This window comes from Pseudomonas helvetica (genome assembly GCF_039908645.1).
In the GTDB taxonomy this organism is placed as follows: Bacteria; Pseudomonadota; Gammaproteobacteria; order Pseudomonadales; family Pseudomonadaceae; genus Aquipseudomonas; species Aquipseudomonas helvetica.
On record NZ_CP150917.1, the window covers coordinates 520,733 to 578,403 of the forward strand.

At 60.0% G+C, this 57,671-nt stretch carries 45 protein-coding genes and 1 riboswitch (1 of these 46 cut by a window edge); of the genes, 31 read left to right on the plus strand and 14 right to left on the minus strand.

What is annotated here, in order from left to right:
• From AABM55_RS02285 to aceE, 3 genes are all read right to left on the minus strand, one after another.
• Positions 1-985: the 5' portion of an alkaline phosphatase D family protein gene (locus AABM55_RS02285; RefSeq protein ID WP_347928711.1), read on the minus strand. The gene continues 410 nt to the left of window position 1, outside the view; 985 of the gene's 1,395 nt are visible here — the first part of the coding sequence; the start codon lies at positions 983-985; its stop codon lies beyond the left edge, outside the window.
• Positions 986-1,322: 337 nt separating this feature from the next.
• Complete coding sequence (aceF, locus tag AABM55_RS02290; RefSeq protein ID WP_347928712.1) at positions 1,323-2,957, minus strand: dihydrolipoyllysine-residue acetyltransferase; 1,635 nt, start codon at positions 2,955-2,957, stop codon at positions 1,323-1,325.
• Positions 2,958-2,968: 11 nt separating this feature from the next.
• On the minus strand, positions 2,969-5,614 hold the full coding sequence (gene aceE, locus AABM55_RS02295; protein WP_054595300.1) for a pyruvate dehydrogenase (acetyl-transferring), homodimeric type: 2,646 nt from the start codon (positions 5,612-5,614) through the stop codon (positions 2,969-2,971).
• Between the two features lie 382 nt (positions 5,615-5,996).
• Between aceE and glnE the strand changes: the two genes are divergently transcribed.
• The 7 genes from glnE to AABM55_RS02330 all read left to right on the plus strand — a co-directional run bounded on the left by glnE (position 5,997) and on the right by AABM55_RS02330 (position 15,455).
• The gene (gene glnE, locus AABM55_RS02300; protein ID WP_347928713.1) at positions 5,997-8,936 is read left to right on the plus strand and encodes a bifunctional [glutamate--ammonia ligase]-adenylyl-L-tyrosine phosphorylase/[glutamate--ammonia-ligase] adenylyltransferase; all 2,940 of its coding nucleotides are present in this window, start codon (positions 5,997-5,999) and stop codon (positions 8,934-8,936) included.
• A 187-nt stretch (positions 8,937-9,123) separates the two neighbouring features.
• On the plus strand, positions 9,124-10,158 hold the full coding sequence (gene waaF / locus AABM55_RS02305) for a lipopolysaccharide heptosyltransferase II (protein WP_347928714.1): 1,035 nt from the start codon (positions 9,124-9,126) through the stop codon (positions 10,156-10,158).
• Position 10,159: 1 nt separating this feature from the next.
• A complete protein-coding gene (gene waaC, locus AABM55_RS02310) occupies positions 10,160-11,233 on the plus strand; it encodes a lipopolysaccharide heptosyltransferase I (protein WP_347928715.1) in 1,074 nt (357 codons plus the stop codon).
• The gene (locus AABM55_RS02315) at positions 11,233-12,354 is read left to right on the plus strand and encodes a glycosyltransferase family 4 protein (protein ID WP_054595304.1); all 1,122 of its coding nucleotides are present in this window, start codon (positions 11,233-11,235) and stop codon (positions 12,352-12,354) included. Before waaC ends, AABM55_RS02315 begins: the two co-directional genes overlap by 1 nt.
• Positions 12,354-13,160 (plus strand): lipopolysaccharide core heptose(I) kinase RfaP, encoded by an 807-nt coding sequence (gene rfaP, locus AABM55_RS02320; protein WP_347928716.1) that lies wholly within the window; start codon positions 12,354-12,356, stop codon positions 13,158-13,160. The genes AABM55_RS02315 and rfaP overlap by 1 nt, the downstream gene beginning before the upstream one ends.
• Before the next feature lie 103 nt (positions 13,161-13,263).
• Positions 13,264-14,016, plus strand: a complete 753-nt coding sequence (locus tag AABM55_RS02325) for a lipopolysaccharide kinase InaA family protein (protein ID WP_054595306.1) — start codon at positions 13,264-13,266, stop codon at positions 14,014-14,016.
• Positions 14,016-15,455: a lipopolysaccharide kinase InaA family protein gene (locus tag AABM55_RS02330; RefSeq protein ID WP_347928717.1), complete on the plus strand. Its 1,440-nt coding sequence runs from the start codon at positions 14,016-14,018 to the stop codon at positions 15,453-15,455. Before AABM55_RS02325 ends, AABM55_RS02330 begins: the two co-directional genes overlap by 1 nt.
• A 551-nt stretch (positions 15,456-16,006) precedes the next feature.
• On the opposite strand, the gene AABM55_RS02335 is transcribed toward AABM55_RS02330, so the two are convergent.
• Complete coding sequence (locus AABM55_RS02335) at positions 16,007-16,378, minus strand: DUF6124 family protein (RefSeq protein ID WP_054595309.1); 372 nt, start codon at positions 16,376-16,378, stop codon at positions 16,007-16,009.
• Between the two features lie 515 nt (positions 16,379-16,893).
• On the opposite strand from AABM55_RS02335, the gene AABM55_RS02340 reads away from it, so the two are divergent.
• The 6 genes from AABM55_RS02340 (at position 16,894) to AABM55_RS02365 (ending at position 24,311) form a co-directional block, all read left to right on the plus strand.
• Positions 16,894-18,651 carry a carbamoyltransferase gene (locus AABM55_RS02340; protein ID WP_054595310.1) on the plus strand — a complete coding sequence of 586 codons (1,758 nt, stop codon included), beginning with the start codon at positions 16,894-16,896 and terminating at the stop codon, positions 18,649-18,651.
• A complete protein-coding gene (locus AABM55_RS02345) occupies positions 18,635-19,765 on the plus strand; it encodes a glycosyltransferase (protein ID WP_347928718.1) in 1,131 nt (376 codons plus the stop codon). Before AABM55_RS02340 ends, AABM55_RS02345 begins: the two co-directional genes overlap by 17 nt.
• Positions 19,765-20,661 (plus strand): antimicrobial resistance protein Mig-14, encoded by an 897-nt coding sequence (locus AABM55_RS02350; RefSeq protein WP_216744726.1) that lies wholly within the window; start codon positions 19,765-19,767, stop codon positions 20,659-20,661. Before AABM55_RS02345 ends, AABM55_RS02350 begins: the two co-directional genes overlap by 1 nt.
• Positions 20,658-22,085, plus strand: coding sequence for a PIG-L family deacetylase (locus tag AABM55_RS02355; protein WP_347928719.1), 1,428 nt, complete (start codon positions 20,658-20,660; stop codon positions 22,083-22,085). The genes AABM55_RS02350 and AABM55_RS02355 overlap by 4 nt, the downstream gene beginning before the upstream one ends.
• 84 nt (positions 22,086-22,169) lie before the next feature.
• On the plus strand, positions 22,170-23,126 hold the full coding sequence (locus AABM55_RS02360; RefSeq protein ID WP_347928720.1) for a glycosyltransferase: 957 nt from the start codon (positions 22,170-22,172) through the stop codon (positions 23,124-23,126).
• 81 nt (positions 23,127-23,207) lie between these two features.
• Positions 23,208-24,311 carry a glycosyltransferase gene (locus AABM55_RS02365; RefSeq protein WP_347928721.1) on the plus strand — a complete coding sequence of 368 codons (1,104 nt, stop codon included), beginning with the start codon at positions 23,208-23,210 and terminating at the stop codon, positions 24,309-24,311.
• On the opposite strand, the gene AABM55_RS02370 is transcribed toward AABM55_RS02365, so the two are convergent.
• Positions 24,297-24,902, minus strand: a complete 606-nt coding sequence (locus AABM55_RS02370) for a toluene tolerance protein (protein ID WP_054595315.1) — start codon at positions 24,900-24,902, stop codon at positions 24,297-24,299. The genes AABM55_RS02365 and AABM55_RS02370 overlap by 15 nt on opposite strands.
• 109 nt (positions 24,903-25,011) lie before the next feature.
• On the opposite strand from AABM55_RS02370, the gene AABM55_RS02375 reads away from it, so the two are divergent.
• The 5 genes from AABM55_RS02375 (at position 25,012) to hldE (ending at position 31,029) form a co-directional block, all read left to right on the plus strand.
• The gene (locus tag AABM55_RS02375; protein WP_347928722.1) at positions 25,012-26,184 is read left to right on the plus strand and encodes an O-antigen ligase family protein; all 1,173 of its coding nucleotides are present in this window, start codon (positions 25,012-25,014) and stop codon (positions 26,182-26,184) included.
• A gap of 15 nt (positions 26,185-26,199) precedes the next feature.
• Entirely contained in the window at positions 26,200-28,008 is a 1,809-nt protein-coding gene (gene msbA / locus AABM55_RS02380) for a lipid A export permease/ATP-binding protein MsbA (RefSeq protein WP_347928723.1), read from the plus strand.
• Between the two features lie 187 nt (positions 28,009-28,195).
• Entirely contained in the window at positions 28,196-28,900 is a 705-nt protein-coding gene (locus tag AABM55_RS02385) for a sulfotransferase family 2 domain-containing protein (protein ID WP_054595318.1), read from the plus strand.
• Positions 28,893-29,504, plus strand: a complete 612-nt coding sequence (gene cysC / locus AABM55_RS02390) for an adenylyl-sulfate kinase (RefSeq protein ID WP_054595319.1) — start codon at positions 28,893-28,895, stop codon at positions 29,502-29,504. Before AABM55_RS02385 ends, cysC begins: the two co-directional genes overlap by 8 nt.
• 103 nt (positions 29,505-29,607) lie before the next feature.
• Entirely contained in the window at positions 29,608-31,029 is a 1,422-nt protein-coding gene (gene hldE / locus AABM55_RS02395) for a bifunctional D-glycero-beta-D-manno-heptose-7-phosphate kinase/D-glycero-beta-D-manno-heptose 1-phosphate adenylyltransferase HldE (protein WP_054595320.1), read from the plus strand.
• A 152-nt stretch (positions 31,030-31,181) separates the two neighbouring features.
• Here hldE and AABM55_RS02400 read toward each other — a convergent pair whose 3' ends face one another.
• From AABM55_RS02400 to AABM55_RS02415, 4 genes are all read right to left on the minus strand, one after another.
• Complete coding sequence (locus AABM55_RS02400; RefSeq protein WP_054595321.1) at positions 31,182-32,147, minus strand: hypothetical protein; 966 nt, start codon at positions 32,145-32,147, stop codon at positions 31,182-31,184.
• 43 nt (positions 32,148-32,190) lie between these two features.
• The gene (locus AABM55_RS02405) at positions 32,191-33,003 is read right to left on the minus strand and encodes an aldo/keto reductase (protein ID WP_347928724.1); all 813 of its coding nucleotides are present in this window, start codon (positions 33,001-33,003) and stop codon (positions 32,191-32,193) included.
• Positions 33,000-34,175: an FAD-dependent oxidoreductase gene (locus AABM55_RS02410; RefSeq protein WP_347928725.1), complete on the minus strand. Its 1,176-nt coding sequence runs from the start codon at positions 34,173-34,175 to the stop codon at positions 33,000-33,002. Before AABM55_RS02410 ends, AABM55_RS02405 begins: the two co-directional genes overlap by 4 nt.
• A gap of 251 nt (positions 34,176-34,426) precedes the next feature.
• A complete protein-coding gene (locus tag AABM55_RS02415) occupies positions 34,427-34,759 on the minus strand; it encodes a multidrug efflux SMR transporter (protein WP_019691475.1) in 333 nt (110 codons plus the stop codon).
• 103 nt (positions 34,760-34,862) lie between these two features.
• Here AABM55_RS02415 and AABM55_RS02420 point away from each other — a divergent pair, with 103 nt between their 5' ends.
• Both AABM55_RS02420 and waaA read left to right on the plus strand, forming a co-directional pair.
• Positions 34,863-35,753 (plus strand): LysR family transcriptional regulator, encoded by an 891-nt coding sequence (locus tag AABM55_RS02420; protein ID WP_054595324.1) that lies wholly within the window; start codon positions 34,863-34,865, stop codon positions 35,751-35,753.
• Between the two features lie 23 nt (positions 35,754-35,776).
• The gene (waaA, locus tag AABM55_RS02425; RefSeq protein WP_347928726.1) at positions 35,777-37,051 is read left to right on the plus strand and encodes a lipid IV(A) 3-deoxy-D-manno-octulosonic acid transferase; all 1,275 of its coding nucleotides are present in this window, start codon (positions 35,777-35,779) and stop codon (positions 37,049-37,051) included.
• 57 nt (positions 37,052-37,108) lie between these two features.
• Here waaA and AABM55_RS02430 read toward each other — a convergent pair whose 3' ends face one another.
• Entirely contained in the window at positions 37,109-38,548 is a 1,440-nt protein-coding gene (locus AABM55_RS02430; RefSeq protein WP_103316327.1) for a TolC family outer membrane protein, read from the minus strand.
• Between the two features lie 196 nt (positions 38,549-38,744).
• A riboswitch (TPP riboswitch) is annotated at positions 38,745-38,850 on the plus strand.
• A gap of 171 nt (positions 38,851-39,021) precedes the next feature.
• On the opposite strand from AABM55_RS02430, the gene thiC reads away from it, so the two are divergent.
• Both thiC and cytX read left to right on the plus strand, forming a co-directional pair.
• Complete coding sequence (gene thiC, locus AABM55_RS02435) at positions 39,022-40,911, plus strand: phosphomethylpyrimidine synthase ThiC (protein ID WP_054595327.1); 1,890 nt, start codon at positions 39,022-39,024, stop codon at positions 40,909-40,911.
• Between the two features lie 215 nt (positions 40,912-41,126).
• Positions 41,127-42,419 carry a putative hydroxymethylpyrimidine transporter CytX gene (cytX, locus tag AABM55_RS02440; protein ID WP_347928727.1) on the plus strand — a complete coding sequence of 431 codons (1,293 nt, stop codon included), beginning with the start codon at positions 41,127-41,129 and terminating at the stop codon, positions 42,417-42,419.
• On the opposite strand, the gene AABM55_RS02445 is transcribed toward cytX, so the two are convergent.
• A complete protein-coding gene (locus AABM55_RS02445) occupies positions 42,388-43,134 on the minus strand; it encodes an RsiV family protein (protein ID WP_347928728.1) in 747 nt (248 codons plus the stop codon). The two genes, cytX and AABM55_RS02445, sit on opposite strands and share 32 nt — an antisense overlap.
• A 224-nt stretch (positions 43,135-43,358) precedes the next feature.
• Between AABM55_RS02445 and AABM55_RS02450 the strand changes: the two genes are divergently transcribed.
• The 8 genes from AABM55_RS02450 (at position 43,359) to AABM55_RS02485 (ending at position 52,345) form a co-directional block, all read left to right on the plus strand.
• Complete coding sequence (locus tag AABM55_RS02450; protein ID WP_054595330.1) at positions 43,359-43,976, plus strand: NUDIX domain-containing protein; 618 nt, start codon at positions 43,359-43,361, stop codon at positions 43,974-43,976.
• Positions 43,967-44,419 carry a DUF1249 domain-containing protein gene (locus tag AABM55_RS02455; protein WP_019691483.1) on the plus strand — a complete coding sequence of 151 codons (453 nt, stop codon included), beginning with the start codon at positions 43,967-43,969 and terminating at the stop codon, positions 44,417-44,419. Before AABM55_RS02450 ends, AABM55_RS02455 begins: the two co-directional genes overlap by 10 nt.
• Positions 44,420-44,518: 99 nt before the next feature.
• On the plus strand, positions 44,519-45,334 hold the full coding sequence (gene cpdA, locus AABM55_RS02460; protein ID WP_347928729.1) for a 3',5'-cyclic-AMP phosphodiesterase: 816 nt from the start codon (positions 44,519-44,521) through the stop codon (positions 45,332-45,334).
• A gap of 244 nt (positions 45,335-45,578) precedes the next feature.
• Entirely contained in the window at positions 45,579-46,187 is a 609-nt protein-coding gene (locus tag AABM55_RS02465) for a YqiA/YcfP family alpha/beta fold hydrolase (protein ID WP_054595332.1), read from the plus strand.
• Positions 46,188-46,229: 42 nt separating this feature from the next.
• On the plus strand, positions 46,230-48,134 hold the full coding sequence (parE, locus tag AABM55_RS02470) for a DNA topoisomerase IV subunit B (protein WP_347928730.1): 1,905 nt from the start codon (positions 46,230-46,232) through the stop codon (positions 48,132-48,134).
• Entirely contained in the window at positions 48,134-49,117 is a 984-nt protein-coding gene (locus tag AABM55_RS02475) for an esterase-like activity of phytase family protein (protein ID WP_347928731.1), read from the plus strand. The genes parE and AABM55_RS02475 overlap by 1 nt, the downstream gene beginning before the upstream one ends.
• Before the next feature lie 78 nt (positions 49,118-49,195).
• Entirely contained in the window at positions 49,196-51,460 is a 2,265-nt protein-coding gene (gene parC, locus AABM55_RS02480) for a DNA topoisomerase IV subunit A (RefSeq protein WP_103316320.1), read from the plus strand.
• A gap of 177 nt (positions 51,461-51,637) precedes the next feature.
• A complete protein-coding gene (locus AABM55_RS02485) occupies positions 51,638-52,345 on the plus strand; it encodes a membrane integrity-associated transporter subunit PqiC (RefSeq protein WP_054595336.1) in 708 nt (235 codons plus the stop codon).
• Between the two features lie 342 nt (positions 52,346-52,687).
• Here AABM55_RS02485 and AABM55_RS02490 read toward each other — a convergent pair whose 3' ends face one another.
• Positions 52,688-54,229 (minus strand): AhpA/YtjB family protein, encoded by a 1,542-nt coding sequence (locus AABM55_RS02490; protein ID WP_347928732.1) that lies wholly within the window; start codon positions 54,227-54,229, stop codon positions 52,688-52,690.
• A 134-nt stretch (positions 54,230-54,363) separates the two neighbouring features.
• On the opposite strand from AABM55_RS02490, the gene serB reads away from it, so the two are divergent.
• Entirely contained in the window at positions 54,364-55,578 is a 1,215-nt protein-coding gene (gene serB, locus AABM55_RS02495; RefSeq protein WP_054595338.1) for a phosphoserine phosphatase SerB, read from the plus strand.
• A 125-nt stretch (positions 55,579-55,703) separates the two neighbouring features.
• Here serB and asd read toward each other — a convergent pair whose 3' ends face one another.
• Entirely contained in the window at positions 55,704-56,564 is an 861-nt protein-coding gene (asd, locus tag AABM55_RS02500; RefSeq protein ID WP_347928733.1) for an archaetidylserine decarboxylase, read from the minus strand.
• Between the two features lie 9 nt (positions 56,565-56,573).
• Positions 56,574-57,398 (minus strand): rhodanese-like domain-containing protein, encoded by an 825-nt coding sequence (locus tag AABM55_RS02505; RefSeq protein ID WP_347928734.1) that lies wholly within the window; start codon positions 57,396-57,398, stop codon positions 56,574-56,576.
• Positions 57,399-57,671: the final 273 nt, after the last annotated feature.

The following is a 57,671-nucleotide window of genomic DNA, read 5'->3' on the forward strand; positions in this document are numbered from 1 at the left end:
GGTCGGGGTAGAGCATCACGCTGGTGACCACGAACTTGACCCGTGCCGGGCTGTTGATCAGCCATTTGAACAAGGCTTGTTCCTGCTCCGCATCGAGGATACGTCGGTCATCGGCCGCGAGCGTGCGTCGGGTTCGACTGTCGGTCACGAACCATTCGATATCCCCTTCGGAAAACTGATACCAGTAATGTTTTAGTTTGCGGCTGGGTTGCCCGTTGGGCAGTAACTCATGAACAGGGCTATGACTGGCCTGATATAACTCATACGCGGCCATTGCGTTGGTGTAGAGGAGTTTGTCGTCTGCGCTTTCGTTGGCGGGCCAGTTGTCTTCTATTTCGTGGTCATCGAGGATCATGTAAGTCGCAAGGGATGCCATTACCTTCTTTATATGTGGCTGGGAAAAGGCGGCTCGATACTTGCCGAGTATTTCCGTGTACTCCCGGTCAGGGGCGATTATGTTCAGGTCATCCAGATAAACCTGGTCACCCGTCATCAACAAGGCGCTGATCGGTGGCGATGCTGTTTCAGCCAGGGCGCCGATGGCGGCAAAAATCCGGTCGCCCTTGGCGGGTGCCGACGGCTCGCCCGCTGTCATGCGCAGGTAGCGGCATGAGCCAACGATATAGCCGCGTGCTGCAGTGGTTTTGCTTGAGGCGGTGCGAAAGCGGTAGATCTCTTTCGGCCATTGCAGGAGTAGCTCTTGCACCGTTTCCACGGTGTGTACCGGGCTCATGGTACTGAACCAGCCAGCCTGGTACTCATAGGCGGTATCGGCGTCGAGGTTGTTGAGCGCAATAACGTCGGACAGGTCGCGAAGTGCTGTTAACGCAACAAACTGACCGGTGGGCCAGTGAGTATCATCGGCGCGGCGATAACGTATCCCCGCAAAGGCCGGGGCATTGTTTTCTATATCGCCGCGTAAAAAAATGCGCACATGGTTAGTTGTGGTATGGCCAATAATCGGGCCGACAGTCGGTTTAAACATTTTCGAATCCGTTCGAAATGTAGCGGTGAAAGTTACAGTGTTTTGTGAAAGCAGTCAGTGTGCTTTGTTGGCACTATCCTATTGTTCGTCAGGTGATAAATATTGATAGGTAAGTGGACTTTGGCTGTGGTCTGAATAAGCCACGAAAGTAGTCTCGACTGCTATCGGCGGTAGGAATACATACAACGCGTGATCGAACGTTGACGCATGCTTAAGTGGCGGGTGTTTTTCCGGGCAAAAAAAAGCCCCGCCAAATTGGCGGGGTTGAGGTACGAGCGTGGCGCTCGGAAAACGTGGAGCGCGAGTGGCCCTCCGGTGAAGGAGGGCCGCTCGGTCTTTACAGCAGAATGGTGCGGATGTCGCCCAGCAGGTCGCTCAGACGCTTGGTGAAGCGTGCAGCAGCAGCGCCGTTGATCACACGGTGATCGTAGGACAGCGACAGTGGCAGCATCAGTTTCGGCTGGAAGGCTTTACCGTCCCAGACTGGCTGGATGGTTGCCTTGGAAACACCGAGGATCGCCACTTCCGGCGCGTTGACGATCGGCGTGAAGCCGGTGCCGCCAATGTGCCCGAGGCTGGAAATCGTGAAGCAGGCACCTTGCATCTCGTCTGCCGAGAGCTTCTTGGTCCGGGCTTTTTCAGCCAGGGAAGCGGCTTCGGCAGCCAGTTGCAGCAGGCTCTTCTGGTCGACGTTCTTGATGACCGGTACCAGCAGGCCTTCAGGAGTGTCGACGGCGAAGCCGATGTTCACGTATTTCTTGCGGATGATCGCTTTGCCGCTTGGCGCCAGCGAGCTGTTGAAGTCCGGCAGCTCCTTGAGCAGGTGCGCGCAGGACTTGAGCAGCAGTGGCAGTACGGTCAGCTTGACGCCAGCCTTCTCGGCCACGGCTTTCTGTGCGACACGGAAAGCTTCCAGCTCAGTGATGTCAGCCGAATCGAACTGGGTCACGTGAGGCACGTTCAGCCAGCTGCGGTGCAGGTTGGCGGCGCCAGCCTGCATCAGGCGGGTCATCGGCACTTCTTCGATTTCACCGAAGCGGCTGAAGTCCACGACCGGAATCGGCGGAATACCGGCACCGCCGGTTGCGCCTGCGGCTGGAGCTTCTTTGGCCTTCTGCATCATGGCTTTGACGTAAACCTGCACGTCTTCCTTGAGCACACGACCGTGTGGGCCGCTTGGGCTCACCGCGTTCAGCTCGACGCCGAACTCACGGGCCAGCTGACGAACCGCCGGGCCTGCGTGAACCTTGGCACCGCTTGGCGCTGGAGCTTGCACCGGCGCCGGAGCGGCCTCGGTTTTTGCAGCAGGCGCAGCAGGTGCAGCAGCGGCAGGCGCAGCGGCTTGAGCCGGGGCAGCGGCAGCTGGTGCTGGCGCAGCAGGTGCAGCAGCGCCTGCCACTTTCAGCTTGAGGATAAAGTCGCCAGTGCCGACTTCGTCTTCGAGCTTGACCGCGATGCTTTCCACTACGCCGGCAGCCGGCGAAGGGATTTCCATGCTGGCCTTGTCAGACTCCAGGGTGATCAGCGATTGATCAGCCTCAACGGTGTCGCCAACCTTGACCAGTACTTCGATGATCTTGGCCTTGCCCGACGAGCCGATGTCCGGGACGTGAATGTCCTGAACGGTGGCAGCAGCAGGCGCAGCGGCTGGCGCTGGAGCAGCTTGCGGTGCCGGTGCAGCAGCAGGTGCTGCAGCGGCCGCAGGTGCAGCGGCCGGAGCCGCAGGTGCCGCAGCGGCACCCTCGACTTCCAGTTCCATCAGCTCGTCGCCTTCTTTCAGGCGATCGCCCAGCTTCACTTTCAGGCTCTTGATGACGCCGGCCTTGGGGGCCGGAATCTCCATGCTCGCCTTGTCCGACTCAAGTGTCAGCAGGCTCTGGTCAGCTTCGATGCGATCACCGACCTTGACCAGCAATTCAATTACTTCACCTTCACCGCTGCCGATGTCAGGTACGCGAATGAGTTCGCTCACAGAGTCTCTCCTCAGCAGTCCAGTGGGTTGCGTTTTTCCGGGTTGATACCGAACTTGACGATGGCTTCAGCCACCACCTTAGGTTCGATGTCACCACGGTCAGCCAGCGCTTCAAGGGCTGCCAACACCACGAAATGACGGTCGACTTCGAAGAAATGACGCAGTTTCTTGCGGCTGTCGCTGCGGCCGAAACCGTCGGTGCCCAGCACTTTGAATTCCTTGGACGGAACCCACTGACGGATCTGCTCGGCGAACAGCTTCATGTAGTCGGTCGACGCGATGACCGGACCTTTACGGCCGATCAGGCAGTCTTCAACGTAGCTGCGCTTAGGCTTCTGGCCAGGGTGCAGGCGATTGGTGCGCTCTACGGCCAGGCCATCACGACGCAGTTCGTTGAAGCTGGTAACGCTCCACACGTCAGCGCCGACGTTGAACTCTTCACGCAGAATCTTCGCCGCTTCACGAACTTCACGCAGGATGGTGCCGGAGCCCATCAGCTGAACGTGGTGCGCCGCTTCGCGGTTGTCTTCTTCGAGCAGGTACATGCCCTTGATGATGCCTTCTTCCACGCCGGCCGGCATGGCTGGCTGCTGGTAGGACTCGTTCATCACGGTGATGTAGTAGAAAACGTCCTGCTGCTCTTCGGTCATCTTCTTCATGCCGTCCTGGATGATCACCGCCAGCTCGTAGCCGTAGGTTGGATCAAAGGTGCGGCAGTTCGGGATGGTAGCGGCCAGAATGTGGCTGTGACCGTCTTCGTGTTGCAGGCCTTCGCCGTTCAGCGTGGTCCGGCCGGCGGTGCCGCCGATCAGGAAACCGCGGGTACGGCTGTCGCCAGCGGCCCAGGCCAGGTCGCCGATACGCTGGAAGCCGAACATCGAGTAGAAGATGTAGAACGGCAGCATTGGCTGGTTATGGCTGGAGTACGAAGTACCGGCAGCGATGAAGGAGCTCATGGCGCCCGCTTCGTTGATGCCTTCTTCGAGGATCTGGCCCTTCTTGTCTTCCTTGTAGAACATCACCTGGTCTTTATCGACTGGCTCGTAGAGCTGGCCGACGGACGAGTAGATGCCCAACTGACGGAACATGCCTTCCATACCGAAGGTACGGGCTTCGTCCGGGATAATCGGGACGATGCGCGGGCCGATGTCCTTGTCCTTGACCAGCTGCGCGAGGATCCGCACGAAGGCCATGGTGGTGGAAATTTCACGGTCGCCCGAGCCGTCGAGGATCGCCTTGAGGGTATCGAGCGATGGTGTCGGCACGCTGAAGCTCTGCGCGCGGCGCTGTGGCACGAAACCGCCCAGTGCAGTGCGGCGCTCGCTCAGGTAGCGGGCTTCGGCGCTGTTTGGCTCCGGTTTGAAGAATGGCAGGTTTTCCAGTTCTTCGTCTTTGACCGGAATGTCGAAGCGGTCACGGAACAACTTCAGGCTGTCGACATCGACTTTCTTGGTGTTGTGCGCGGTGTTTTTCGCTTCGCCGGCACCGGTGCCATAACCTTTGATGGTCTTGGCCAGGATGACGGTCGGTTGTTCTTTGTGGTTGACCGCTTCGTGGTACGCCGCGTAGACCTTGTACGGGTCGTGGCCGCCACGGTTGAGCTTCCAGATCTCGTCGTCGGACAGATCGGCAACCATCGCCTTGAGTTCTGGCGAGTTGAAGAAGTGTTCACGCACGAACGCGCCGTCTTTGGCTTTGTAGTTCTGGTACTCGCCGTCGATGACTTCGTCCATCCGGCGTTGCAGGATACCGTCGACGTCTTTGGCCAGCAGTGGGTCCCAGAAACGGCCCCAGATGACCTTGGTCACGTTCCACTGGGCACCGCGGAACACGCCTTCGAGTTCCTGGATGATCTTGCCGTTGCCGCGAACCGGGCCGTCGAGGCGCTGCAGGTTGCAGTTGATGACGAAGATCAGGTTGTCGAGCTTCTCGCGGCCAGCCAGCGAGATCGCACCCAGGGATTCCGGCTCGTCGCACTCGCCGTCGCCCAGGAAGCACCAGACTTTTTGCTTGCCTTCAGGGATGAAGCCGCGGGCTTCCAGGTACTTCATGAAGCGTGCCTGGTAGATCGCCTGGATCGGGCCCAGACCCATCGATACCGTCGGGAACTGCCAGAAATCAGGCATCAGCCAAGGGTGCGGGTAGGACGACAGACCGTTGCCATCGACTTCCTGGCGGAAGTTGTTCATCTGGTCTTCGGTGATGCGGCCTTCCATGAATGCACGGGCGTAAACGCCTGGCGAGGTGTGGCCCTGGAAGTAGATCAGGTCGCCGCCGTGTTCGTCGGTCGGGGCCTGGAAGAAATAGTTGAAGCCAATGTCGTACAGGGTTGCGCTGGAGGCGAAGCTGGAGATGTGACCGCCCAGGTCAGAATCTTTCAGGTTCGTACGCATCACCATGGCCATCGCGTTCCAGCGTACCAGCGAGCGAATGCGGCGTTCCATGAACAGGTCGCCAGGCATGCGTGCTTCGTGGGTAACGGGAATGGTGTTGCGGTATGGCGTGGTGATGGCGTAAGGCAATTGCGAACCGCTACGGGTTGCGAGTTCGCCCATACGGGTCATCAGATAGTGAGCACGGTCTTCGCCTTCTTTGTCGAGAACCGATTCCAGGGCGTCCAGCCATTCCTGGGTTTCGACGGGATCGAGGTCTTGCATGGCTTGCTCCAGGGCGGAAAGGCTTCCAGAATCGGTTGCCTGAGTTAGCGACTGGCCTTGTGGGCAGACGTTATAAATTCTTGGAATGCCGGAGGTTGATTCGGCGGCGTGTAGTTTTACTACAAATCGTCGGCCATTTCAGCCTTTCGAATGTATATACGAGTAGTAAAACTACAGAAGACGGGCGTGTGGCCTCCTGCTGCGTTGTGAGAATAATCGTTACTGTTGGTCTTTAGCTAACCGAGATAGGTGGAAGTTTGATGCTGGCTGCCAAAAAAACCGAAATTTCAGCTATTTCTAACTTTTGTTCGACAGTCCTTTGCGTAGTGCATTTCATGAATTCACTACAGACAGCCCTTTCTACGCCGATCAAGGATAGACCATGAGCCTTCCTTCGCTTGCCGAACTGCCGGCCATTCTTCTTCCGCTTGCCAGCCGCGCCGAGCAGTCGTTCCGTGCCGCTGTTGCCCTGTTTGACGATGATCATGGCCTGTCGACCTGGTCGCCAGAACGCTGGACAGCGTTTGCCCGAGTGACAGCGGCCAGCGATTTCGTCATTGAACAGAGCCTGCGTGACCCTTTGATGTTGCTTGAGCTTGTGCGGTCCGGCGAACTCGACCGAAGTTTCGCCTCCGGTGAATTGTGCGCACAGATCGCCGCTGCGGTGCAGACGGCCACCACCGACGATGAGTTGGGTCGCGTATTACGCCGGCAGCGCAACCGTCAGCAAGTGCGGATTATCTGGCGCGACCTGACCCGCCAGGCCGATCTGATCCAGACCTGCCGTGACCTCTCGGACATGGCCGATGCGAGCATCGATCAGGCTTATCAATGGTTGTATCAGCGCCATTGCCAGCAGTTCGGTACACCCACCGGGCGGCGCAGCGGTGAACCGCAGCAAATGGTCATTCTCGGAATGGGCAAGCTTGGCGCAGTGGAGCTCAACCTGTCGTCGGACATCGATTTGATTTTCGCCTACCCCGAAGGCGGCGAGACGGTCGGCGTAAAGCGTCCATTGGATAACCAGGAATTTTTCATTCGTCTGGGCCAGCGGTTGATCAAGGCGCTGGACCCGATGACTGTCGACGGTTTTGTCTTCCGTGTCGACATGCGCTTGCGGCCGTACGGTTCATCCGGCGCGCTGGTGCTCAGCTTCAATGCGTTGGAGCAGTACTACCAGGACCAGGGGCGCGACTGGGAGCGTTACGCAATGATCAAGGCGCGGGTGGTGGCCGGTGATCAGGCGGCGGGCGCGCAATTACTCGACATGCTGCGGCCATTCGTTTACCGGCGATATCTGGATTTCTCGGCCATCGAAGCGCTGCGCACCATGAAGCAGCTGATTCAGCAGGAAGTCCGGCGCAAAGGCATGGCCGACAACATCAAGCTCGGCTCTGGCGGCATTCGCGAGGTTGAATTTATCGCGCAGGCCTTTCAGCTGATTCACGGGGGGCGCGACCTGAGTTTGCAGCAGCGTCCTCTATTAAAAGTACTCAGCACGCTGGAAGGGCAAGGTTACCTGCCGCCGGCGGTGATCAGCGAGCTGCGCGAAGGTTACGAATTCCTGCGCTACACCGAGCATGCGATCCAGGCGATTGCCGACCGGCAGACGCAAATGCTCCCGCATGATGAGCGAGATCAGGCGCGCATTGCCTTTATGTTGGGTTTTGCCAATTGGACAGCGTTCCATGAACAACTGATGTACTGGCGCGGCCGGGTCGACTGGCATTTCCGTCAAGTGATCGCTGACCCGGATGAAGAGGACGGCGAGGAGAGCGAAGTGGTGGTCGGCGGTGAGTGGTTGCCGCTCTGGGAGGAAGCCCAGGATGAAGAGGCCGCTTGCCGTCAGTTGGAAGAGGGTGGTTTTGTCGATGCGCCCAAGGCCCTGAAAACGCTCGCCAGCCTGCGCAGCAGTCCGCAATTGCGGGCGATGCAACGTCTGGGGCGCGAACGGCTCGATGCCTTTATTCCGCGTTTGCTGGCGCAAGCGGTTGAACACGCCAGCCCGGACCTGGTGCTGGAACGCGTGTTGCCGTTGGTTGAAGCGGTGGCTCGGCGCTCGGCTTATCTGGTGCTGCTCACCGAGAACCCTGGTGCGCTACGGCGGCTGATGACCTTGTGCGCGGCCAGCCCGTGGATTGCCGAACAGATCACCCGTTTTCCGTTGTTGCTCGACGAACTGCTCAACGAGGGGCGGCTGTTCAAGCCACCGTTGGCGCCGGAGCTGGCCGCCGAATTGCGCGAGCGGCTGACGCGGATTCCCGAGGATGATCTCGAACAACAGATGGAAGCCTTGCGGCACTTCAAGCTGGCGCACCGCCTGCGGGTGGCGGCCTCGGAAATCGCCGGCAGCCTGCCGCTGATGAAAGTCAGCGACTACCTGACCTGGCTCGCCGAAGCCATTCTGGAGCAAGTGCTGGCCCTGGCCTGGCGTCAAACGGTCGCCAAGTACGGCTCGCCGCAGCGTTCCGACGGAACCTTGTGCGACCCGGGGTTCGTCATTGTCGGTTACGGCAAGGTCGGCGGTCTGGAGTTGGGGCATGGTTCGGACCTCGACCTGGTGTTCATCCACGATGGTGATCCGCAAGCAGAAACCGACGGTGCGAAACCGATCGACGGCGCGCAGTTCTTCACCCGGCTGGGGCAGCGGATCATCCATTTGCTGACCACCCAGACCAACTCCGGCCAGTTGTACGAAGTTGATATGCGCCTGCGCCCTTCTGGCGCGTCGGGGCTGTTGGTCAGTTCGTTGGGGGCGTTCGAGCGCTATCAGGAAAACGAAGCCTGGACCTGGGAGCATCAGGCGCTGGTGCGGGCGCGGGTGCTGGTCGGCAGTCAGGATGTCGGCCAGGCTTTCGAGAAAGTCCGGGCGAAGGTTCTGGCCCGGGCACGCGACTTACCCAAGCTGCGCCAGGAAGTCAGTGAGATGCGCGCCAAGATGCGCGACAACCTGGGAAGCAAGGGCACCGCTGCCGGGACCGCACCAAACGCCTTCGAAGCCACTGCGCCGTTCGACCTCAAGCAGGACGCCGGTGGTATCGTCGATATTGAATTTATGGTGCAATACGCCGCGTTGGCGTGGTCTGACACGCACCCTTCGCTGCTCCGCTATACGGATAACATCCGCATCCTGGAAGGTCTGGAGGAAGTCGGGTTGATGCCCGCCGAAGACGCCAGCCTGCTGCGTGAGGCCTATAAAACCTACCGCGCGGCGGCCCACCGCCAGGCCCTGCAGAATGAGGCCGGGGTGATTGCGGGGGACCAGTTTGTGGCCGAGCGACGCGAAGTGTTGCGGATCTGGCGCGAGCTGGGGTTAAGCTGAACTCGAAGTCATGGACGAAACAACTCTTGATGTGGGAGCGAGCATGTTCGCGATAGCACAATGACAGTCGACATCAATGTTGAATGTGATGACCCTATCGTCGGAACGCCGCTGGGAGCAAGCCTGCTCCCACAGTAATTATCGAGGCGGGGAGGCTTATGCCTCCCTTATTCGTTTGTGGATAACTATGAAAATTCTGATCGTTGGGCCCAGTTGGGTCGGTGACATGGTGATGGCGCAGACACTCTTCCAGTGCCTGAAACAGCGTCATCCTCAGTGCGAAATCGACGTGCTGGCCCCCGAGTGGAGTCGGCCGATCCTTGAGCGGATGCCCGAAGTGCGTCAGGCCTTGAGCTTTCCGCTCGGCCACGGCGTGCTGGAGCTGGCAACGCGGCGGCGGATCGGCAAGTCCCTGGCCGGCCAGTACGATCAGGCGATTTTGCTGCCCAATTCGCTGAAATCGGCACTGGTGCCGTTCTTTGCCGGCATCCCGAAACGCACCGGTTGGCGTGGCGAGTTTCGTTACGGCCTGCTCAACGATGTGCGTACCCTCGATAAAGAGCGTTACCCGCTGATGATCGAGCGCTTCATGGCGCTCGCCTATGAGCCGGGCGCCGAGTTGCCCAAGCCGTATCCGCGCCCGAGCCTGCAAATCGACCCGGGCAGCCGCGACGCTGCGCTGGCCAAGTTCGATCTGGCCCTTGATCGTCCGGTGCTGGCGCTGTGCCCGGGTGCCGAATTCGGTGAATCCAAGCGCTGGCCGTCGGAGCACTACGCCAAGGTCGCCGAGGCGAAAATCCGCGAGGGCTGGCAAGTCTGGCTGTTCGGTTCGAAGAACGATCACGCGGTTGGCGAAGACATTCGCTCGCGACTGATTCCGGGCCTGCGTGAAGAGTCGGTGAACCTCAGTGGCGCCACTTCGCTGGCCGAGGCCATCGACTTGCTGTCTTGCGCCGATTCAGTGGTGTCCAACGACTCCGGCCTGATGCACGTCGCAGCAGCGCTGAACCGCCCGCTGGTAGCGGTCTATGGCTCGACGTCGCCGGGCTTCACGCCGCCGCTGGCCGAGAAGGTCGAGATCGTTCGCCTGGGTATCGAGTGCAGCCCGTGTTTCGATCGTACCTGCCGTTTCGGTCATTACAACTGCTTGCGCCAGCTCACGCCGCAACCGGTGAACGAAGCGTTAGAACGCCTGCAAGGCGCTCCGGTCGAGGTCCGTTAAGTTGCGGGTACTGTTGATCAAGACTTCCTCGCTGGGCGATGTGATTCATGCGTTGCCGGCGTTGACCGACGCGGCACGGGCGATCCCGGGCATCAAGTTCGACTGGGTAGTGGAAGAAGGCTTCGCCGAGATCCCGACCTGGCACCCGGCGGTTGGCAAGGTGATTCCGGTGGCGATCCGTCGCTGGCGCAAGAACCTCTGGCAAACCCTCAAAAGCGGCGAGTGGAAACGCTTCAAGCAAAACGTTCGTGCGACCAAATACGATCTGGTGATCGATGCCCAGGGCCTGCTCAAAAGCGCCTGGCTGACCCGTTACGTCCGCGCGCCGGTAGCCGGGCTGGACAAGAACTCTGCCCGTGAGCCCATTGCCGCGCGATTTTATTCCCGGCGTCTGGCGGTAGCCCGTGGGCAACACGCCGTGGAACGACTGCGTCAGTTATTCGCCGTGGCGCTGGGCTACGACCTGCCGCAAGGGTTGGGCGACTATGGCCTGAACGTCGAGCGGTTGGTCGAGCTGCCGCGCAAGAATCCTTACGTGCTGTTTCTGCACGGCACGACGTGGGACACCAAGCATTGGCCGGAAGCTTACTGGCGTGAGTTGGCCGAACGCATGGGCCACCTCGGCATGGCGGTGAAACTCCCATGGGGCAACCCGGCCGAAAAGGCCCGGGCCGAGCGCATCGCCAAGGGTCTGCGCAATGCCGAAGTGCTGCCCAAGTTGAACCTGGCCGGCGTCGCCAAAGTGCTGGCCGGTGCGCAAGCCTGCGTGGCGGTAGACACCGGTCTCGGTCATCTGGCCGCTGCGCTGGACGTGCCGACGATATCGTTGTTCGGCCCGACCAATCCGGGCCTGACCGGTGCCTATGGCAAAAGCCAGGTGCACCTGGCGAGCGACTTCCCGTGTGCGCCATGCATGCAAAAGAAATGTTCTTACCAACCGACCGCTGAAGATCAGCGTCGATTCGATCTCAAGCGCGAGTGGCCATTGTGCTTCACTCGCCTGAACCCCGAGCGTGTCGCGAGCCGTTTAAGCGCGCTTTTGCAGCCGCCGCTACTGGCTGAGGAGCTGCGCTGATGCAACTGGCTTTTGTCCTTTACAAATATTTTCCGTTTGGCGGATTGCAGCGCGATTTCATGCGCATCGCCCTGGAATGTCAGCAGCGCGGGCATCAGATCCGCGTTTACACGCTGATCTGGGAAGGCGATGTGCCGCCGGGTTTCGAAGTGCTGGTGGCGCCGGTCAAGGCGATCTTCAACCATCGGCGAAACGAAAAGCTGAGTGCCTGGATGGAAGCCGACCTGGCCAAGCGTCCGGTGGACCGGCTGATCGGCTTCAACAAAATGCCGGGGCTCGACGTCTACTACGCTGCGGATGGTTGTTTCGAGGACAAGGCGCAGACCCTGCGCAATGCCCTCTATCGGCGCTGGGGTCGCTACCGGCACTTCGCCGAGTACGAGCGCGCGGTGTTCGCCAAGGATGCGAAAACCGAAGTCCTGATGATTTCCGAAGTCCAGCAGCCGCTGTTCATCAAGCATTACGACACGCCGCTTGAGCGCTTCCATCTGCTGCCACCGGGGATTGCCCTGGACCGGCGTGCGCCGGCCAATGCCGCTGAAATTCGCGCTGAATTCCGTCGCGAATTTTCCCTGGCTGACGATGACTTGTTGCTGGTGCAGATCGGGTCCGGGTTCAAGACCAAAGGTGTCGATCGCAGCCTCAAGGCGCTGGCCGCGTTGCCAGCGGAACTGCGTAAACGTACCCGGCTGTTTGTAATTGGCCAGGACGACCCCAAAGTATTCCAGCTACAGAGTGCCACGTTGGGGCTCGGCGATAACGTGCAGTTCCTCAAGGGCCGCAGCGATATCCCGCGTTTCCTGCTCGGTGCCGACCTGTTGATCCACCCGGCGTACAACGAAAATACCGGGACGGTATTGCTTGAAGCGCTGGTAGCGGGCTTGCCGGTGCTGGTCAGTGCGGTGTGCGGTTACGCGCATTACATCGCTGAGGCCGACAGTGGCCTGGTGCTGGACGAACCGTTCGAACAGGCGCAACTCACGCAGTACCTGACGACCATGTTGAGCGATGACGCAGCGCGTGCGGCCTGGAGCCGTAATGGCCTGGTCTTCGCTGACACGGCCGATCTCTACAGCATGCCGCAGCACGCGGCGGATGTGATTCTGGCGGAGCAACACTGATGAAGTTGATTCTTGCCGAACCGTTCAAGAGCCTTTGGGCCGGACGCGATGCGTTCACCGAAGTCGAAGGCCTGAAGGGCGAGGTGTACCGTGAGCTCGAAGCTCGCCGGACCCTGCGCACCGAAGTGGCCGGGAACGGCTTCTTTGTGAAAATTCACCGCGGCATTGGCTGGGGCGAAATCTTCAAGAACCTGCTCACCGCCAAGCTGCCGGTACTCGGTGCCGGCCAGGAATGGCGGGCTATCCAGCGTTTGCAGGAAGTCGGCGTGCCGACCATGACCGCCGTGGCTTACGGCGAGCGCGGCAGTAACCCGGCGGGCCAGCACTCGTTCATTGTCACCGAAGAACTGGCGCCGACTGTTAGCCTGGAAGACTTCAGCATCGATTGGGTCAAGCAGCCGCCGGAGCCAAAACTCAAGCGCGCGCTGATCGCCGAAGTGGCGCGCATGACCGGCATGATGCACCGTGCCGGGGTCAACCACCGCGACTGCTACATCTGCCACTTTCTGCTGCACACTGATAAACCGGTGACAGCCGACGACTTCAAGCTCTCGGTGATTGATTTGCACCGTGCCCAGACCCGCCGGGCGATCACCCGGCGCTGGCGTAACAAGGATCTGGCGGCGTTGTATTTCTCGGCGCTGGATATCGGCCTGACGCGTCGCGACAAGCTGCGTTTCCTCAAAGGTTACTTCCAGCAACCCTTGCGTCAGATTTTGCGTGAGGAAGCGTCGTTGCTGGCGTGGCTCGAGGGCAAGGCCAACAAGCTTTATGAACGCAAGCAGCGCTATGGAGATGCGCTCTGATGGTGGGGATGGAGCCTGAAACTGCTGTACTGCCAAGAGTCTCGACTCAAGGCCTTCGACACGCGCCGGAACCGGAAGAGCGTGAGACTCTCAAGGGATACGAATGACTGATTTTCTGGCCACTGACGACCGCGAACTGCTGGAGCGTCATGGCCTCGACGGGTTCGATGCCCTATGGACCAGGCGGCTCGATGCAGTGGATGAGCCGAACACGTCACAAGACGGTTGGAGCAGCGTTTTCAGGCTGGATCTTGAGGGTAATGGTTACTACCTCAAACGACAGAGCAACTACTTGACGCGGTCCTTGTTCCGGCCGTTTGGCGAGCCCAGTTTTGCCCGTGAGTTTCGTAACATCAGCCGCTACCAACAGTTGGGAATTCCAGCGCTGCAGGCGGTATTTTTTGGTGAGCGCAAGCTAGAGGGTGAAGTTCGGGCGATTCTGCTGACGCGTGCACTGGACGGCTGGAATGATCTGGATTCGCTGCTGGAGCAGTGGTCGGGTCTCAGTGATGCGCAGCAGGCGGGGATTCTGCGTGCCTGTGCGCGGCTTGCACGTCGGCTGCACGATGTGGGTCAAGTGCACGGCTGCTTTTATCCCAAGCACATTTTTTTGCGGCCTGCTGGCGATGGTTATCAGGCGCAACTGATCGATCTGGAGAAAACCCGGCCGCTGCTGTTTGGTCAGCGCGACCGGATCAAGGATCTGGAGCCGTTGGTACGCCGGGCGCCGGTCTGGACTTGCGAGGAGGTGCGGCTGTTGCTGGCAACTTATCTGAATCAGTCGGCGAATAGCCCGCAGGTCGAGCGTTGGGTGCAGCGCCTGATCGCTCGACGCAGCCACAAGGAGACGCGTTGATGCGTTTGTCTGAACTGAAAAGCGCCGGTCGTACGCCAGACTTGCCATTGAGCATCGAGCTGGCGGACGCCGCAGGCCCGGCGCAGTTGCAACTGCTCAGCGTGTTGCGGGTTTTGCCGGGCCAGCGTTACGTGGGCGCCGCTGTTTGGCGTGGGCGTCCGGTGCTGGCCAAACTGTTGGTGGGCAGCAAGGCAGCGCGGCATTTTCAGCGTGAGCTGGACGGTGTCCGTCTGCTCGCCGCTCAAGGCCTGACCACACCGAGGCTGCTGGCCGATGGCCTGAAGGATGGCGAGGGCGGCTGGCTGCTGTTCGATTTCCTCGAAGGCGCTGAAAGCCTCGGCGATGCCTGGAAGCAGGTCGAAGCGCTGCCGGCGCTGGCGGACGAGCAAGCGGCGGTGTTGGCCGAGGCGCTGGGCGCCATCGGTCAATTGCACAGCAAGGGCTTGTGGCAGGAAGACTTGCACCTGGACAACCTGTTGCGCCACGACGGCCAACTGTATTTGATCGACGGTGCGGGGATTCGGGTCGAGCAGGCTGGTCAGCCGTTGTCTCGACAAAAAGTCCTGGAGAACCTCGGGGTGTTTTTCGCTCAGTTGCCCAAGTCGCTTGAGCCGTTCACCGAAGAATTGCTGGTGTATTACCTGTTGAGTAACGGCGAGCATGCCTTGCCACTGGAAGCTTTGCAGAAGCAGGTCGACAAGGTCCGCAGTTGGCGTTTGAAAGACTTCCTGATCAAGGTCGGCCGCGAATGCACGTTGTTCAGTGTGCAGCGCGGGGCGTTCGGTTTGCGCGCGATTCGTCGCGAGGAAGAAGCGGCCATGTTGCCGGTATTGGCGCAGGCCGATGCGTTGCTCGATCAGGGGCATCTGTACAAGACCGGTGGTGCGGCGAGTGTTGGCAAGGTCGAGGTGGCGGGGCGCACGCTGCTGGTCAAGCGCTACAACATCAAGGGCGTTGCCCATTGGTTCAAGCGCTTCTGGCGCCCGAGTCGCGCCTGGCATTCATGGCGCGAGGGGCATCGCCTGGGGTTCCTCGGTATCGCTACGCCCAAGCCGTTGGCGCTGTTGGAGAAGCGTTTTTTCTGGCTGCGCAGTCGGGCCTATCTGATTACCGAGTACCTTTCGGGGCCGGACATTATTGAGCGCTTTGCGCCGTTCGTTGAGAGTGGTGAGGCGCCTGAAGCTGAGTTGCTGGCGCTGGATCATTTGTTTGCCGAGCTGATTCGCGAGCGGATCAGTCATGGGGATTTCAAGGGGCATAATCTGTTTTGGGACAAGGATCGCTGGTCGTTGATCGATCTGGATTCGATGTGTCAGCACGGTTCGCTGAGTAGTTTTGCTCCGGCGTATGCGCGGGATCGGGCGCGGTTTATGCGTAACTGGCCTGAGGGCAGTGCGCTGTATCGGGTGATTGATCAGCGGTTGCCCAAGAATGTGTAGGCGCTGAGCTTGCTTGCGATGGCGGCCTGACAGCCGACCAACCTCTCGCAGATGTACATAGATCTACTGTGGGAGCCGAGCTTGCTCGCGATGACGGCCTGACAGCCGACCCATCTCTTGCAGGTGTACATATCCATTCCTGCGGTAACGGCCGCTTGCGGTTTCGCCTGACGGCGACTCACTTTTTTTACAAGCGCCTAAAAAAAGTAAGCAAAAAAAACGCTCGCCCCAAGCGTACGGCACCTCGCCTAGGCTCGGCGTCCCCTCACTCCGGTGTCCATCAGGGGGCATCGCCTACGGTCTGCTTCGCGACGACCTCCTCTCGATGTGTCCGGCTGCGCCGTACGGCGCTGCGCGCCCACCCCCTGATGAACACCTGCGCTCGGCCTCCCGATAGGGGCGGGTGGATCAAAATCAACAGCAAAGCACGGCGGCCTACCGGCCGGCCTGAGTGGTTGGAGCGCGTACGGCTTAGATCTCGTTTGATCGTTCGCGGATATATACAGATCAAAACGGTGGGGCGGACCGGGCGGCCCTCCCCACCGTGCGTGTTACGGCGCTTCTGGCTGATCGAAATTATCCAGTGCCCGGTTCACCAACAATTCCCCCAACGAGATCATCTGCTGAATTGCCAGCGCTACATGTCGGCGGGTGCCTTCAAGCTCGAAGGCCAGGTCGCTCGCCAGCACATTGACCGAGGCGAGGGTTTCCGAGGCGTGCGCCAACAGCGTCTCATTATCCAGATCAGGGATGACCGCGAAGATGTTGGAGGGACGTTTGTCGGGCAAGTTGCCCTTGTCGAATGGTGGTTTGAGGTAGTGATCCAGCGCCCGTTCGGCGGCGTCGTGGAGTTTTTTCGAGTCGTTGGAGGCGTAGGGGGAAGTGCTTGGGGTTTCAGGGGGATTTGGAGTGACTTTGTGCATGGTGAAGCTCCTTGATGAGTGGAGCCGCCACTGATCGCCGCGACGCGATGGGAGGTGGCAGCTGTACGCAGGTTCGCGGACCGGGGCATCAAGGAACCCGGCATACCCGAAGGTATCCCGCGCACAGCCGCCATAACGCAAAGCAGTAGACGATAAAAAAGCGCCAACTGAAAGGAAATGATGGCGCTATGCGCCTTGATTGATCCGGGCCGCGACGCCCGGTCGCTGAATTGGCAGCGACCACCAGAGACTAGTCACGCGGCTTCCCACCAGCAACCTGAAAAACATGTCGGATGCTTCCCTGAAACCTACAGGCTTTATAAACATCGTTCTTTTTGCCGTCGTCGCTTGCTGTGTCCTGTTGAATATGAACTTTGTGCGTCAAACAACCTCTGGGTCATTCCCGCCATCTTTACGCTATAATCCCGCCCTTTAGCTGTTTCTCGCCCTTTTGCGAGGACACATTATTTCCAGGCGCCTGTCGCCTGCATGCAGACTTAAGAGGCTAGACCCCTGTGGCATTGACGATTCTTGGCCTGTCCGGCGCCCTTAGCCATGATCCTTCCGCAGCCTTGTACATCGACGGCAAGCTGGTCGCGGCTGCTGAAGAAGAGCGCTTCGTACGCGATAAACATGCAAAGAACCGCATGCCTTACGAATCGGCGAAGTTCTGTCTGGAACAGGCTGGCATCAAACCTTCCGACGTTGACGTAGTGGCGATCCCGTTTGCCCCGATCAGCCTGTTTGGCAAGGCCCGCTGGCACTACGCCAAGCGTTACTGGTACGCCCCGGATCGCGCGCTTGACGCGATCCTGATGGGCAACCGTCGCTACAAGCGCTATCGCAACAAGATTGTCTGGTGCCTCGAGCAACTGGGCTTCGATCCGAAGAAAATCAAGATCCAGCCGGTCGAGCATCATCTGGCTCACGCCTCCAGCGCCTACCACTGCTCCGGTTTCAAAGAGAAAACCGCGATCCTCGGGATCGACGGCAAGGGCGAGTACGCCACGACCTTCTTCGGTTATGGCGAGAACGGCAAGATCCACAAGATCAAGGAATTCTTCGATCCGGATTCCCTCGGTGGCCTGTACGGCGCGATCACCGAGTTTCTCGGTTTTGAAATGCTCGACGGTGAGTTCAAGGTCATGGGCATGGCGCCATACGGCGACGCCAGCAAATATGATTTCTCCCGCCTGGCGTCATTCGAAAACGGTGAGCTGGTGATCAACACCGATTACGCCAACGTCATCGGCCTGCGTCGCTACAAAGAAAAGGGCAAGGGTTTCTACTTCTCGCCGAAGCTGATCGAGTGGCTGGGGCCGAAACGCGAAGGCGATATCGCTGACGAGCCGTACATCCATTACGCCGCGAGCATGCAAGCGCTGTTCGAGAAACTGGCGTTGCAGATGATCGACTACTACCTGGGCGACGTGCTCAAGGAAACCGGCAAGCTGGCGTTTGCTGGCGGCTGTGCGTTGAACGTCAAGCTGAACCAGAAAATCATCGCTCGCGACGACATCAAAGAGTTGTTCGTACAGCCTGCGTCCGGCGATGCCGGCACGGCGGTGGGTGCTGCGGCTTACGTGTCCCACGCCCGTGGCGTACCGGTCGAGAAGATGGAGCACGTTTACCTCGGCCCGTCGTACAGCAACGAAGACGTGATCGCGGCTTGTGCTCGTCACCCGAGCGCACCCAAGTGGCGCAAGCTCGATGACATGCCGGAGAAGATCGCCAAAATCATGGTCGACGGTAATCCGGTGGCCTGGTTCCAGGGGCGCATGGAGTTCGGTCCGCGTGCGTTGGGCGGTCGTTCGATCATCGGTTGCCCGAGCGCCACTGGCGTGGCTGACCGGATCAACCATCAGATCAAGTTCCGCGAGCGCTGGAGGCCTTTCTGCCCGTCGATGCTCGACACCGTGGCGCCGCAGATGATCAAGATCGATCATCCGGCACCGTTCATGACCTTCACCTTCGAAGTGGCTGAAGAGTGGAAAACCCGCGTGCCGGAAGTCGTCCATGAAGACGGTACGTCCCGTGCCCAGGTGCTCAAGCGCGAATACAATCCGCGTTACTACGACATGATGAAAGCGCTGGAAGTGCTGACCGGTAACGGCGTGTCGCTGAACACCTCGCTGAACCGCCGCGGCGAGCCGATGATCTGCTCGCCGACCGACGCCCTGAACATGTTCTTCGGCTCCGATCTACAGTATCTGATCATGGAAGACATTCTGGTGGTCAAAGACGGCGCGGACGCTTATGACACGCTCGGCTGAACGCCATGTGCTGCAGTTCTGTCACGGCTATGACGGGCCGTTCCTGGACTGCGCCCGACAGTACGCGAGCCTGTTTGCAGGGTCTGGTTATCGAGTGACCACGGTGTTTCTCACCGGGGTTGCCGATGCTGACGTTGCGGCGGGCTGTGCGTCTGATGAAGTGCTGTTCATGGAATACAGCTCCAAGGCCATTCGTGGCCTGAAGCTTTCGGCGATTGCCGATCTGCGCAAAATCGCCCAGTCGCGCAATTTCAGTTTTTGTATCGCCCACCGTTTCAAGCCGATCTACATCGCCTTGCTCGCAACGCCGCTGCCGGTAATCGGCGTGCACCACGCCTTTGGCGATTACCAGCGGCGGACGCGCAAGCTGTTCGCGCATATTTTTCGCAAGCGCCTAAGCCTGCTCGGGGTTTCCGATGCGGTCCGCGACGACATGCGCCGTTGTCTGCCGAAGTGGCCGGCGGCGCGGATTCAAACCCTCTACAACCGCATCGATGTCGACGCGTTGCAGGCCACTCAGGTGTCCTTCGATGAGGCGCGCGACGCCTTGGGGCTGTCGCCGGATGCGTGGGTGATCGGCAACGTCGGTCGCCTGCACCCGGACAAGGACCAGGCCACTTTGCTGCGCGGGTTTGCCCAGGCCTTGCCGCGTTTGCCGGTCGGCAGTCAATTGGCGATTCTTGGCTCCGGACGTCTGGAGCAACGGCTCAAGGATCTGGCTCGTGAAATCGGTATTGGTGACCGTGTGCTGTTTCTCGGTCAGGTGCCGGAGGCGCGTCGCTACTTCCGGGCTTTCGATGTGTTTGCCCTGAGTTCCGACCACGAGCCATTCGGCATGGTGCTGCTCGAAGCGATGGCCGCCGGTGTGCCATTGCTGGCCACCGCGTGCGGCGGGGCTGCGGAGGTGGTCGAAGGTGTCGGTATTTTGTTCCCGCAGGGGGATGTCGAGCACTTGGCGCTGGGCCTGCAACATCTGGCGGTGATGAATCAGCACGAGCACCAGGTCTGCGCCGAAATGATGCTTGATCGCCTGCGCGAGCGCTTCTCGGATCGTGCAGTGCACGAGACGTTCTGGCGTCTGCCGCACGTCCTTGAACTGACGGCGAGGGCCTGATGCTCAACCGATTTCAAGGCTGGCGCGAGCGTGGCTGGTCCGTTGTCGATGCGTCGACGTATCGCGATGCCTGGCAGCGTTTTGGCGGTAGCGTCGCAACGCATCCACTGGTGGTCGAACGCCTGGCACAGTTGGCCGATATCCCGGTGCGTTACCTGGCCTGGGAACAGGGTGGCGAACTGAAAGCCGCGATCCCGACCTGGGGCCGCGACCTGGCATTGTCCAAGGACGTGCTCAAGCGTAACGGCAAGAAAGGTTTGTTCGATCTCGGCAACGCTGAATTCATCCTGCCGGCTGCGGCCGACGCGCAAGCGCTGTTGCGGCACCGCGGGCGCTACTTGTCGGCGCTGAATGAAGGTCGCTTTGCCGGTCTCAAGCTGCAAGCCGAACAACTGGCCATGGCCCGCACACCTGAAGAGCTGTCGAAGAAGTTTCGCTACAACCAGCGCCGTGAACTGCGCTTGCTGGAAGAGGCCGGTGGCGTAATACGACCGGTCAGCGACTTTTCCAGTCAGGAACTGGCGGCGATTTATTGCGATCTGTTCCAGCGCCGCTGGGGATTTCCGGCAACCGGTGCGCCGCGCATGGGCGAGGTGCTCGAGCTGCTGCGCGAGCTGATGATCGGCTCGGTGATTTTCCTCAACGATGCGCCGATTGCGATTCAGTTGGTCTACCGTGTTGAAGCGCCAGAGTGGATCAGCGTCGAGTACATCAACGGTGGCGTCGACCCCGAGACTCGTGAGTTCAGCCCAGGCAGTGTATTGAGTTTTCTCAATACCCAAAGCGCCTGGGAGCACGCCCGGGCAATCGATAAGCCGCTGCGCTTTTCCTTCGGGCGGGCTGATCGTGAATACAAGGACCGCTGGTGCAACCCTGTGCCGGTGTTCACCGTATGAGCCAGACCATGAGCCTGCCACTCAATCGCAAGCAGCAACTGCTCAAGCGTCATCGACGTAACAAGCGCATCGGTCTGTTGATCGGTGTCTTGCTGTTGATTGCCGTTGGCCTGCTGGTCACCTGGTGGCTGCCGCTGGTACTCGCGGTCCTGGCCTGGGTTGCCCATGAGGCGTGGTTTGCCGACCATTTGTTTTACTCGCCCAAGGACGATTACCAGTACAGCTTCCCGCCCTACACGCAGCAGCCCAAGGTCCGGCTGGAGGGTGCGCGTCTGCTGCTCGATGACGGCGTCATCCTGACCGACGACACCACGCTGGTACTGGCACTGCGGGTAAAAAGCACCTGGCTGGGACGCTTTTTCGATCCTGCAGTCGAGTTGTCGGGTGGCGATAATCCAGACCGACAAGCCTTCGAGCGTGGTGTAGACGGCCTGCGTTACCTCAATCTCAGTGGTCAGGCGCATGTTCTGTCGCAGGGTGATTTGCGTGTGCGCGGGCGTTTCTGCCGATTGCTCGGCGAACCCGTGCTCTGGTCGTTCGAACAACCTGATTACCGCCGTCAGCGAGTGATGGTGATCGCGCCTCACGCCGACGATGCGGAGCTGGCCGCTTTCGGTTTGTACAGCCAGGCCGACGAGGCCTGGATTGTCACGTTGACCGCTGGCGAAATTGAAGCCGGGCACTATCGGCAGATGGGGCTGGACGCCGTCGAGGCGTCGCGCATCAAAGGCCGCTTGCGCGCCTGGGACAGCATTACGGTGCCGCGCTGGGCCGGCGTACCTGAATCGCAGTGTGTGCAATTGGGCTATTTCTGCCTGCAATTGCCAGCCATGCAGGCGGCGCCGGACCAAGCAGTGGGCTCGCGTGAAGCGAATCTGAACGACACGCGACTGTTTCGCCAACTTAATCCGTTCGCGTTGCCCGGTGACCGCGATGGTGCACCGACCTGGAATAACCTGCTGGCCGATCTGCGCGAACTGCTGCTCAAGGCGCGCCCTGAAGTGATCGTCCTGCCGCACTCCTCGCTGGATCCGCATCCCGATCACATCTGTGCACAGCATGCGGTGCTGGAAGCCTTGAAGGGGCTTGAGTGGCAGCCGACTACACTGCTCGGATACGCGAACCATCTGCACGATAATGATCGCTGGCCAATGGGTGATTCCGAGGCCGGGATTGCGTTACCGCCGGTGTTCGATCCGGCGCAGGTGCTACAACCCTATTGCCTGGTATTGTCGATCGAGCAACAGCGTGACAAGGCTATGGCGCTGGGGATGATGCATGACTTGCAGCCGCGTGCGCCGTTCAAGCGCCGGATGCGTCGCGGCTTGCAGCGTCTGCTGGCAGGGCGTTCAGGCTCGCCTTACGGCGAGAACGAGTTTTTTCGCAAGGCTGTGCGTCGGCATGAGCTGTTCTGGCGTTTGTAAATGGCTGTCGCATGGAGTCTTTCTGCCAGGGCGGAAGGGTGATTTCAGGTTTTTGTCGGGCTGTTCAATGCTGCAAGGAAGACAATGAAGGTTCTATTTCTGGTGCAGAAAGAACAGCGGGCCATTCTGGACCGTTTGTACGAAGGTGTGGCCGCTCATTGCGAATGCGACCTGCGCTGGTTGAGCAGTGATGAACAGCGCAACCTGCGTGGCTATTTTCGGCGTGAAGTGGACGTGTCGCGCTATGACCGTATCGTGTTCTTCCTGCGGTTCAAGCAGGAAATCCGCCAGGTCGGGTTCATTCGCACGATTCCCAATCTGGTGATTCTCGAACACGATGCCTACCAGAACTACATTCCCTGCAAGTACACCGGCAAGTTCAGTGCGCATTACCGCCGCCTGCCGTGGGCGCGGGTGATCAGTTCCGGTTTCATGGTCGCCAAGCGTTTACGCGATGAAGGCTTTGACGCGGTGTTCGTGCCCAAGGGCTATGACCAGACCCTGTTGCAGGATCAGGGGCGTGAGCGCGATATCGAACTGGCCTTCGTCGGCAGTACCAATAGCGTGGCGTACAGCGGTCGCAAAGCGCTGCTCGATGAGTTGGCGGGTGTCGAACCCTTGGTAGTGACTCGTACCCATTCCGGTGACGAATATCGCGACACGCTCAACCGTATCCGCTTCTTCGTCAGTGCCGACGTTGGCATGGGCGAATTCATGATCAAGAACTTTGAAGCGATGGCCTGTGGCTGCGTGTTGTTGGCCTTCGATCAGGGGGGTGCGGAAACTCGGGCTCTGGGGCTGCAGGATATGCACAACGTGGTGCTCTATCGGGATATCCCGCAACTGCAGGAAAAACTCGCCAGGCTGCGTGCCGATCCTGAGTTGGCTTCGATCATTGCCCGAAACGGACGCGATCTGGCGGTCAGTCAGTTCAGCTTCGCACGTATTGGTCAGCGTATTGTCGAAGAGCTCCAGCCGGCTTTGAGGCCTCGCGCCGCATTGAGTCTGATCGAACAGTTACGCCTGAAGCTGGGCATTTGACAGGGTTTTCAAATCATTGGAAGTGCTCGAAATCATAATAAAACGTGCCATCAGCCGATGTGAAAAAGGGCTTTCAGCTCGATGAGTATCCTTAATGTCATGTGGTCCGGTGGGGCTGCCTACGCCTCTGTCCACAAGGTTCATCTGCAGATACTTGCTCAGGTAGAACCCGCAACACCGATCAATACCTGGCTGTTGCAGGGTAGTGCGCGCGGCTGTGTCGCCGAAATCGGTGAAACGCGGGAGTGGCATCTGTCCTCCAATCAACTCAAGGGCAGGCGTTTCTGGAAGCTGCTGACGCTATGGATGCAGGCGCGTTTTTATTACGCCCTGAATCAAAGTGACGTGCGCGTGCTGTTGCTCGACGGCTTAGGCACGGCTCGTGCCCTGTTACCGGTCCTCAAGAAGCTGCCGCAGTTGCGCGCGGTGGTGCTTTTTCATGGCGCGACCCGGATCAGCGCAGCCGATCGCAAGTTGCTTTCACGATTTCCCGCTTCACAGCTGACCCTTGCGGCGGTTTCGCAAACCCTGGCCAACGCACTTGAGGCCGATTTACAGATCCCCGTCGTCACGTTGCGCAGTGCGCTCGATCCACTGGCTTTTCGTTCCCGGTTGCTTTCTCGTGAGCAGGCGCGTGCTCGGCTGCAATTGCCCGTCGACAACACACCTGTCGTGGGGGCTGTAGGGCGCCTGGTTGGCAAAAAAGGCTTTGCATGCCTGATCGAAGCCTTTGCCAAGGCGCTGACACAACACCCGCAGTTGCGCCTGGTGATTATCGGGGAAGGTCAGGCAAGGGCTGCGCTGGAGGTGCGAGTCAACCAGCTTGGGTTGCGCGACAAGGTGCTGTTACCCGGAAACCTTGAGGATGCAGCGACGCTTTTTCGGGCTTTCGACTGGATCGCGATCCCGTCACTTGAGGAAGGTCTTGGCTTGATCCTGCAAGAGGCGGTAATGGCCGGTGTCCCGGTGCTGTCCAGCGATTTGGCAGTGTTTCGCGAGCAATTGGCAGGGGCGGGCCGTTACGCCACGCCAGAGGATGTGACCGCCTGGAGCGAGGCGTTAATACAGGCGCTTGGTGTCGCTTCTGAATCGGTCGCTGCGGCTCAATTCACTGTACTTTCACCGGACGACGCCTGGCTGGAATTCAGCCAGGTTGCCCGCAAGCTGTTGTCATGCGCAAAGTAGGATTTGCTCCAGCGTCTGCATCGGAAAGCTCTCGTTCAGCTTCTCTCGATCAATATACCGTGCGAAGTGTTGCAGGTTGCGCTTGACCAGGTGCTGCGGCAGCGGCCCCCGCAAGAAGCGCATGTCGGCGACGTCGATCAGGCCGAACTGGTTGCCTGGAGTCACGACGATGTTGCCCAGGTGCAGCGAGCGGAAGTAGACCCCGGCTGCATGGAGTTCGCGGATGAATGCGGTCAGCGCCGGCAGGGTCTGTTGCCAGTCGAAGCCGTTTTTGTCTGCCAGCTGGCGCAGGGTTTCTCCTGGCAGGGGACGGTAAAGCACGGCCGTCATGCCAGGGGTATCCAGCTGATGGAGTGTGAGTGTCTGAAGGGTAGGAATGCCGAGCTTTTCGAGTCGGGCGGCATTGTCGATGAAGCGCTTTGAATAGGGGCGAAACAATGCCGACGAGAGAAGCCGCTTGCGGCGAAACAGTTTGAGGATGTTCCCGTCCGGCAGAAGAAATACTTTCGGGCCGAAGCTGTCGGCTTCTAGTACTCTGGCGCCTTTAATCATCTGATTTAAAGCGGCTTGTGGAAGCCGGAAGCATTGCATGTAGAGAGCCTTGTAGAAATTGCGGGCGTATTGGCGATCAATGATGCCGAAAAGTTGCTGTTTTCACCATGCCGGCTTGGCGATCGGACGATTTAACGAGGAAAGGTCAATGCAGGAAACGCGTTGGGCGCAGGTATGGATGACGACCGGATTGTTCTGGTTTTTGACTGCCATTGCTTTTGCGCCGACCAATAAGCTTTATCAGCAAGGGTTGACCGTGTTCCTCTGGTTGCCGGCAATGTTTTTTGCCTGGTCGGCACGTGCTCGGTTATTTGAGCTTTGGCAAACACAGCGGGTGTTTTGTCTTGGGCTGCTCGGGCTGGTGCTGTGGTCGTTGATCAGCGTGTCGTGGACTCATGATGATGACCTGACACGGGGCGCCAAACGCATATTGTACATCGTGGTGTTCCTGTTGTTTTTTCCGGTATTTGCCAATGCCCGTCCGGAGCGTGTCGTGCGGGTCATGCAATGGGGCGGCCAGGCCCTGGCATTGAGTGCACTGTTGGCGGCCATCAAGTTTTATCTGATCGACGGCAACACCTGGACCGCGCGCGTTGAAGGGTTGGGGGAGTTGGGTCACCCGATTCTGGGCGGTTACGTACTGGGCGTGGCGGCGGTCTGGATGATCCATTGGGTGCCCCGGACCCGTTGGCTGCAAGGTGTCTGGTTGGTTGCACTGGGTTTGCTCGCAGGCTTTGTCGTGCTGTCCCAGAGTCGTGGCGCCGCTCTGGCGCTGTTGCTGACGCTGGTGGCAATGCCCATTTGGTGCCGCAACCGACGTAGCTGCACCATCGCTATTGGCGCACTGGTGCTGGCGATGCTGGCGTTCTGGCTTTTCGAACCGCTGGTGCTGGCTCGCGGTACCTCGTACCGACCTCAAATATTCATGGCCAGTCTGAACATGATCGCTGCACATCCCTTGCGTGGCCTGGGGTTGGAGTCTGGCTACACGGTGCTTGCCGAAGGCGTCGAATTTGATCACGCGCACAACCTGTTCACCCATATTGCAATCGAATTGGGGCTGCCAGGGCTCTTGCTGTGGTGTGTGGTCTGGTTTGCGGTATTGCGTGAAGCATGGCGAGCCCGTGAAACGCTGTATGGTCAGGGTGTCATCGGGATCTGGCTGTTCTCGTTCCTGGCCATGCAATTCGATGCGGCCAGCATCAGTGGATCGCCACGAGCCGAATGGTTCATCAGCTGGCTACCGGTTGGCCTCGCCACCGTTTTGGTATGGACACAGGCCAAATACAAAGCCTGTGATAAAATTTCGCGTTCAACCTAATCAGTGAGCTCTACGATGAGTGCAGCACCGCCCAATGCGGAACAGGAATCAAGCCTGAAAATCTATTTGCGACTGTTGGGGTATGTAAAACCCTACGTTGGCATTTTCCTGTTGAGTATCGTGGGTTTTGTGATATTTGCCTCCACGCAGCCGATGCTGGCCGGGATTCTCAAATATTTCGTCGATGGCTTGAGCAATCCTGAAGCAGTGCTCTTTCCCCACACTCCGTATCTGCGGGAGTTGAAGTTGCTGGTTGCCGTGCCGCTGTTGATCATCTTGATCGCGGCCTGGCAAGGGCTTGGTTCGTTCCTGAGTAACTACTACCTGGCCAGGGTTTCCCTGGGTCTGGTTCATGACTTGCGGGTGGAGTTGTTCAACAAGCTGCTGGTGTTGCCTAACCGTTATTTCGATACCCACAACTCCGGGCATCTGATTTCCCGTATCACCTTCAACGTGACCATGGTGACCGGTGCTGCAACAGACGCCATTAAAGTGGTGATTCGCGAAGGTCTGACCGTAGTTTTTCTGTTCGGCTACCTGTTGTGGATGAACTGGAAGCTCACCTTGGTGATGCTGGCAATTCTGCCGCTGATTTCTTTCATGGTCGGCAATACCAGCAAGAAATTTCGCAAGCAGAGCAAGAAGATTCAGGTGGCGATGGGCGACGTGACTCACGTCGCGTCCGAAACCATTCAGGGCTATCGCGTGGTGCGCAGCTTCGGTGGTGAAAGCTACGAGCAACAGCGCTTCGCCAAAGCCAGTCAGAGCAACACCGACAAGCAATTGCGCATGACCAGAACCAGTGCGATCTATACCCCTGCACTGCAACTGGTGATTTATAGCGCCATGGCCGCATTGATGTTCCTGGTGCTGTTTCTGCGTGGTGATGCGACGGCCGGTGATCTGGTGGCCTACATTACGGCTGCGGGTCTGTTGCCCAAGCCGATTCGTCAGCTGTCCGAAGTCAGCTCGACTATTCAGAAAGGCGTGGCGGGTGCTGAAAGCATTTTCGAACAGCTCGATGTCGAGCCGGAGCTCGATGCTGGCACCATCGAGCGCGAGCGTATCAGCGGTCGTCTGGATGTACACAACCTGAGTTTCACTTACCCGGGCACTGATCGCGAGGTGTTGAAAAACATCAGCTTCACTGCGACACCGGGGCAGATGATCGCACTGGTTGGACGCTCGGGAAGCGGCAAGTCGACGCTGGCCAGCCTGATCCCGCGTTTCTACCATCATGAAACGGGGCAAATACTGCTCGATGAAGTAGAGATCGAAGACTATCGCCTGCGTAACCTGCGCAAGCATGTCTCTCAGGTCACACAACACGTCACCCTGTTCAACGATACCGTGGCCAACAACATCGCCTACGGTGATCTGGCCGGGGCTCCGCGTGCAGACATCGAGAAGGCTGCACAAGATGCCTATGCGATGGACTTCATCTCCCAGTTGCCAAACGGCCTGGACACTGAGGTCGGCGAGAACGGGGTATTGCTGTCCGGTGGTCAACGTCAGCGTCTGGCCATTGCTCGCGCCTTGTTGAAAAACGCACCGTTGCTGATTCTCGATGAGGCGACTTCGGCACTGGACACCGAGTCCGAGCGGCATATTCAGGCAGCGCTGGATAAGGTCATGAAGGGTCGTACCACGCTGGTGATCGCGCACCGTCTGTCGACTATCGAAAAGGCCGATCTGATCCTGGTGATGGACCACGGTGAAATTGTCGAGCGCGGTACTCACGCCCAACTGCTGGCACAAGGCGGGTACTACTCGCGTCTGCATGCCATGGGACTGGACGAACCCTCTCCGGCGGACATAGCCTGAGCTCGACGCCAGGGTGAGCATCGCTCACCCTGTCAGCCTCCCGGGCGCGCAACGCGCCCGACGATTTGTATCCAGCCCTTTACATACTTGACCAAGCCTAAATAATTCTGCGTGCCGTGCTTGTTATGGTTCCTGCTTCGATTTTGAATGCAAACGGGAAGGACAACCTTCTCGTGCGGGGACTGGAATGTTGCAACGTCACCTCTGGAAACTACTCCCCAAAACACAGCGTACCTTTTTGCTGGGCCGTTTGTCGGTCGTTGACCGGCAAGCCGTGAACAAGTCGATGTCAGGCAATACTGTTTTTCCTGCGCACTTTCAGCAGCGTTCATGCCTGTTCATCCATGTTCCGAAATGTGCCGGCAGCAGCGTGTGCTCGGCGTTGTTCAATGGTTGGGCGCCTGGACACCTGCCGCTGTACTGGTACGAACAGCAGTTTCCCGAACACTACGCACGCAGTTTCAAGTTTGCGTTTGTCCGCGATCCATTGGAGCGGGTTTATTCCGCCTATGCCTATTTGCGCGGCAAGCAGTTGCCGCAACGGGATGAATCGGCGCGGCTGTTGGTCAACAGTTACCGGGATTTTGATGATTTCGTCGGGCATTGGTTGCACCCGGATAACCTCCGTAAACAGCTTCATTTCGCACCGCAAACCGACTTTTTGAATGACTCCATGGGGCGCATGGCGATGGATTTCGTCGGCTATCAGGAACACCTGGAACGCGACTTTCAACTGCTCTGCCAGCATCTCGGCATGACGTCATCGTTGCCTCATCTGAATATCTCGCAAGAGCGTCGCGCTGAGCCCGTACGCGATTTTTGCTCGGTGCGCACACGGCGCCTGGTACGGCGTGCCTATCAGCGTGATTACGAGGTGCTTGGTTATGAATGAGTCGCCGCTGATTGCTGCACATTCGTCGAACATTCGCCCCTTTGCATTGTCGTTGTCGCCCTCGGCCCGAGCAGCGCTCAAGCATCAGCAACCGTGTTGCCTGTGGCTGACGGGGCTGTCTGGCGCTGGCAAGTCGACCTTGGCCAATGCACTCGAGTTGCAGCTCAATGAGCAGGGGCGCCACACCTTTGTGCTGGATGGCGACAACCTGCGCAACGGTTTGTGCAATGACCTAGGTATGGGCGCTGCAGCGCGCAAGGAAAATATCCGGCGTATTGCCGAAGTGGCGCGGTTGATGGTCGACGCGGGGTTGATTGTGATTGTCTCGGCGATTTCGCCGTTTCAGGCTGATCGAGCATCGGCCAGAGCGTTGTTCCGCACGGACGAGTTTCTTGAGGTATATGTCAGCACGCCGTTCGACATCTGCGCCCGGCGCGATCCCAAGGGTTTGTATCAAGCTGCACTGCAGGGGCGAATCAAGGACTTCACCGGTCTCGACAGCCCTTATGAAGCACCGCGGCAGGCGGACTGCGAAATCAACACCGACGAGGTTGTACTGGCCGACGCCGTGCAGCACGTCCTGGCTGTTTTGCTTAAAAAATGAACAATGTAGCGGCGTAATGCACACCTGTTGAAGCTGTCGAACTAGGCAGCGTTCACCCTGTGCTAATATCGCGCCCCTGTTCATTTTGTATGTGGGTTGCACCATGAAGTTGTCCATGCCGCGATTCGATCAAGCCCCTGTCTTGGTGGTCGGCGATGTCATGCTCGACCGTTACTGGCATGGTGGTACCTCACGGATTTCTCCTGAGGCGCCGGTGCCGGTGGTCAAGGTCGAGCAAATCGAAGACCGCCCGGGCGGTGCTGCCAACGTTGCCTTGAACATTGCCGCGCTCGGCGCGCCGGCGTCCCTGGTCGGTGTGACCGGTGATGACGAGGCCGCCGACAGCCTGACCAATAGCCTAAAAGGCGCCGGTGTACGGGCGTTGTTCCAGCGCATCGCGCATCAGCCGACCATCGTCAAACTGCGGGTCATGAGTCGTCACCAGCAATTGCTGCGTATCGACTTCGAAGAACCGTTTGCCACCGACGCGCTGGCGCTCGGGGCTGAAGTCGACGGCCTGCTCGAAGGCATCAAGGTGCTGGTGTTGTCCGACTACGGCAAAGGTGCGCTGAAGAACCACCAGGTGTTGATCCAGGCCGCACGTGCCCGTGGCATTCCGGTGCTGGCGGATCCCAAAGGCAAGGATTTCTCGATTTACCGCGGTGCCAGCCTGATCACCCCGAACCTCAGCGAGTTTGAAACCATTGTTGGCGGTTGTGCCGATGAGCACGATCTGGTCAGCAAGGGTGCGAAGCTGATGCATGACCTGGATCTGGGCGCCTTGCTGGTCACGCGTGGCGAGCACGGCATGACCTTGCTGCGTCCTGATCATCCGGCGCTGCACTTGCCCGCACGGGCCCGTGAAGTGTTCGACGTAACCGGTGCCGGTGATACGGTGATTTCTACCCTGGCGGCGGCGATCGCTGCTGGCGAAGAACTGCCCCACGCGGTGGCCCTGGCCAACCTGGCTGCTGGCATTGTGGTCGGCAAGCTGGGTACGGCAGCGATCAGTGCTCCGGAGTTGCGTCGCGCGATTCAGCGTGAAGAAGGTTCCGAACGGGGTGTCCTGGGCCTGGAGCAATTGCTGCTGGCCGTCGACGATGCGCGTGCACACAAAGAGAAGATCGTCTTTACCAATGGCTGCTTCGACATCCTCCATGCGGGCCATGTGACCTACCTGGAGCAGGCGCGGGCGCAGGGCGATCGTTTGATCGTTGCGGTCAACGACGATGCGTCGGTGAGCCGCTTGAAAGGTCCTGGGCGGCCGATCAACAGTGTTGACCGACGCATGGCGGTATTGGCAGGTCTGGGCGCGGTGGACTGGGTGATCAGCTTCTCTGAAGGCACTCCGGAAAACCTCCTGGCACAGGTCAAGCCGGACGTGCTGGTCAAGGGCGGCGATTACGGGATCGACCAAGTGGTCGGCGCCGACATCGTCAGCGCTTATGGCGGAACAGTGAAAGTGCTGGGGCTGGTGGAAAACAGCTCGACGACCGCAATTGTCGAAAAAATCCGCAAGACCTGAAACTGTGGCGAGGGAGCTTGCTCCCGCTCGCCTGCGCAGCAGGCGTAAAACCAGCAAACGCGGTGTATCTGTAGAAACTCAATGGCGGGTTTTAGGGCCGCTTCGCGGCCCAGCGGGAGCAAGCTCCCTCGCCACAGCTATGTGGTCTCGTCCTATCTTGCCACCTTGCGTGGCACGATTTTCTTCAGCAGTAGTTTGGCCTTGCCGGTCAATCGGCTGAAACCCGATACCTTGCCCGGTTGGCTCAAGCCTTGCTGCCTGAGCCAGTCCTTCCAGCGAATCCGCTCGTCACGCACCAGCCAGCCTTCCTGTTGGGCAAAACTTTCTGCCAGATACAGTCCGCGTGTGCTTGCCGGGTAGAGCTGATCTTTTTTCAGGGTATAGAGCTCGGGCAGCGGCTGGCCATCCTCAAGCGGCATCAGGTACAGGTCGGGGCGCTTGCGATCCAGTCGCGCGACAAGTTGATCGCCTTCAAGGCGTTCATCGACATGAAACAGGCTCAGGGACTTGGTCTCCTTGGGCACGTCCAGGCGTAAATCGTAGATCAACTGCAACGACGCCGTGGGCAGATGCACGTAGGCTCGTGGGCGTTCGATCAACTGCATGTTGGCGCAGCGCACCGGACGTGCAGCGCCAGACAGCGGCGTCAGGCGGAACGGCAGCGCCTCGCGGTAATGCAACGCGCTGGCGTAGGGCGCTGGCAGCCAGGTGTCATTGAAGCGCCCGCCAAGCCAGCCTTCGGGGGTTTCCAGCAGGCATTCCTCGGCGATCTCCTGAATCGCCGTGTGTAACGGCAGGTTCAGCTCGTGAGCCGGCACATAACCCGAGATCAGTTTGAGCACCACGTCGCCACGGTCCTGACGGCGCTGGCGGACCAGCACCCAGTAATCGCGATTCTGCCAGTGCAGAGTCAGCCGTACCGAGACGCCGAGGTTGGCCAGCTCCAGCGAAAAGTGCTCTGGATTGGCCACCGTGACCGGGCGCCGACGTTGCAGGGTCTGGGAGAAATTCAGCGGCCTGCCGACACTCTGATAACTCAGGCCTTCGGGAGTCGCTTCGACGTATAACGGCAGGGTCTTGAAGTTGCTGGGATTCTTTCTTATGAGCGTTCGCGGCATGTCGGCTCCTTCTTGCGTCGGGGTCGGCCGCTGTGGCGGCTGTTCAACGACTACGTAGGACTTGAGCAACAGTCGCCACATTGTGGGCGAGGTGCAGCGGATTAATGGTCCCGACAATAGCACTGGCGACACCGGGTTGCGCAAACAACAGCTCGAAGCTGGCGCGTACGGGATCTACGCCGGGGCTGAGGCAGGCGTGACCGCTGGCCAGAGCCTTCTTCACCAGAATGGCTTTGCCGTGGGCAGCAGCGTAGTCGATGACCGGCCGCTCGGCCTGCTCGTTGAGATTGTAGGTGATCATGGCGCAATCACCTTGTTCCAGAGCCTTCAACCCACCATCGACAGTTTTGCCGGAAAACCCGAACCCGCGAATCTTGCCCTCGCGCTTGAGCTCGGCGAGGGTCTGGTAGACCTCACAGTCGTTGAGAATCGCCAGGTCGTTACCATCCGAATGCACCAGCACCAGGTCGATGAAGTCGGTTTCCAGGCGTTTCAGGCTGCGCTCGATGGAAAAGCGCGTGTGGGCAGCACTGAAGTCGTGGTGCGACAGGCCGTCGGCGAATTCTTCACCGACCTTGCTGACGATCACCCACTCCTGACGCTGACCGCGCAGCAGCGGGCCGAGGCGTTCTTCGCTGCGGCCATAGGCGGGGGCGGTGTCGATCAGGTTGATGCCCAGCTCGCGGGTCAGCTTGAGCAGCCTGCGCGCTTCGTCATCGTCCGGGATCTGGAAGCCGTTGGGGTATTTCACCCCTTGGTCGCGACCAAGTTTCACCGTGCCCAGGCCCAATGGCGAAACCAGCAGGCCAGTACTGCCCAGCGGGCGACGCAGATCGTGCAGGGTGGCTTGGCTCATGGCAGCAATTGCTCCCAGGCAGGCACGCCCATCGGCGGTTTTGGCAGGGTTGGCAACGGCGCCGGATGGCTTGGCTGGATGCCGTCGCGTTGCAGCGACGCCATTACCCGGTCAGCGAAGTCCGGTGCCAGCGCCAGTTTGGTCGGCCAGCCCACCAGCAGGCGATCCTGCTCGGCGAGGAAGGCGTTGTCGGGTCGGCTCAGGCCCGATTGCAGTGGCTCGGCGCGCTCGACCCGCAAGGTCGCCCATTGCGCCTGGCTGAGGTCGACCCACGGCAACAGGTTGCCGAGTTCTTTCTGCGCGGCGGCTATTTGCGCGGCGGGTTCGCGAGCCACGCCTTCGGCTTCGGCGATATCACCGCCAAGGTACCAGATCCATTGACCATCGGCGGCCGGGTGGGTGGTGACGGTGATGCGCGGCTTCGACCCGCCGCCCAGGCAGTGGGCGTAGAGCGGTTTCAGGCTTGGGCCTTTGACGATGACCATGTGCAGCGGTCGACGTTGCATGGCTGGCTGGCTCAGGCCGAGCGCCGTGAGCAAGTCAGCGTTGCCAGCGCCAGCGCTGAGAACGATGCGCTGTGCACGGATCTCACGCTCGTCAACGCGCAGGCCGACCAGTTCGCCGTTTTCCAGCAGTGGCTCGATCTTCTGCCCGGCCAGCAGGCCGTCACCGGCAAGCTCAGCCAGACGTCCGATCAGGCTTGGCACATCGACCACCAGTTCCGCCAGGCGATAGACCTTGCCCTTGAAGCGCTTGTCTTGCAGGGCCGGCGGCAGCTGCTCGCCTTTGACCTGATCAACCCGACCGCGCACCGCTTTGCTGGCGAAGAAACTGGTGAGGTTGCCGGCGAGGGTGCCGGGGGACCACAAATAGTGGGCTTCGGACAGCAGACGCACGCCGGACAGGTCCAGCTCGCCGTCGCCGGCCAAGGCTGCACGCCAACGGCGCGGCATGTCGGAAATCGCTTCGGAGGCGCCGGTCAACGCACCATGCAGCGCGTATTTGGCGCCGCCGTGGATAATCCCCTGGGACTTCACGCTCTGTCCGCCGCCGAGACTGGCACTTTCCACCAGCACGGTCGAGAAACCCTGACGACGCAGGCGTGCGTTCAGCCAGAGGCCGGCGACACCAGCGCCGACAATCAGTACGTCGGTGGAAATAACGGATGGCATGCAGCGACCTCAGAGTTCAGGACTAGAGGCGCAGTATACAGACTCGACGAATAGAGGTTTTGCTGGCGATCAATAGGTGGTTGGTCAGGCCACGCACAAACCTGTGGCGAGGGAGCTTGCTCCCGCTCGGGTGCGCAGCAGCCGCAAATGAACCAATGCGGTCTATCCCCAAGCCTCGATATCAGGTTTTGGGGCCGCTTCGCGACCCAGCGGGAGCAAGCTCCCTCGCCACAATGGACTGGTATCTGGCTTTAGTGTCCGGCAGTTTTCGAGAACAGCTGGATGACCACCACGCCCAGGACGATCAGCGCCATACCGAGCATGGCCGGGATGTCGAGTTTCTGGTCGTAGAGAAACAGCGCCGCGATGCTGACCATCACGATGCCCATGCCGGCCCATACCGCGTAGGTGACACCAACCGGAATGGTGCGCACCACCAGGGTCAGCATCCAGAACGCGATGCCGTAACCGACAATGATCAACAGCAAAGGGAGTGGTGTGCTCAGGCCCTTGACCGCTTTCATCGATACGGTGGCGATCACTTCGGCGCAGATGGCGATAGCCAGGAGGTAGTAAGCGTTCATGGTGTGATCCTCGTATTTTGGCCTGCTTGATGAGGTCGGCATTCTAGAGGCTTTCGAGATGGGGTAAAGTCATTACCTATCTGATTTGAAGATGGGTTGAGCCATGAGTGTGTTATGGAATCTGGAGCAGATGCGTTTGTTCGTCAGCGTGGCCGAGCAGCGTTCGTTTTCGGCGGTCGCGCGGGACCAACGCAAGGCGCAGTCGGCGGTCAGCAGTGCAATAGCACTGCTTGAAGCAGACCTTGGCCTGAACCTGTTTGATCGCAGTAGCGGCCGCCAGCCGCGCTTGACCGAGGCCGGCAGCGCGTTGCTCGAAGAAGCGCGAGAAGTGCTGCGCCAGTGTGAGCGTCTCAATGGGCGGGCGCTGGCGTTGATGCGCGGTCAGGAAGCGCGGCTGCGTCTGGCGCAGGATGAGGCCATGCCTTATCAGCCGGTGCTCGACAGCCTCGAAGCATTGGCCGAGCAATTTCCCAGTCTGGAAGTGCAACTGGCCAGCGCCGCTCAGGGCGATGTGGCGCGCAAACTGGTGGAGCGCCGGGCCGATCTGGGCTTGCTGTTTTATCACGAGCAGATTCCCGAAGCCCTGGAACGTCGAGTGCTGGGCAGCGTCGAGATGGTCACGGTGTGCGGAGTCGGGCATCCGCTGGCCGTAGAAGGGCAGGTCAATTGCCAGCAGATGGCGCAACACCGGCAACTGTTGATGGCCACGCATTCCAGCGTCTACCCCGGCAGTGAACAAGCCAGCCCGCAAGTCTGGCGCGCCGACAGTTTCTACGTGCTCGCCGAGTGGCTGATGCGTGGCCTGGGGTGGGGCTGGCTGCCGCGGCATGTGGTGCAGTACCCGGCGTATCAAGGGCAGATGGTCGAACTGGTCAGCGAATGGACCCCGCCAGCGTTGGTGGTGGAGTTGGTCTGGCGGCGTGATGAACCGCTGGGACCGGCGGCGCGTTGGTTGGCGGAACGTTTTGCCGTGCACTTGCAGGCGATCGGCTAAAAAAGCCGATAAACTCCGCCGCCATGAATAGAACTCTCTACACCGCGCTGTTTTACCTGGGGCTGCCACTGGTAGCGATTCGGCTGTGGCTGCGCTCGCGCAAGGCACCGGCGTACGCCAAGCGTATCGGCGAGCGCTTCTCCATCGGCTTGCCGGTGATGAAACCTGGCGGCATCTGGGTACATGCGGTGTCGGTTGGCGAAAGCATTGCCGCTGCCCCGATGATTCGCGGGTTGCTCGAACGTTATCCACAGCTGCCGATCACCGTGACCTGTATGACCCCGACCGGGTCCGAGCGGATTCACGCAATGTTCGCTAACGAACCACGCATCCAGCACTGCTACCTGCCTTACGATCTGCCGTGTGCGGCGGCGCGGTTTCTCGACCGGGTTCAGCCGAAACTGGCGGTGATCATGGAAACCGAGTTGTGGCCCAACCACATTCATCAGTGCGCCAAACGCGGGATTCCGGTGGCGCTGGCCAATGCCCGGCTTTCGGAACGCTCGGCCAAAGGCTATGGCCGTTTCGGCAAGCTGACGCAGCCGATGCTGGCCGAAATGAGTCTGTTCGCGGTGCAGACCGAAGCCGAGGCTGAGCGTTTTCGGCAGCTGGGCGCGCGCGCCGAAACGGTCGAAGTGACCGGTTCGATCAAGTTCGATTTGCGCATCGATCCCCAGTTGCTGCAACGGGCCGCCGAGTTGCGTCAGCAATGGCAAGCGGTCGAGCGTCCGGTATGGATCGCCGCGAGTACCCATGAAGGTGAGGACGAAGTGGTGCTGGCGGCGCATCGACAATTGCTTGCCAGCCATCCGGATGCGCTGCTTATTCTGGTGCCGCGTCACCCCGAACGTTTCAATCCGGTGTTCGAGCTCTGTCAGCAGCAAGGCTTCAACACGATCCGTCGTTCGACCGGTGAAGCGGTCAGCGCCAGCACCTCAGTGCTGCTCGGCGACACCATGGGCGAGTTGCTGTTTCTCTACGCCTTGGCCGACAGTGCGTTCGTCGGCGGTAGCCTGGTGCCGAATGGCGGGCATAACCTGCTGGAGCCGGCGGCGCTGGCCAAGCCGGTGCTGAGCGGGCCGCACCTGTTCAACTTCCTTGAGATCGCTGCATTGATGCGCAGTGCCCAGGCGTTGCAGGAAGTGGATGACGCCCACGGGCTGGCGCTGGCGGTGCAGCGACTGTTTGAATTGCCACGCGATGCGCAGCGGATGGCAGAGGCGGGGCTGAACGTGATGCGCGCCAATCAGGGCGCCTTGCAGCGATTGCTGGATGGGTTGGGGCGGTTGATCAACTGATTCTGAACCTGACACCTTTGGTGAGGGAGCGTGCTCCCTCACCAAAGGGTTGGTTTTTTACTGGCCGGGATTGGCCTTCAGCTGTTCCGCTGCAGCTTTGGCCAGGTCCGGGGGCAGGAAGTCCTTGTCCGGGTTGTAGTCGGCCTTGAGATAACGCTTCAGGTCCTGCAAGTCGCCTGGGCTCAGGGTGCCGGCCGCCTGCTTCAGGCGCAGGTTGTCGAGAATGTAGTCGTAGCGGCTGTTGTTGTAGTTGCGCACCGAGGTGTACAGCTGGCGCTGGGCGTCGAGTACGTCGACGATATTGCGCGTGCCTACCTGATAACCGATCTCCGTGGCTTCCACCGCGCTCTGGTTCGAGATGATCGACTGGCGACGTGCCTGCACCTGCTCGACATCACTGTTCACCGCACGGTGCAGGTTGCGGGTGTTTTCCACCACTTGCCGACGCAGTGCTTCGCGTTGCTGTTCGTTTTGGTCCAGGCGCGAGTACGACTCGCGAACCTGCGAGCTGGTCAGCCCGCCACTGTAAATCGGAATGTTCAATTGCAGGCCGACCGTGCTTTGCGAGACGGTGCCGCCGTACGGTTGACCAAAGGCGCTCGGGTTGCTGAAGCCCAGCGCATCGTTGTCACCGGTCTTGTACTGCGCCACGGCGTCGAGGGTCGGTGCGTGGCCGGCCTTGCGCTGCTTGAGCGTTTCTTCTGCGGCGCTGACTGCGTAGTTGCTGGCCAGCAGATTGAGGTTCTGTTTGGCGGCAGTGTCGACCCAGGCCTTGGCGTCGTTCGGCGCTGGCGGCAGGACCGGCAAGGTGTGGACGATGCCCTGAATCGAGTTGTACTGACGGTTGGTCAGGGTGATCAGTGCTTCGAACGCATCATCCACCTGGCGCTGGGCGAGAATCCGGTTGGCGCGCGCGGTGTCGTAACTGGCTTGCGATTGCAGCACGTCGGTCTTGTCCGAGAGGCCGACATCGAAACGCTCATTGGACTGATCGAGCTGGCGCTTGAACGCGGCTTCCTCGGCCTTGGTCGAGGCAAGGTTGTCCTGACTGCGCAGCACGTTGAAGTAGGTTTCGGCGCTTTGCAGGATCAGGTTCTGCTCGGTCGCCGAAAGTTGCAACGCCGCTTGCTCGTTGACATCCTTGGCTGCCTGGAGCTGGAACCAGCGATCGGCGCGGAACAACGGCTGGGCCAGCGTTGCTTGATAGAAGTGGGCACTGCGATTGGCAATAGCCGATGGTTGGTCGATTTTCGTCCGGACATCGGCGACCTCGGCGCTTCCCGAGAGGTTCGGCAGCAGACCGGCGCGGGCCTGGGGCACGACTTCCTTTTGCGCGCCATATTGGGCGCGGGCGGCGGCCAGGTCGGCGTTGTTGTCGACAGCTTCCTGGTAGACGCTGACCAAATCGGTATTGCTCGATAATGGCGCTTCTGCTGCCCAGGCCATTCCGTTGGACGCACAAGACACGGCAAGAGCCAGTGAGAGTTTGCGCAGCATGAGGCGATCCCTAGAGTGAATATTACAGTGGTAATTTGAGCGCCAAGGCTACGGCGCACGCCCGGCAGCGTCAAGGCGCAGCATGGCGCTGCGAGTGTAGATGCGCCAACCTGCGGCAACAATCCTGTAATTACGCCATTCATCACGCTGTATGCACCGGTGTTGGCGTTCTTTGCCAGTTGTGTCTAGACTGGCCGGGTTCTTGTCGGGGTGCCTTGCTATGAGGCTGAGATCGAATAATTTCGGATCCCGTTGAACCTGATCAGGTTTAAGCCTGCGTAGGGAACAAGATTTCTCGTCACCCGGCGAGTCCTCTTGTGCTTCGTCCGGGATGTTGTTCGACAATCGAACAACCCTCGTGCACTCAGCACAGCACTCATCCAGCTGGAGTCTTCACTGGTGGGCTGCGTCCATTCGTTACAGGTTCGCTCCGACAAAATTCCACTGCCTGGATGAAGTCTGGAGAGCCCGTGATGACTACAAAATCAAAAAATGCGATCAATCTGAGTGACTCGGCCAAAGTCGATCAGCAATCGGTTCAGCCCTTTACCCGCTCGCAAAAAATTTATGTTCAGGGCTCTCGCCCGGACATCCTCGTGCCGATGCGCGAAATCAGCCTCGACGTGACCCCCACCGATTTCGGCGGCGAGATCAACGCGCCGGTCGTGGTCTACGACACCTCGGGTCCGTACACCGACCCCAACGTCATCATCGATGTGCGCAAAGGCTTGGGTGACGTGCGTTCGCCGTGGATCGAAGCCCGTGGTGATACCGAGCGCCTGGCCGGCCTGAGCTCGAACTTCGGCCAGGAACGCCTCGCCGATCCAGAGCTGACCAAGCTGCGTTTCGCTCACGTCAACAACCCGCGCCGCGCCAAGCCGGGTGCCAACGTCAGCCAGATGCACTACGCCCGCAAAGGCATCATCACCGCCGAGATGGAATACGTCGCCATCCGCGAAAACATGAAGCTCGAAGTGGCCCGCGCCGCAGGTCTGCTGGATCAGCAGCACGCCGGTCACAGCTTCGGTGCCAGCGTGCCGAAAATCATCACCCCGGAATTCGTCCGTGAAGAAATCGCCCGCGGTCGCGCGATCATCCCGGCGAACATCAACCACACCGAACTGGAACCGATGATCATCGGCCGTAACTTCCTGGTGAAGATCAACGGCAACATCGGCAACAGCGCGCTGGGCTCGTCCATCGAAGAAGAAGTGGCGAAACTGACCTGGGGCATTCGCTGGGGCTCGGACACGGTCATGGACCTGTCCACCGGCAAGCACATTCACGAAACCCGTGAGTGGATCATCCGCAACTCGCCAGTGCCGATCGGTACCGTGCCGATCTATCAGGCCCTGGAAAAAGTCGGTGGCGCTGCCGAAGACCTGACCTGGGAGCTGTTCCGCGACACGCTGATCGAGCAGGCCGAGCAGGGCGTCGACTACTTCACCATCCACGCTGGCGTGTTGCTGCGCTACGTGCCGATGACCGCCAAGCGCGTGACCGGGATCGTTTCCCGTGGCGGTTCGATCATGGCGAAGTGGTGCCTGGCGCACCACAAAGAGAACTTCCTCTACACTCATTTCGAAGACATCTGCGAAATCATGAAGGCCTACGACGTCAGCTTCTCGCTGGGCGATGGCCTGCGTCCTGGCTCGATTGCCGACGCCAACGACGAAGCGCAATTCGGTGAGCTGGAAACCCTCGGCGAGCTGACCAAGATCGCCTGGAAGCACGACGTGCAAACCATGATCGAAGGCCCGGGCCACGTGCCGATGCAGTTGATCAAGGAGAACATGGACAAGCAGCTCGAGTGCTGCGACGAGGCGCCGTTCTACACCCTCGGCCCATTGACCACCGACATCGCACCGGGTTACGACCACATCACCTCGGGCATCGGCGCGGCAATGATCGGCTGGTTCGGTTGCGCCATGCTCTGCTACGTCACGCCGAAGGAGCACTTGGGCCTGCCGAACAAGGATGACGTGAAGACCGGGATCATCACCTACAAGATCGCCGCCCACGCGGCAGACTTGGCCAAAGGACATCCGGGCGCACAGATCCGCGACAACGCCTTGAGCAAGGCGCGTTTCGAATTCCGCTGGGAAGATCAGTTCAACCTGGGCCTGGACCCGGACACCGCGCGTTCGTACCACGATGAAACCCTGCCGAAAGACTCGGCCAAGGTCGCGCATTTCTGCTCGATGTGCGGGCCGAAATTCTGCTCGATGAAAATCACCCAGGAAGTCCGCGAGTATGCGGCCAACCAGCGGATCGAAACCGTCGATGCCGAAGTCGCCCAAGGTCTGGCCGAACAGGCAGAGCGCTTCAAGCAGGAAGGCAGCCAGCTGTACAAGAAGGTTTGATTTTTGCCGGCGCCTCCAGAGGCGCCGGCAACTCTGTGGCGAGGGGGCTTGCCCCCGTTCGGCCGCGAAGCGGTCGTAAATCCGGCGACGAGTTCTAACTGACAGGGCTCAGTCGTTTGCTTTGGGACTGCTTCGCAGTCCAACGGGGGCAAGCCCCCTCGCCACAGGGGATCTGACGATCCACAACAACAAATGTTCCTCTGAGATAACCCCCCTTGAGTATTCAACCCAGTACCTATTCTCCCGATCACGCCGTGCCTCTGGCCCAGCGCGTGTTCGGTGCCCGCGATCTGTTCTCCCTGTGGTTCTCCCTTGGCATTGGTCTGATGGTCTTGCAGACCGGGGCCTTGCTGGCGCCGGGGCTGGGCTTGTCGGGCTCGTTGCTGGCAATTTTCCTGGGCACGCTAGTCGGTGTTCTGCTGCTGGCGTGCGTCGGGGTGATCGGCAGCGATACCGGCCTGTCGGCCATGGCTGCACTCAAACTGAGCCTCGGTACTCGCGGTGCGAGTCTGCCGGCGCTGTTGAACCTGCTGCAACTGATCGGTTGGGGCTCGTTCGAAATCATCGTCATGCGCGACGCGGCCAGCCTGCTCGGCGCCCGTGCATTCAGCGACGCTAGCCTGATGGCCAATCCATTGCTCTGGACGCTGGCGTTTGGCGCCCTGGCGACCTTGCTTGCAGTTAGTGGCCCGTTGACGTTTGTCCGTCAGATCCTGCGCAAGTGGGGCATCTGGTTGCTGCTGGCAGCGTGCATCTGGCTGACCTGGAACCTCTTCGCCAAAGCCGATCTGGCCGCGCTGTGGATGCAGGCCGGTGACGGTTCGATGCCATTCGCCGTGGGTTTTGATATCGCCATCGCGATGCCACTGTCGTGGCTGCCGCTGATTGCCGACTACTCGCGTTTCGGCAAGCGTGCGAAAAGCGTATTCGGCGGTACGGCGCTGGGCTTCTTCATTGGTAACTTCTGGCTGATGAGCCTGGGCGTTGCCTACACCCTGGCATTTGCCCCGAGTGGTGAAGTCAATGCCTTGCTGTTGGCGCTGGCCGGTGCCGGTTTGGGCATTCCGCTGTTGCTGATCCTGCTTGACGAGTCGGAAAACGCTTTCGCCGACATTCACTCGGCGGCGGTCTCCAGCGGGATTCTGTTGCGCATGAAAGTCGAGCACCTGGCCTTGGCCATCGGGGTGATCTGCACCTTGATCGCGTGCCTGGCGCCATTGGCCCAGTACCAGAACTTCCTGCTGTTGATCGGCTCGGTGTTTGCGCCACTGTTCGGCGTGGTGCTGGTGGATCACTTCATCCTGCGCAAGCGCAGTGCTCAAATTGCGTCAGCCGCCTTGCGCTGGCCGGCGTTGCTCGCCTGGCTGGGCGGGGTGAGCACCTATCACTTGCTGGCGAATCTGTATCCGGAGGTTGGCGCAACCCTGCCATCGCTGGTAGTGGCAGGGCTGCTGCAACTGCTGCTGGGGCGGGTCTTCAGCTACGCTCCGGCACCAGCTCAGGCTTGATCTGACCCTTGAGGCGAGCGTAGGGGATGGTCATCTCGATGAGGCCACTCGAATAGGGCGCGATGGTCGCGACGTTGTACTTGAGCACCACCCCGGCGCTGGTCAAGGCCACGTTCGGGGTTTTCTGGAACGGCCAGCTTTTGACGAAGTCCGGATCCCGATCCAGTTGCGAATTGATCAGCCAGCTATTGTGTGCAACTTGCGCAGTCTTCCAGAACGCCACTTCCTGCCCCGGCAAGAGCATGTCGCTCAGGCTCAGCTCTTTTTGCAGCTGGCGCGAGTAGTTGATAAAGCCCCGCCCCGGCGTGCCATTGGCCGCGCCCGTGTCCAGATAGCTGGACACTTCGATGATCACCAGTCCGTCATGCTGCTCACGTACCTTGGCTTGCAAGTAGACACTGTTGCGATCGCCTGACTCACGCAGGAACTGTTCGCGGTAGGCGTTGAGGGAGGCGGGTAACGCCGCGCCCGGTGAGGTGCGGGTCATTTGCAGCAGGCGCTGTTCGACGATCCGGTCCAGTTGCGGGTCGGTCGGGAAATGCACCGTGTCGATATTTACCAGCGGGCAGTCGGGGCCGTCGCAACCCGGCTTGACCTGCTCGGACGCATCGCGAGTGGATGTCACCTGTGCCCGATAGCTGGGTTGGAACAGGCTTTGGCAGGCGCCGAGCGTGAGGGCAATACAGGCCACGGAGGCGATTTTCAACAGCGACATGGGCGTCCTTCATGAATCAGAGAAAGGCAAAATTCAGGGTCTTCGACTGCCAGCGGCGCGGTCGGTTCGCCACTAAGCTAATTAGAGCCAATTAGAGTTGTTTTCACCCCTTGCCGTCTATCCCGCTGACGGCAAAGAGGCTGCATCAAACGGTGCGGGCGCGTTAGGATGGCGCGAAGCCTGGGGGGGAGCCTCGGACGGATAGACAGTAAACGAGGATTGTTATGACTGATTTTGCCAATGCCACCCCGACCATCGTAGACGTCGTGCGCCGCGAAAACTGCTTCAAGGGTTTTTACCAGCTTGATCGCGTGCACCTGCGTCATGAGCTGTTTGCCGGTGGCATGAGTCGCGAGATCAGCCGCGAGTTGTTCGTTCGTCATGATGCGGTGTGTGTCCTGCCTTACGATCCGCAGCGGGACGAGGTGGTATTGATCGAGCAATTTCGCGCCGGTGTATTGGGCAAGACTGATAATCCGTGGCTGATCGAACTGGTCGCCGGTCTGATCGATAAGGACGAACAACCGGAAGAAGTTGCTCACCGCGAAGCGCAGGAGGAAGCTGGGCTTGTATTCACTGCGCTGTGGCCGATGCTCAATTATTTTCCGTCGCCCGGTGGCAGTACCGAATACGTGCACTTGTATCTGGGGCGGTGTGACAGTAACGGGGCCGGCGGCATTCATGGGCTGGTGGAGGAAGCAGAAGATATTCGCGTGACGGTCTGGGACTTCGAAGATGCCCTGCAAGCCGTACGTGATGGACGGATTTCCAACGCGGCGAGCATTATTGCCTTGCAATGGCTGGCTTTGAACCGCGTTGAAGTGAGGGGGTTATGGTCGTAAACAAACAGCGCGATCGTTATCGGGTCGATCTTGTGGGGCTGCAAAGCGCCTGCGAGGCCAACTACGCCCGACTGATGCGCCTGTTACCGGAGATGCGCAACCAGCCGGCTGCCCGGCGCATTGCCATGACCCAGGGTGAGCAGATGCTGGGCGTGCTGATGCTGGAAGTGTTGCAGGCATGTCCGTACACCACGACCCTGCGCGTGCGCCAGGAGCACAGCCTGCCATGGCTGCCGGTGCCGCAACTGGAAGTGCAGGTGTACCACGACGCGCGCATGGCCGAAGTCATTAGTGCAGAACATGCACGGCGCTTTCGCGGCATCTACCCTTATCCGAATGCGTTGATGCACCAGCCGGATGAAAAGGCCCAGCTCAATGTGTTCCTCGGCGAGTGGCTGAGTCATTGCCTGGCCTGCGGGCATGAGTTCGAAGTCGTACGCTAGTTGTGAACTGCGTCAGGTTCACGGGTTTCCTCTTTTCAAGTTCCCCCAGCATAATTGCGCCATTAATCCATATCCGTGATCACGCCTTGGGAGAACGCCTTGCCGAGCGTATCCACTCTGACAGCCAACGATGCCGTATTGCTGGTGCAGCTCTCTGACAGCCATCTGTTCGCCGAAGCGGATGGCACGTTGCTGGGGATGAACACCCGCGACAGCCTGCAAAAGGTTATCGAGTTGGCGCTGGCACAACAGCCGCGCATCGATCTGGTGATCGCCAGTGGCGACGTGTCCCAGGATGGCACGCTTGAGTCGTATCAGCAGTTTCGCGAAATGACCCGGCAGATCGATGCGCCCGCGCGCTGGATTCCCGGCAACCACGATGAGCCGCAGATCATGGCCCAGGCCGCGGTCCAGAGTCAGTTGCTGGAGCCCATCGTGGACATCGGTAACTGGCGGATCACCTTGCTGGATTCGGCAGTACCGGGCTCGGTGCCAGGGTATTTGCAGGATGACCAACTGCAATTGCTCGCGCGCGCCCTGAGCGAAGCGCCGGAGCGCCATCATCTGGTGTGCTTGCACCATCATCCGGTGTCCATCGGTTGTGCCTGGATGGAACCGATTGGCCTGCGCAACCCGGACGCCCTGTTTGCCGTGCTCGATCGCTTCCCACACGTACGGGCAGTGCTCTGGGGGCATGTGCATCAGGAAATCGATCAATTGCGCAACGATGTGCGGTTGATCGCTTCGCCATCGACGTGCATCCAGTTCGAGCCTGGCAGTGTGGACTTCAAGGTCGATACCCTGGCACCAGGCTATCGCTGGTTGCGGTTGCTGCCGGACGGACGGCTGGAAACCGGGGTCGAGCGGGTGACCGGGTTCGAGTTTGAGGTTGATTACGGCTCTAACGGCTACTGACCCCCCTTTGTGGCGAGGGAGCTTGCTCCCGCTCGATCGCGAAGCGTTCGTAAAAACCGGTGCGTGCAGTAATTTGGCTAGACGCGGTTGAATGTTTTGGGGCTGCTGCGCAGCCCAGCGGGAGCAAGCTCCCTCGCCACAGGGTTTGTCTCTGATCGGAACGATCTGATTCGTTCCTGAGCAAGTCAATCTCGTGGACTCCCTGTAAACTGCGGCATCTTTGCCCGCCTCACAGGGAGCTCGCATGTCTGGTTCGATCCTTTATATCCACGGTTTCAACAGCGCACCCGCGTCGAAAAAGGCCTGTCAGCTGGTCGACGTGATGGATCGTCTGGGTCTGGGCGACCAGTTGCAGGTGCCGGCCTTGCATCACCATCCACGCGAGGCCATCGGTCAGCTGGAGCAGGCGATTGCCAGGCTGGGGCGGCCACTGCTGGTCGGCAGCTCCCTCGGCGGCTACTATGCCACTCACCTTGCCGAGCGCCATGGCCTCAAGGCCCTGTTGATCAACCCTGCCGTCAGCCCGCACCGGATGTTCGACGGATACCTGGGCACGCAGAAAAACCTGTATACCGAAGAGACCTGGGAATTGACCCACGACCACGTGACGGCCCTGGCCGAGCTGGAAGTGCCGGCGCCCCAGGACCCGCAGCGGTTTCAGGTGTGGTTGCAAACCGGGGACGAAACGCTGGACTATCGCCTCGCCCAGCAGTATTACCGAGCCTGTGCCTTGCGTATCCAGGCTGGCGGCGACCATAGTTTCCAGGGGTTCGCCGAGCAATTGCCGGCCTTGTTGAGTTTTGCCGGCATCGGCGCAGATGTGTACCAGGCGATCGATTTCACAGCACTGTGAACCTTCGCCCCTATTTTCATGAACGACTGACGACGAGACCCCATGGCCACTCCCAGCGCTAGCTCTTATAACGCAGACGCCATCGAAGTCCTCTCGGGCCTCGACCCGGTGCGCAAACGCCCCGGCATGTACACCGACACCAGTCGGCCGAACCACCTTGCCCAGGAAGTCATCGACAACAGTGTCGACGAAGCCTTGGCCGGGCACGCGACATCGGTGCAGGTCATTCTCCACGCGGACCACTCCCTGGAAGTCAGCGATGACGGTCGTGGCATGCCGGTGGATATTCACCCTGAAGAGGGCGTCTCGGGCGTCGAGCTGATCCTCACCAAGCTGCACGCCGGCGGCAAGTTCTCGAACAAGAACTACCAGTTCTCCGGTGGTTTGCACGGGGTGGGTATTTCGGTGGTCAACGCCCTGTCGACCCAGGTCCGGGTGCGCGTCAAACGCGATGGCAACGAGTACCAGATGACCTTCGCCGATGGCTACAAAGCCACCGACCTGGAAATCGTCGGCACCGTTGGCAAGCGCAACACCGGGACCAGCGTGTACTTCTCGCCGGACCCGAAATACTTCGACTCACCGAAATTTTCCATCAGCCGCCTCAAGCACGTACTCAAGGCCAAGGCCGTGTTGTGCCCGGGGCTGCTGGTCAGCTTTGAAGACAAGGCCACCGGCGAAAAAGTCGAATGGCATTACGAAGACGGTCTGCGTTCCTATCTGGTAGACGCGGTCAGTGAATTCGAACGTCTGCCCGACGAACCCTTCTGCGGCAGCCTGGCCGGTAATAAAGAGGCGGTCGACTGGGCGCTGTTGTGGCTGCCTGAAGGTGGCGACAGCGTGCAGGAAAGCTACGTCAACCTGATCCCGACGGCCCAGGGCGGTACTCACGTCAACGGTTTGCGTCAGGGCTTGCTCGACGCAATGCGTGAGTTCTGCGAGTTCCGCAGCCTGCTGCCGCGTGGCGTGAAGCTGGCACCGGAAGATGTCTGGGAGCGCATTGCCTTCGTCCTCTCGATGAAAATGCAGGAGCCGCAATTCTCCGGCCAGACCAAAGAGCGCCTGTCGTCCCGCGAGGCGGCGGCGTTTGTTTCCGGCGTGGTCAAGGACGCTTTCAGCCTGTGGCTCAACGCGAATCCCGAGTTGGGCCTGCAACTGGCCGAGCTTGCGATCAATAACGCTGGTCGCCGTTTGAAGGCCAGCAAAAAGGTCGAGCGCAAACGCATCACCCAAGGACCGGCCTTGCCGGGCAAGCTCGCCGATTGCGCCGGGCAGGACCCAATGCGTTCCGAGCTGTTCCTGGTGGAAGGTGATTCCGCCGGCGGTTCGGCCAAGCAAGCGCGGGACAAAGAGTTCCAGGCGATCCTGCCGCTGCGCGGGAAGATTCTGAACACTTGGGAAGTCGACGGCAGCGAAGTGCTGGCCAGCCAGGAAGTGCACAACATTGCCGTGGCCATTGGTGTTGATCCGGGCGCTGCGGACATGAGCCAGCTGCGTTACGGCAAGATCTGCATCCTCGCCGACGCCGACTCCGATGGTCTGCACATCGCGACCTTGCTGTGTGCCTTGTTCGTCCAGCATTTCCGGCCGTTGGTGGACGCCGGTCACGTCTATGTGGCGATGCCGCCGCTGTACCGTATCGACCTCGGCAAAGAGATTTACTACGCCCTCGATGAAGCCGAGCGCGATGGCATTCTCGATCGCCTGGTGGCCGAGAAGAAACGCGGCAAGCCGCAGGTCACCCGATTCAAGGGGCTGGGTGAAATGAACCCGCCGCAACTGCGTGAAACCACCATGGACCCGAACACTCGACGTCTGGTGCAACTGACGCTGGATGATTTCGAAGCCACCTCGGAAATGATGGACATGCTGCTGGCGAAAAAACGCGCTGGCGACCGCAAGTCCTGGCTGGAATCCAAAGGCAACCTGGCCGAGGTTCTGGGCTGATGCGGAGCGGTTTCGCCCTCGCGTTGCTGTTGTTGGCGTCCGCCGTTGCGGCGGAGCCTGCGCCGGAACTGACGCTGGTTTCCGAGCACGCCGTGGAGGGCATGCGCGGCGGTAACCTGTCGGGGCTGGCGCAATGCGGCAAAGACCTGTGGACGGTTTCCGATCGTGATGATGATCAGATCTACCGGCTCGATACCAGCGAGCGCGTCTGGCAGGCCGAAACCGTGCGCATCAATGTGCCGCCGGTGCCTGACAGCGGGTTGCCCTGGGGGCTGAAGTCGCGCACCTGGGCGGCATCGTTCGTGCGCGGTGGAAACCTCGACTTCGAGGGGATCACCTGCGACAAGGCCGGTAACCGCTACATCGTCAGTGAAGCCCATGCGGCGGTGCTGCAAGTGCCGGTACAGGGGCCAGCCGCGTGGCTGAAAATTTCACCGATCATGGTTCGCGAGGCGCGAGCCAGCGGCATGTTGCTGCATTTCAACGCGCTGTTCGAAGGACTGGCGATCAGTCCGCAAGGCGATCAGCTATGGCTGGCGGCCGAGCGCGAGCGGCGTGGTTTGTTGCTGGTCAAGCGCCAACAGACCGTCTGGGACTGTGACGGCAGCTGTGTGCTGTTGAGCGAAGCTGGCAAGGAAATGCAGCCCGCGCCATTTCCCAATGCCAAGCCGGTATCCAAGGATTTTGCGGATCTGGCACTGTTCAACGGCAAGCTCTTCACCCTGGAACGCAATGCGTTTCAAATCTGCCGTCGCGATGCGCTGAGCGCCAAGGTCGAGCGCTGCTGGTCATTTGCGGCTGAAGCCTTGCAGGAACATCGACGCTATTCACAGCCCTATGGTCTTGCCGAAGCACTGGTGGTCGACGTTGATGGCGCCTGGATCGGCATCGACAACAACAATGGTGCTCGCGCGGATGGCGAAGCCCGGCCGATTGTCTGGCGCTTTGCCGCGCCGCAAGGCGGCTGGGACGCCAAGTCGTGAGCATCCTGAAAAAACTTGAATTTACCCAGCGCAGTGGCACCTTGTTGCTGCGCCAGACAACGAACTGATGAGGCCCGCATGAGCGACTCCCTGGATCTCAGCCTGGACGGCGTTGAACGCCGTTCACTGGCCGACTTCACCGAAAATGCCTACCTCAACTACTCCATGTACGTGATCATGGACCGTGCTTTGCCGCACATCGGCGACGGCTTGAAACCTGTACAGCGGCGTATCATCTACGCCATGAGCGAGTTGGGGCTGGACGCTGACTCCAAGCACAAGAAGTCCGCGCGTACGGTCGGTGACGTGCTCGGCAAGTTCCACCCGCACGGCGACTCGGCGTGCTACGAAGCCATGGTGCTGATGGCCCAGCCGTTCAGCTACCGCTACACGCTGGTGGACGGGCAGGGTAACTGGGGTGCGCCGGACGATCCGAAATCCTTCGCGGCCATGCGTTACACCGAGGCGCGCCTGTCGCGTTATTCCGAAGTGCTGCTCAGCGAACTGGGCCAGGGCACGGCGGATTGGGGTCCGAACTTCGACGGCACCCTCGATGAACCGCTGGTATTGCCAGCACGTTTGCCGAACATCCTGCTCAACGGCACCACTGGCATCGCCGTGGGTATGGCCACAGACGTTCCGCCGCACAACCTGCGGGAAGTTGCCACGGCCTGCGTGCGTTTGCTCGATGAACCGAAAGCCACGGTCGAGCAGCTCTGTGAGCACATCCAGGGCCCGGATTATCCGACCGAAGCGGAAATCATCACACCGCGCGCCGACCTGCTGAAAATCTACGAAACCGGTCGCGGTTCGGTGCGCATGCGCGCCGTGTATCACATCGAAGACGGCGACATTGTCGTCACCGCGCTGCCGCATCAGGTCTCCGGTGCCAAAGTGCTGGAACAGATTGCCGCGATGATGCAGGCCAAGCCGTCCAAGGCGCCGCAAGTGGCGGACCTGCGCGATGAGTCGGACCACGAGAACCCATGCCGTATCGTGATCATTCCGGTCAACAGCCGGGTCGATCATGAAGCGTTGATGCAGCACCTGTTTGCCAGCACCGAGCTGGAGTCGAGCTACCGGGTCAACATCAATATCATTGGCCTGGACGGCAAACCGCAGCTGAAGAATCTGCGGGCGTTGCTGGTGGAGTGGCTGGAGTTCCGGGTTCAGACCGTGCGCCGCCGCTTGCAATTTCGCCTGGACAAGGTCGAGCGTCGCCTGCACCTGTTGGACGGCTTGCTGATCGCGTACCTCAACCTGGATGAAGTGATCCACATCATCCGTACCGAGGAACACCCGAAAGCCAAGCTGATCGAACGCTTTGCCCTGAGCGAAATCCAGGCTGACTACATTCTCGACACTCGCCTGCGTCAGTTGGCGCGACTCGAAGAAATGAAGCTGCGCGATGAGCAGGATGAACTGCTCAAGGAACAAGCCAAGCTGCAAGCCTTGCTGGGCAGCGAAACCAAGCTGAAGAAGCTGGTGCGCAGCGAGCTGATCAAAGACGCCGAAACCTATGGCGACGACCGTCGCTCGCCGATTGTCGAGCGTGCCGAAGCCAAAGCGCTGACCGAGCACGATCTGCTGCCGAACGAAAAAGTCACCGTAGTGCTGTCCGAGAAAGGCTGGGTGCGCTCGGCCAAGGGCCACGACATCGACGCCACCGGGCTTTCGTACAAGGCCGGGGACGGCTTCAAGACCGCAGCGGCCGGTCGTTCCAACCAGTTTGCGGTGTTCATCGATTCCACCGGTCGCAGTTATTCGGTGCCGGCGCACACGCTGCCATCGGCCCGTGGCCAGGGTGAGCCGCTGACGGGGCGTCTGACGCCGCCACCCGGCGCGACCTTCGAATGCGTGTTGATGCCTGAAGACGATGGGCTGTATGTCATTGCCTCGGACGCCGGTTACGGTTTCGTGGTCAAGGGTGAAGACCTGCAAGCCAAGAACAAGGCCGGCAAGGCGCTGTTGAGCCTGCCGAACAACGCCAAGGTGATTCTGCCGCGTCCGGTCGCTGACCGTGAGCAGAACTGGTTGGCCTCGGTCACCACCGAAGGTCGCTTGCTGATTTTCAAAATCAGCGATCTGCCGCAGCTGGGCAAGGGCAAAGGCAACAAGATCATCGGTATCTCCGGCGAACGTGTAGCCAGTCGCGAGGAATATGTCACCGACATCGCGGTATTGCCGGAAGGCGCGACCCTGGTATTGCAGGCCGGTAAGCGCACGCTGTCGCTTAAAGCCGATGACCTCGAACACTATAAAGGTGAGCGCGGACGCCGTGGCAACAAGCTGCCACGGGGCTTTCAGCGCGTTGATGCACTATTGGTAGAAGCTATCAATTAAGCGGTCCAGCGTGCTCGATCTACGATTTAACCCGTAGATCGATGCTTTCGCGCTGGAGTCGGAGGCCATATTCACGGATGATATGGCCTTTCAAACGTGGGCGTGGTCCTGCGTTCTTCATATTGATTGAGTATTTTTCACTGTGACCGGCTCGTTGGCCGTCACTTGGATGGGATGATGACTGTTCTGCGCCTTCCTCTACTTTTGTTGCTCGCTGGCGTATTTGGCCTGGCGGGTTGCAGCGTTCACCAGCCGGTGTCGCTGTATCAGCTGGACAGCGGAAGTCCGGCTCAGCCTGCGCAAAGCGCGGGCATGGCGGTTTTGTTGGGCCCGGTATCGATCGCCGATTACCTGCAACGTGAAACCCTGCTGCAGCGCCAGCCTGATGGCAGCCTGCAAGCGTCCACCGACGGTCGTTGGGCGGGCAGCCTGTCTTCGGACATCAATCAGCTTCTGTTGCGCCAGGTGGCCGGCCATCTGGACAGCCAGCGCGTAGTGCTGGCACCGGCGACCCTGGGTTTCACCCCGGATGTACAGGTTTTGCTGTCGATCACTCGCCTGGATTCGGGTGAGTCGCAACCGGCGATCCTCGATGCCCAGTGGCGTTTGATCGACCGTCGTGGCCAGGTGCGTGACAACCGCATCATTCATCTGCAAGAGCCGCACGCCAGTGGTACGGCCGCTCAGGTGCAGGCCCAGGGCATATTGCTGCAGCGTTTGGCCGAGCAGCTGTCGGTCGCGCTCAAGCCGCTGGCCAATCAGCCACCGGTTGTCGAAGCACCGCGTAAACCTGCGTCCAAGCCGGCGGCGCCGGCAGAGCCGGAGAAACCGAAGATCCCGATGGCTTCACCGATTCGCACGGACATGGAAGTGTTCAGGTTCTGAGGTGATTGCCGTACAGACAAAGCCCGCGTTGATGCGGGCTTTGTTGTTTCTGGCGGTTGGAAGGGAGAATGCAGGCAGCACCGTGCTGCGGGGCCAACGCATGTAGCAGCTGCCGAGCCTGCGAGGCTGCGTTCGGCCGCGAAGCGGTCGTGAAACCAGGTAACTTGTTCTTTCAGACAAGCCGCGTGCACAGGATTTGCGAGGACTTCGCCCGATCGCGGTCCGCCTCGAACGCAGCCTCGCAGGCTCGGCAGCTGCTACGTATACGGTTTCTATGCCGTCGGCCATGAAAAAGCCCGCAGGCAATCACTCGTCTGCGGGCTTTTTGGTTCACGGCCGGGTTCAGCTCTTGGCGCGTGTCTCGTGCATGCGCGCCAGTTGCCGCTCCAGCATCGACGGGTAAGGTTCCATCAACCGTTCGACGCAGCAAGCGCCTTCAGGGCTGGCGATTGGGCGGATCCGCGCACGTTGGCGGATCAGTACGTCGTCGCTGATCTTGCGCTCCACCAGCAGCAGGTTTCGGCTGTGCTGGGACAATGCGAGCGCATCCTGAGCGGTTTCGGTCAGCAGCAGATCAATCTGGCTGAGGCCGAAGAGTCCATCGCCCAAGGTCAGGCCCAGCTGCAATTGCAGGGTGATGCCGCTGTCGGCGACTTCGATCTGCAACTGGTGGCCGAGCGCACGCAGCAACTCACCGCAGCAGATGGCGTTGGTCAGGTAGTCTTCACCGCTGTCTTCACTGTGGAACAGCATCAGCGTGCTGCCATCGTTCAGGGTGTGCAGTTCGCTTTCATACAGCGAAGCCGCCTGGTCCAGGCAGTCGCGATAACGCTCCAGCAGTTCGGTCAGGCGTGCGCGTGGCAGGCGGCGCAGTTGCTCCTGAGCACCCAGCTGCACCGCCAATACCGCGCTGTGCTGCGGTTGCGCAGGGGCAGCAGGCTTGTTGAGTTGCGGCTTGGCAACGGGCGCGGCGGCAGCGGTGTCGCGAAGGTCGGCAAAAGGATCATCTTCGTCCAGTTCGTCTTCTTCAGCGCTGACCACGTGCCGTGCTGCCGGTTTCAGGCCGGCCACCGGAGCGCTCTCGTCGAAGCTTGGGTCGCGCAGGTTACGCACTTCGAAGCTCGGTTCGGCCTCTTCAGTGTCTTCGAAATCGTCGAATTCTGGCTCTGGCTCGGGTTCAGGCTCGACCTTTTCGGGTGCATAACTGCTGTGGAGCTGGCGAGCCAGGTCACCGATTTCGTCCTGGCGCTGAGTCGCCGGGGTGTGTTCGTCAATGTCGCGCAACCACACCCGCAATTGCAGCAGCGGCGTGGAGATGTGCCGACCCAGGCGCAAGCTCAGGGCCAGGGACAACGCCAGCAGGATCGCGCTGAGAATGCCCATGCTTTGCAGGCTGATGGTCATCGGCTGCTGGAACTGCGCCATGTCCAGGCTGATCCGCAGTTGACCGGCCGTCACGTCCTGAAAGGTGATCTTGCTCTCGTACATGCCTTCGGCTTCGCCCAGCAAGCCATGCTTGGGGCGCTGTCCGGCCTCGGCGAGAATCCGGTTGTCCACGCTATAAATAGCCGCGTGAGCCACCAACGGGTTCTTGGTCAGGTTGTTCAGCAATACGTTGAGGCTGAGGATGTCGTTGGACACCAACAGTTCGGTCGCCGACATCGCTGTCTGGGTAGTCAGGCTCTGGCCGAGGGCATCCGCTTGCTCGTGCATGGCCTGTTTGAACTGCAGACCCATCACGCAGGCGTAGATCACCAGGGCCAATGCGACCAGGATCACGTTATGGCTGGCAATGCGCAATGCAATCGGTACACGGCGATGGCGCAGTGCCCGGAAGATCAGCAGAAAGAAGTTATCGGTTTTAACTGGCGTAGGCCGGTTCACTGAGCTCGGCTCTTTTGTCCGTGAAGTTGACGCGCAGTATAGCGACAGGCCCCAGACCGGCAAAGCGCTCGCTGTGCCCGATGGTCACTGAAAGTGGGTAGAATGCGGTTTTTTTCCACTTGCGGGGGTGCGCCTTGCGCGAAATCGTCCTGATAAACATCACGGGAGTCGACCGTCCGGGTCTGACTGCGGCCATTACCGGTGTACTGGCCCAGGGTGGTGTGAACATTCTCGACATCGGTCAGGCGGTGATCCACGACACGTTGTCGTTCGGCATCCTGGTTGAAATTCCCGACACCGAACAGGGTTCGTCGGTGCTCAAGGACATCCTGTTCAAGGCCTACGAGCTGGGGCAACAGGTGCGTTTCACGCCGGTCTCCGAAGAGGATTACCAGCTGTGGGTCGGCGCTCAAGGCAAGAAACGCCACATTGTGACCTTGCTGACCCGCAAAGTGACGGCCGAGCAGTTGCAGCGCGTGAGTTCGATCACTGCCAAATACGGGCTGAACATCGATCACATCGACCGTCTGTCCGGACGTATGCCACTGGACACTCCAGCTGACAAGGGCAAGGGCTGCATTGAGTTTTCCGTGCGTGGCGAAGCGGCCGATCCGCAGGCCCTGCGTGCCGAGTTCCTCAGCGTGGCCCAGGAACTGAACGTCGATATCGCCTTCCAGGAAGATTCGCTGTTCCGTCGCAATCGTCGTCTGGCGGTATTCGACATGGATTCGACACTGATCGAAGCCGAAGTTATCGACGAGCTGGCCAAGGCTGCCGGGGTGGGCGAGAAGGTGTCGGAAATCACCGAGCGGGCGATGGCCGGCGAACTGGATTTCCGCGCCAGCTTCAAGGAGCGCCTGGCCTTGCTCAAAGGGCTGGACGTCAGCGTGCTGGACTCGATCGGGGCCTCCCTGCGCCTGACCGAAGGTGCTGAAACCTTGTTCGCCGAACTCAAGCGCCTGGGCTACAAGACGGCCATTCTGTCGGGCGGTTTCACTTACTTTGCCAAACAGCTGCAAGCCAAGCTGGGCATCGACTATGTGTTCGCCAATGAACTGGAAGTGGTCGACGGCAAAGTGACCGGTGTGGCTGTCGAGCCAATCGTCGATGCACAGCGCAAAGCCGATTTGCTGCGTGAGCTGGCGCACAAGGAAGGCTTGCGTCTGGAGCAGACCATTGCCGTCGGCGACGGTGCCAACGATTTGCCGATGCTGGCAATTGCAGGTCTGGGCGTGGCGTTCCGTGCCAAGCCGCTGGTCAAACAGTCGGCCAAGCAGGCGATTTCGACCCTGGGGCTGGATGGCGTGCTGTATCTGCTGGGCTTCAGAGACCGCGACGGTCAGCTCTGAACCGAATCAAGTGCCAAAAAAAACGCCGCAAATAGCGGCGTTTTTTCTGTGCGCAGGAGCTGCCGCAGGCTGCGATCTTTTGATCTTCGCGATCTCGCAGGTGTCAAAAGATCGCAGGCCTTTGGTTATGCCTTTGGAGTGCCCATGCCTTGGCCCATCACCACTGGCGAGCCAGCCGCCAGCTCTTCAGCCCACTTCACTTGATTCGGGCCAAATAGCACAACCGCCGTCGAACCCAGTTTGAAGCGACCCAGCTCGGCACCTTTTTCCAGGTGAATCGGCGCGCGGGCAGCTTCGTCGTAGCGGAAGGTTTTCAGTTCGCGCTTGGGTGGCGTTACCAGCCCGGCCCAGACGGTTTCGATCGAAGCGACGATCATCGCACCGACCAATACCACAGCCATTGGCCCGCGCTCGGTGTCGAAGATGCACGCGACGCGCTCGTTACGGGCGAACAACTCTGGAACGTTTTCCGCGGTGGTCTGGTTGACCGAGAAGATCCGGCCCGGAATGTAGACCATTTCGCGCAGGGTGCCGGCCAGCGGCATGTGTACGCGATGGTAGTCTTTGGGCGACAGGTAAATAGTGGCGAAATCGCCGCCCATGAACGGCGCAGCGTTTGCCGTATCACCGCCAAGCAATTCCAGCACGCTGAAACTGTGGCCCTTGGCCTGGAACACTCGACCATGCTCGATCGGGCCGAGCTGGCTGACGGCACCGTCAGCCGGGCTGAGGATTGCGCCCGGGGTCTGGTCCAGCGGGCGGGCGCCATCTTTCAGTGCGCGGGTGAAGAACGCGTTGAAGTGTTCGTAAGCGGTCAGGTCCTCGACCAGCGCTTGCGACATGTCCACCTGATAACGCTTGGCGAACCAGGCGGTGAAGGCGTTCTTGAACCAGCGCACGCGGCATTCGGCGATGCAGCCGGCCAGACGCGAGAGCAGGTGATGAGGCAGCAGGTACTGGCTGAGGATAAACAAACGCTTTTTCATTAACTGTCCTTAAGAACCTTGAATCTCAACAGGCGTGTCGGGGTGGTTGCCCCATTCGCCCCAGGAGCCGGCGTAGCCTTTGACCCGCGGATAACCGAGCGCCTTGGCCACCAGATAGGTGAAGCCAGAGCGATGGTGGGTCTGGCAGTGGGTAATCACTTCTTTGTCTTTGCTGATCCCGAGCTGTTCGAGGATCTGCGGCATGTCGGTGCGGATACGCAGGTTGCGCGTCTTGTCCATGCCGGCGGTCCATTCGAAATTGACTGCGCCAGGGATGTGTCCGCCCTTGGCGGCGAGGACTTTCTCGCCGGAATATTCCAGCGGCCCGCGTGCGTCCCAGATTGCCAGGTCGGCGGCGCCAAGACGGCTTTGCAGGTATTCGCGGGTAGCGGTGGGCTCGTCGTGCAAGGTCAGTGCAACCGGGCCGCCGACAGCCGCTGGAACCTCGGTTGAAACCGGCAAGCCTTCCGCCAGCCAGGCCAGCAGGCCGCCGTCCACATAGTGGTAGTTGCTGTGGCCGATGACATCCAGCAACCAGATGAAGCGTCCGGCCCAACCGCCGCCTTCATCGTCGTAGACCACGTAGACCGCGTCCGGGTTATGCCCCAGTTCGCCGAACAGGGCTTCAAGTGCAGCCTGTGGCGGCAGCAGGCCCGGCGCCGGCGGATGACCCAGTTGAGTCCGTTTGGGGTCGACGAAGCGCGCGCCGGGAATATGGCATTCGGCGTAGCGGGCGCTGCTGGTCAGGTCGACCAGAATCAGTTCGCGAGCATCGAGACGGGCGAGCAGGTCGCTCGGCTCGATGACCAGCGACAAGCCAGAGAAGTCAGACATGTGAGGTCTCCAGAGCACAAAGGGAAGGATTGTAGCGCAACGGCTATGAGGGCCTGTCATCAATTATTTCCTGTGCCGCGCCGGGTCTGCTGTGGTGCAGGGCAAGGCGCGAGGAGCGCGGTTTGGTCATTCCAAATAAGCTCCGAGCAACGCTGCCCTGCGCCACAGCAGGCCCGGCCCTTCGGGTTGTGCCTGAAAGCGGGTCAGACTGCGTTGCAGTCCTTGGCAAGGAAACGACCCTTATCTGCGGACTGCGCCTTGCCTGGCCCGCTT

Bases quoted from the DNA above. Each gene is read 5' to 3' on its own strand.
- aceE (WP_054595300.1), bottom strand. From the start codon at position 5,614: ATGCAAGACCTCGATCCCGTCGAAACCCAGGAATGGCTGGACGCCCTG.
- glnE (WP_347928713.1), top strand. From the start codon at position 5,997: ATGAGCCTTCCTTCGCTTGCCGAACTGCCGGCCATTCTTCTTCCGCTT.
- waaF (WP_347928714.1), top strand. From the start codon at position 9,124: ATGAAAATTCTGATCGTTGGGCCCAGTTGGGTCGGTGACATGGTGATG.
- AABM55_RS02315 (WP_054595304.1), top strand. From the start codon at position 11,233: ATGCAACTGGCTTTTGTCCTTTACAAATATTTTCCGTTTGGCGGATTG.
- rfaP (WP_347928716.1), top strand. From the start codon at position 12,354: ATGAAGTTGATTCTTGCCGAACCGTTCAAGAGCCTTTGGGCCGGACGC.
- AABM55_RS02325 (WP_054595306.1), top strand. From the start codon at position 13,264: ATGACTGATTTTCTGGCCACTGACGACCGCGAACTGCTGGAGCGTCAT.
- AABM55_RS02330 (WP_347928717.1), top strand. From the start codon at position 14,016: ATGCGTTTGTCTGAACTGAAAAGCGCCGGTCGTACGCCAGACTTGCCA.
- AABM55_RS02335 (WP_054595309.1), bottom strand. From the start codon at position 16,378: ATGCACAAAGTCACTCCAAATCCCCCTGAAACCCCAAGCACTTCCCCC.
- AABM55_RS02345 (WP_347928718.1), top strand. From the start codon at position 18,635: ATGACACGCTCGGCTGAACGCCATGTGCTGCAGTTCTGTCACGGCTAT.
- AABM55_RS02350 (WP_216744726.1), top strand. From the start codon at position 19,765: ATGCTCAACCGATTTCAAGGCTGGCGCGAGCGTGGCTGGTCCGTTGTC.
- AABM55_RS02355 (WP_347928719.1), top strand. From the start codon at position 20,658: ATGAGCCAGACCATGAGCCTGCCACTCAATCGCAAGCAGCAACTGCTC.
- AABM55_RS02360 (WP_347928720.1), top strand. From the start codon at position 22,170: ATGAAGGTTCTATTTCTGGTGCAGAAAGAACAGCGGGCCATTCTGGAC.
- AABM55_RS02365 (WP_347928721.1), top strand. From the start codon at position 23,208: ATGAGTATCCTTAATGTCATGTGGTCCGGTGGGGCTGCCTACGCCTCT.
- AABM55_RS02370 (WP_054595315.1), bottom strand. From the start codon at position 24,902: ATGCAATGCTTCCGGCTTCCACAAGCCGCTTTAAATCAGATGATTAAA.
- AABM55_RS02375 (WP_347928722.1), top strand. From the start codon at position 25,012: ATGCAGGAAACGCGTTGGGCGCAGGTATGGATGACGACCGGATTGTTC.
- msbA (WP_347928723.1), top strand. From the start codon at position 26,200: ATGAGTGCAGCACCGCCCAATGCGGAACAGGAATCAAGCCTGAAAATC.
- AABM55_RS02385 (WP_054595318.1), top strand. From the start codon at position 28,196: ATGTTGCAACGTCACCTCTGGAAACTACTCCCCAAAACACAGCGTACC.
- cysC (WP_054595319.1), top strand. From the start codon at position 28,893: ATGAATGAGTCGCCGCTGATTGCTGCACATTCGTCGAACATTCGCCCC.
- hldE (WP_054595320.1), top strand. From the start codon at position 29,608: ATGAAGTTGTCCATGCCGCGATTCGATCAAGCCCCTGTCTTGGTGGTC.
- AABM55_RS02400 (WP_054595321.1), bottom strand. From the start codon at position 32,147: ATGCCGCGAACGCTCATAAGAAAGAATCCCAGCAACTTCAAGACCCTG.
- AABM55_RS02405 (WP_347928724.1), bottom strand. From the start codon at position 33,003: ATGAGCCAAGCCACCCTGCACGATCTGCGTCGCCCGCTGGGCAGTACT.
- AABM55_RS02410 (WP_347928725.1), bottom strand. From the start codon at position 34,175: ATGCCATCCGTTATTTCCACCGACGTACTGATTGTCGGCGCTGGTGTC.
- AABM55_RS02415 (WP_019691475.1), bottom strand. From the start codon at position 34,759: ATGAACGCTTACTACCTCCTGGCTATCGCCATCTGCGCCGAAGTGATC.
- AABM55_RS02420 (WP_054595324.1), top strand. From the start codon at position 34,863: ATGAGTGTGTTATGGAATCTGGAGCAGATGCGTTTGTTCGTCAGCGTG.
- waaA (WP_347928726.1), top strand. From the start codon at position 35,777: ATGAATAGAACTCTCTACACCGCGCTGTTTTACCTGGGGCTGCCACTG.
- AABM55_RS02430 (WP_103316327.1), bottom strand. From the start codon at position 38,548: ATGCTGCGCAAACTCTCACTGGCTCTTGCCGTGTCTTGTGCGTCCAAC.
- thiC (WP_054595327.1), top strand. From the start codon at position 39,022: ATGACTACAAAATCAAAAAATGCGATCAATCTGAGTGACTCGGCCAAA.
- AABM55_RS02445 (WP_347928728.1), bottom strand. From the start codon at position 43,134: ATGTCGCTGTTGAAAATCGCCTCCGTGGCCTGTATTGCCCTCACGCTC.
- AABM55_RS02450 (WP_054595330.1), top strand. From the start codon at position 43,359: ATGACTGATTTTGCCAATGCCACCCCGACCATCGTAGACGTCGTGCGC.
- AABM55_RS02455 (WP_019691483.1), top strand. From the start codon at position 43,967: ATGGTCGTAAACAAACAGCGCGATCGTTATCGGGTCGATCTTGTGGGG.
- AABM55_RS02465 (WP_054595332.1), top strand. From the start codon at position 45,579: ATGTCTGGTTCGATCCTTTATATCCACGGTTTCAACAGCGCACCCGCG.
- parE (WP_347928730.1), top strand. From the start codon at position 46,230: ATGGCCACTCCCAGCGCTAGCTCTTATAACGCAGACGCCATCGAAGTC.
- AABM55_RS02475 (WP_347928731.1), top strand. From the start codon at position 48,134: ATGCGGAGCGGTTTCGCCCTCGCGTTGCTGTTGTTGGCGTCCGCCGTT.
- parC (WP_103316320.1), top strand. From the start codon at position 49,196: ATGAGCGACTCCCTGGATCTCAGCCTGGACGGCGTTGAACGCCGTTCA.
- AABM55_RS02485 (WP_054595336.1), top strand. From the start codon at position 51,638: ATGACTGTTCTGCGCCTTCCTCTACTTTTGTTGCTCGCTGGCGTATTT.
- asd (WP_347928733.1), bottom strand. From the start codon at position 56,564: ATGAAAAAGCGTTTGTTTATCCTCAGCCAGTACCTGCTGCCTCATCAC.
- AABM55_RS02505 (WP_347928734.1), bottom strand. From the start codon at position 57,398: ATGTCTGACTTCTCTGGCTTGTCGCTGGTCATCGAGCCGAGCGACCTG.